Consider the following 55,340-nt stretch of genomic DNA (forward strand, 5'->3'; position numbering starts at 1 on the left):
TGGGGCTCCGGAAGCAGAACTCGCACTGGGCCTGCGTGCCTACGCCGACTCCGTGGGCGGGCGCGAACAGCTGGCCGTCGAGGCCTTCGCGGACGCGATCGACGTCGTCCCGCGCACGCTCGCCGAGAACGCCGGACTCGACCCGATCGACTCGCTGGTCGACCTGCGCAGCCAGCACGACGGTGGCCAGCAGGGCGTCGGACTGGACGCCTACACTGGCGACGTCGTCGACATGGAAGACGACGGTGTCGTCGAACCGCTGCGCGTCAAGACCCAGGCTGTCGAAAGTGCGACGGAGGCCGCCGTGATGATCCTCCGCATCGACGACGTCATCGCTGCCGGCGACCTCAAGGGCGGCGGCACTGACGACGACGAAGACGAAGGACCCGGTGCCGGCGGCCCTGGCGGTATGGGCGGCGGCATGGGCGGTATGGGCGGCATGGGCGGCATGGGCGGCGCGATGTAAGTTCGGTCGAAGACCGAACGTTATCGTCCGCCGAGCGTCCCACAGCACAGATACTGTGAGAGGGGCAACACCCTCGTCGAAGTGGCCCGCAGAGCCGATCTCTGGGGGAGCCTCGTTTCCAAGCGAACGGCGACGCCGTGAGTCGGCGAGGCCCACTCACACCCCATCCCGACCAGTCGTTGCGTCGAACACTGCGGTTGTCTGCGTTTTTCTCTTTGGTCACGGTGAAACGGCACGCGATCGAGTAGCGACTGTTGGGGACAAAATGACTGAGCACAGCCGGGTGCGTCCGCGCAAATCGGGGCTCGATCGAACGCAGCGGCGAGCGCGTTACACGCCGAAAGCGTTCCGGCGGTCGTCGCATCCGCGCCGACCACAGACCGGTGCCAGCTGGCAAACGAGAGGCCAACGTTCGTGACAGCGAGACCGTCGACACCGAGACACGTAGACGAGCCACGGCAACACGACGACGCCGAGGATGACCGTAGCGGTGTCGACGCAAATCAGGAGATGGCGAGGAGAGCTCACCCGACGTGTTTCAACTGGCGATACAACTGGGTCGCCGTCTCGAAGCGGGTGAGCTTCCGTGGTGCCATCGCTTTTGCAACCACCTCGTCGATGGATTCGGGCACGTTCGGCCGGACGTCACTGGGGACCGGCGTCCCGTCCGCGAGAATCGATTCCCGGACGGTCGCGTACTCGCCATCGTAGGGCGGCTGGCCCGCGAACAGTCGGTAGATCACCGCTCCGAGGTGATAGACGTCTGTGGCGTGATCGATCTGGCCGAACCGATCGTCGAAATACTCGGGAGCGGCGTAGCGCGGATCGAGGTACTCGACGGGATCGAAGTAGTCCCGAATGACAGTCATCACCCCGAGATGGGAAAGACTCGGGGCCGGGTCGGATTCGAACCCGGCTGCCGGATACACCACGTCGTGGGGGTCGATCCCGCCGTGGACGAGGCCGCGTTCGGTCACGGCGGCGAGGCCAGCGGCGAGTTCACGAGCGTCCCGCAACGCCACGCCCAGTTCCGGGGGATCGCGGTCGGCGAGGGTCGATTCGGTTCGCGGGGTGGCCACCCACGGCCGGGGATGGTCGCCGTAGTCCGCAACAGCGGCAATGCCAGTCGTCTCGTCGGCTGCCTGCCACTGTCCGAGGCGTTCGTGGACAGCCGATCCATAGGCCGTGGCGTCGTCACCCGGCTTATCGAAAAAGAGGAGATCGATCCCGTATTCGGCCTGTTCCATCCGTGCTTTCGACGGCAAGACGTGGCCGTACCGGCCCCGACGGGGTGGTTCGATTACACTCACCTCGTCGAAGGCACTGACCAACTGGACGGCAGCGAACGATTGTGAGTTCTCGGCGGCCTGGATCCGTCGGCGCCGCTCGGCCACCGGATCGATCGTGTCCTCGTCGCCCGTGGCTGCGTCCGGAATCGAGGCGTCCGCGTGTTCGACGGCCGCCTCGTCCGGCTCGGAATCGTCGGGCGCGGTAGGCGGTGTGGGCTCGTCGGGAATCGATCGTTGGTGGACAGTGACGCCATCGTTAGGGGCATCGACGACTTGCTTTGGTTCGGCGGCGACCGCGCCCCCACCGTCGGCCCGGAGCTCCGCATCGAAGTCCCAGCTCGTGGTTTTCCGGACCGCCCGGACGACCTTCCCGTCGAAGCGACGAAGCGCGTCGCCGACCCGCTCGGGATGGCGCTCGTGTAACGACGAGAGCGTCCGGACCAGTGGCTCGGTCGGCGTCCGATCGGCCGCTTTGACGAGGCGGTCGGCGAGTTCCGCACCCAGGGTCGGACGCTCGTCTGCCAGCCGGCAGGCCGTCCAGGCGGCGCTGACGCGGGTTCGCCGGGCCTCCGCACCCAAGCCGTCGAGGACCGACGGGAGAACCAACGAGAGCACCTCCTGGGCGTCGGGCTCGCTGGCCCGGTTGGTACCCGAGTCTCCGTCGTGGGGATCGGCGCCCATCGTGTGACGGATTCGTCCCCGGAACCAAGAACCTCAGTCAGACGACTGTCACACGGTAGCGGCCCGACGCCGGATCGGCCGGTAGCCTCCCTGTGCCGACCGCGACGCTTTAGGGCCGGAGCGTCGAAGCCACTCCCATGCGAACGCTCACGCTGGGGCCAGCAGGCACCTACTCCCACCGAGCTGCCTCGGCAGTCTCGGAGTCAGTCGAGTTCACCGAATCGGTCGCGACAATCGTCGAGACCGTTTCGAGCGGGGAGTACGACCGTGGCGTCATTCCCATCGAGAACAGCATCGAGGGCAGCGTCACCGAATCGCTCGACAGCCTGACCGACTCGGAGGTGGCAGTCGTCGGCGAGGTCATCACGCCGATCCGCCACGCACTACTCGCCCAGGACGAGGCCTTCGAGACGGTCGCCAGCCACGCCCAGGCGCTGGCCCAATGTCGTGGCTATCTGGCCGATACCTACCCGGGAGCCGAGTTAGAAGCGGTCGCCAGCACCGCCCGCGGCGTCGCACACGCCCGGGAAGACCCGACGATCGCGGCCATCGGCCACCCCGACAACGCCGAGGAAGACCTGTCGGTCCTGGCCGAAGACATCCAGGATCGATCCTCGAATGCGACCCGGTTTTTCGTCATCGCCGGCCCCAAGGAGCGCTCGACCGAGGGCGGCAAGACCTCCCTGATCGTCTACCCCAACGTCGACTATCCCGGTCTCCTGTTGGAACTGCTGGAGCCCTTTGCCGAGCGGGACGTCAACCTCTCGCGGTTGGAATCCCGGCCCAGCGGCGAGCGACTGGGCGACTATCTGTTCCACATCGACGTCGAAGCCGGGCTGTACGAACACCGGCTACAGGACGCACTGGAGGACATCGAGGAACTGGCCAGCGAGGGGTGGGTGCGACGACTCGGCTCGTACGATACCCAGCACGTCGTGGAGTGATCTGGCCTCGCCGGACGGACATATGCTCCCGCCACCGACCGCCACCGTCTTTTAGGAGGGCCGTCTGCGCCGAGACATGGACGAACTCTGGTTCGTCGCGGGCGGCGCAGGCCTCGTCCTCGCGATCGTGGTGATCCTGTGGGTTGGACGGTCCTCCGAGCAGGCAGCGTCACAGCAGGCACATGAGGCCGCCCAGGGCCGGGAGCCACCGGTCGAGGTCGGCGACGTCTACGAGTTCGGCGTCGTCGAGTTCACCGAGCACCACTCGGGTGCGCGGATCGCCGTCGGAAAGGTCGAGGGGTTCGTGCTGTTTACCGAGGACGTCCCAAGCGACGTCAGCGAAGGCGACGTCATCAACGGGAAGGTACTCTCGTTCAACGAGGGGCGGACCTCGGCGGATGCGACGTTCGTCGGCAGACCCTGAGGGCCGACGACAGCATCGCTGACGGACAGACGATTGCCGCCCGAGAGAACAATTCCAGAGCGCGGGCCGAACACTTCGCCCAGCGCAGAGAGGGACCGCAAACGACAGTGTGCCCTCCGGCAACCAGAGAATCGACAGCGGCCGTACACTCCCATGACAGCCAAGACGACAGTTAAGACCCTGGCCGACCGACATCGATGCGGAGAACCCATGCCATCCAAACCCAACCCATTCGACGAGATCGAACGGCTGTTCGAACAGATGGGCCGCCAGTTCGAGTCCTTCGACCCGATGGACGTCGGGGGCTCGCTCGGGGGTATCCCGGTCAACGTCCGCGACGAGGACGAGCAGTTGGTCGTCACGGCGGACCTGCCGGGCTACGTGACCGACGACATCGACGTAACGCTGCCCGACGCGACGACCCTTCGGATCAGCGCGGAGACCGACACGGACGTCACGGACGCAGACGGTGAGTTCGTCCGCCGGGAGCGTCGCCAGCAGTCGGTCAGCCGGTCGGTGTCGCTACCGGAGCGGATCGCCGAAGACGAAACCGACGCCAGCTATCAACACGGTGTCCTGACGGTGACCCTGCCCAAGGAACAACCCGACGACGGCGGTGGACGAACCATCCCCGTCAACTGATCGCGACCGCCGGGTCGGGAAAGGCGAGTCACGAGGGACCGCCGGCCGAGAGACGACAGGGAAGTTCTTGAGTGGCCCGCTCGAAAGTTGACCAATGACAGCGGCTCCGGCCTATTGTCCCCACTGCGGGACGATGCTCGAAAAGCGACAGCGAGAAGGGCGATTGCGGCGCTTCTGTCCAGACTGTGAGTGGGTGGTCTACCGGAACCCCGACCCCGCGGCTGGCGTCCTCGTCGTCCGCGAGGACCCACCCTCGGTCCTGTTGGTCAAACGTAGCAGCGCCCCGGCAGCAGGCCGGTGGAGCCTTCCCGCAGGCTACCTGGAATGGGACGAACCGGCTCGAAAAGCGGCCGTCCGGGAATTGCGGGAAGAAACCACACTCTCAGTCGCCCCCGAGGACGCCTCGCTGGTTTCGACGCGACTCCGCCCGGGTGCCCACGGCGGCTACACGCTGGTCGTGATTTACATGACCCCGGCCACCGCCGTCGACGGGACGCCAACGGCAGGGTCAGATGCCGCTGCAGTCCGGTATTTCGAGCGCGAGGAGCTGGATCCGGCTGCCTTGGAGCCAGATTATCGGGCTGTTTTCGAGGACGCGATCGACGCCGTCGTGGACGATCAAGGGGCGGGCGGATCGCCGTCGTAGGCCTCGACGTCGGCATAGAAGTTCAGCAATCCGAACTTGAGCTTGCCGGGGTCGACGTCGATCATCTCGCTCCGTTCGGCCGGTGGAAACGTGCCACGGACGGCGTACTCGGGCATCTGGATCTCCGCGTCTTCGGTGTATCGCCGGTCGATCAGTACCCGCGCCCCGAAGTCCTCGGGCGAGCGGATCACCCGCCCCATCGCCTGACGCGTCTTGCGAACGGTGGGAATCTCGACGGCGTAGCGCCACCCGGCATCCTCGCCGTCGAAGGCCGTCTCGTAGGCCGCCTGGACGGCCTCCATGCGCTCGTCGAGATAGGGATAAGGCACGCCGACGACCAGGACCGTCCGGGCGTCGTCGCCGTCGAAACTGACGCCCTCAGCCAGCGTCCCCCACAGCGAGGTGAACAGCACACCGTCGTCGTCAGCGGTGAACGTCTCCCGTAACTCCTGGGCGCGGGTGCCGGGTTCGTCGAGGTAGCGGGCCCCCTCGATATTCACACGGTCGTGATACCGCTCGGCCTCGGCGTAACTCGGGAAAAAAGCGAGGGTGTTGCCCGGTGTCATCCGGGCGGCGTCCTCGATGACACCCGCGACAGTATCCTGGAGTTCGGGTTCGTCACGCCGGCTGGCAAACAGCGCGGGGACGTCGACCGCGTAGGTGCGTCGGCGCTCCGCAGGGAACTGTGGGCCGTAGGCCATCGTCACCGGGTCCTCGAGCCCCAACACGTCCTCGGTCACGTCGAACGGACGGAGGGTTGCACTCATCAACACGGTCGCGTAGAGATCCTCGAACAGCCCGCTGGTGACGCGCTGAGGGATGGCCGTGTACAGTTCCGCCCGGCCGTACAGATCGCCGTTATCGTCGTCTCGGCGGACGCTCACCACCGGATAGAGCCCCGACTCGTCGCTCTCGGCCAGCCAGGCCTCGAAGAACGTCGCCGCCTGGAGGGTCGGACACTCCTTGCGGACGCTCGTCTCGCCGTCCTTGAAGGCGTCTTCGTACTGCTGGTCGAGGGCCTGCCCGAGTTTGAGTGCACTCGCTAAGTCGTCGCTGACCCCCTGGCCCGTGTAGTGCTGGAGGAGCGACAGGGTGAGATCGTCCCGGCGGTCGTCGTTGTCGATCGCGAGGTCCTCCCAGTCGTCCTCGATCGTCTCCCGTTGGCCGAATGCCAGGGCGTCTTCGTAGGTTTCCTGGAGGGCCGTGTGGATCGTCGTCAGGACGTTCCGCGCGGCATCGGCCCGTGGATCGTCACTTCCGTCGAGTTCGTCGAGAGCGCGTTCGAGCGTGGGTTCGGCCAGCGTCCGGCGGGCGTGATCGCGGGCGGCGTCAGCGACGTTGTGAGCCTCGTCGAAGACTGCGATCACGTCACTCGGGTCCCGGCCCAGCCAGCGGAAGAACTGCTCGCGAACGAACGGGTCCAGCAGGTGGTGGTAGTTGCAGATGACCAGATCGACGCCCTCGATGCCGTCTTTCAGGAGTTCGTATCCGCAAAAGCCCTGCCGCTCGGCGTACTCGTAAACCTCGTCCGGCGTCCGAACGTCGTCGTACAGCCACGCGTAGAAGTCGTCAGTATCGCTCGTGAGATTGTGGTAGTAGTGCTCACAGGTCGATTGCTCTTCGCGCAGGGTTTGGAGTTCTTCGCCGACGCTCTCGAGTTCGTCCATGATTGCCGAGCGAGCCTCGGCCGCGTCGCCGTCGCCTGCCTGGCTCTCTTCTAAGAGGTCGCGCTGACGGCGTTCGAGGTCGGCCCGTTCGCTCTCGGCGTCGACGAGATCGTGAGTCGTATCCCGCAACGCCTGACACTCCTCGTAGCCCACGTCGATGTGACACATCGAAGCCTTCCCGCGGAAGACGATCGCCCGGATGGACTCCTGGTGGTTGATCGCCCGGGCCTCCGCGGTGAACTGGCGCATCTGCTGGTGGACGTTGGTCGTGATGACGACCGTCTTGTCGGTTCGGCGAGCGTGTTCCAGTGCGGGCGTCAGCGCCGCCAGCGTCTTGCCCGTCCCCGTGGCCCCTTCGAGCAGTACGTCCGATGCATCTTCGAGTGCTTCGGCGATTCCCTCGATGGCCTCGCGCTGGTGGTCGTATGGCTCGTCGTAGGGGAAAAACCGCTCGTATGGGGAGTCTGGATCGTCGTCCGGGATCACCACGTCTCGCCGTTCGATTCTATCGGATAAAAGTGCTCGCCATCCCTAGATATATAACGTAGCTGTATATTTGTATTTACATGCGTCGGGCCGGTATATTTGTCCTTTTGATCGTCTGTATCGCACTCGCCGGTTGCTCCGGAATCCAGACGACGACAACGGCCACAGAAACGACACCCACCGAGACGGGAACGCAATCCGCCGTAACACCGCAAGAGAGTGCCGAGAACAGTCGATTCGAGATCGGTGAGCGGGTCTCCCCAGCGCGGTTGCGAGAGGGCCATACCGAAGCGATGGCGGATATACGCTACACGATTGAACACGTCAGAAACACTCGAATCAGAGTTCCGGGTGACAGCAGTGGCCTCCCGATCGAAGAGATCGACGTCAGTCGGACACACGTCGTGACTGCGGACAGAGAGTATGGGTATCAGGAACAAGCCGCTGTAGTCCGACGAACGGTCAGACCGAGAACGAAAAATACGCCAACAGGCGCATCTGTACTGGAACACGTCGGTCTGGCACTCACAGTAACCGAGGTGATCGAACGGGACGGTCACACGCGGTACGTACTGAAGACAGACGTGAACTCCTCGACGGAGACCGATAGCCAGCCCTATGTGCGAATCGTCACGGACGATCGAGGTCTCATGTATACCGCTTTCGTAGGGACGGTACACGACGGAGAAATAGAGATACAGTCCGGGTTTTCACTCGATGCGGCCGGGCAGTCTGTCAGGCCGCCTGCCTGGACAGCAGACTTACAGGGCCAACATGTCAGTGAGAGAGATGACATCGGCACGGTCGTCGTCAACCACACGGGTCTCGATACCCGGTTGACCGTGACAACAACGGTCGACAGCTTGGATGGCATCACCCTCGAACGAAACGAAGAACCGTTCCTCCACAACGAAGACGTCCCGGACTGGAGGGTGACGCCGATCGTCGATCCGAACGTCGACGGCCCCATTGAGAACGCGACGGTCACGATGCAATACAACGAATCCGAACTCCCGAACGGAGCCGACGAAGGGAATCTCTCATTGTTCGTCTTCAACTGGACGCTGCAAACATATCTTCCGTTGAATACCACCGTTGACGAACAGAACAACACGGTCACTGCGACGGAGGGTCCCCCGGTGACCTTCACGGAAGGAGGCGGCCCGGAACAGACGCTACAACCGCAGATAGCTGCTCCCGGCGTCAAAACACCGATCACCACGTTGCACGTGCCGACGTACCTAGAACTGTTCCGAAGAAACTAGGATCGCTTGAAAGAGAGACCTCCTCACTCGGAACGAGTCTCGGGTTCGACGTAGACCTTCTTGACCGACTCGTCGGCGGCGACAAGTGCGTCCTCGATGGCGGTGATCCGGTCGTCCATCTCGTCGGTGTCGAAGGCGGGATCGAACGCCACGTCCGCCGCGACGAGCACCCGATCGGTCCCGAACAGCACCGTCCGGAAGTCGATGATTTCGCTGACACCCTCGCCGTCGGCGACGATCTCGCGAAGCTCGCGTTCGTCTTCTTTCGGGAGACTCTCCCCGAGCAACAGGCGTTTGTTCTCCCAGGCCAGCGCGACGGCAAAGCCCATCAGCATGAGGCCGATCAGCAGTGCGGCGGCCGCGTCGAAGGCCGCGATCCCGGTCTGTCGTGACAGGAAGATGCCGAGCAGCGCGATCCCGGCCCCACTCAGGGCGATGGTGTCCTCGGTCAGGGCCGTCAGCGTCGTCACGTCACTGGTCTTCCGGAAGGCCTCACGAAAGCCCGACCAGCCGTGTTCGTCGATCTGGTCGCGCATGACCCGGTAGGCTTTGACGAACGCGTAGGTCTCGAAAGCGATCGCACCCAGCAGGACCGCGTAATTGACGTAGACTGGCTCGATGACGTAGCCGAACAGTTCCGGGGCTTGGGCCTCGACTGCGTGGCCCCCCTCGGTCAGTTTCGCGTAGCCGTGTTTGACGCTCTCCCAGCCGGCAATGCCAAACAGGAACACCGACACCAGAAACGAGTAGAAGAACTGGGCCTTCCCGTAGCCGAACGGATGGCGACGGTCGGCCTCGCGAGCACCATAGCGAATGCCGATCAACAGGAAGACCTGGTTGCCGGTGTCTGAGATCGAGTGATACGTCTCTGAGAGCATCGCAGCGCTGCCGGTCAACAGAAACGCTCCGAACTTCAGGATCGCGATCGCGCCGTTTGCGATCAATGCGGCGATGACGACCGAGCGACTACCAGCCATGCCCAACGCTGGGCCGGGCAGTCACAAGTAGGTCGGGGTCGGGGCGGTTTTGAGGACTGCACCCGATCACCCGCTATGATCGCCGTCTTCGCGGACACCCACGAGACCGACAGTCCCCAGCTGTCCGAATCGGCGGACCAAACACTCGAAGACGCCGAGTACGTCGTCCACGCGGGCGATTTCACGACGCCGGCAGTCCACGATGCCTTCGACCGACGGGCCGAGGAGCTGCTGGCCGTCCAGGGAAACAGCGACACGCCGGCACTGTGTGATCGGTTGCCGAGGGTGAGGACCGTCGACTGGGAGGGCTGGACGCTGCTGGTTACCCACGGCCACGAGCACGACTCGACGACGCTACCGCTTCTCGGGCGAGAGCGAGAGGCCGACCTCGCGATCGTCGGCCACACCCACCGGCCAGGAATCGAGGAGATCGGGGGCCTGCCGGTGGTCAATCCGGGGAGCCACGCCGATCCACGCGGTGGTCCCCCGACGTACGCGCAGTTGCAGGGCAGAGACGGGAGGATAGCGGTCGACGTTCGAAACGTGGAGGGCGAGTCAGTCTCCCGCCGCTGTGTCGATATGGAATGAGGGGAACGTGGTCGGGAGGGCCGAAGCAAGTCAGCGCATCGAAGAAAAGAGACCAGCGACAAAAGACCCTCCGGACGTTCAAACAATCGTTTGAGCCACCGTAAACGGGAACGACGCCCAGACCTGCCTCGCGGGAGCCGTCACCGCCAGAGATACCAGAGGGCAGTGACGATCACGAGCGCCGCCAGTCCGCCGGCAAAAAAGAGCACCCCCGGCGGGAGTCCGCCACCGGGGTCGGCGACAGTCGTCACCGTCTCGGTTATCGTCTCGGTCGGCGTCGCCGTCTCGGCAGGCGTAGGCGAGTCGGTAGCTGTCTGGGTCGCTGTCTCGATTGCGGTCTCGGAGGGAGTCGTCGTCTCCATGGCTTGTTCGGTCGGCATCGGAGACGCCGCCTCCGACTGGGCGATCGGGGTCGTCTCTACCGTGTGACCGCCATCGGCGTATGCAGTCGCGGTCGCCGTCCCATTCACGCCGCCGTCGCCAACGGGGTGGGAGCCACCGGATCTGGGCACCCGGTCACCGAGCAGCGACTGGACGACGAGACTGGCAAGTCCCAACGCACCGACGCCGCCGAGCAATCGGGAGAGCACCTGTCTGAGCGAGGGGGTTCTCGATTCCTCGCCGGCGAAGATGACCAGCGGCCGATCGGCCGGCGCGTAGACGTCCATCTCGCGCCCCTTCTCGGAGTAGACTGTATCGATCACCTCGACGGCACCGGCGTCGGCGAGGTTCTCGAGGTGATACTGGACGTTCTGGAGTGACGTCTCGACTTCCTCGGCCAGTTTCGAGGGCGGGGCGGGGTCGTCGTGGAGGGCAGCGAGGATCGCACGCGCCGTCTCCGAGGAGAGTGCCGCGATGAGATCGTCGGCGGCGTCGCTGTCGACCCCGATGACGCGCGGATCGGACTCCTCGGTTGGGGACGTGTCCGGCTCCGAGGGCAGCAGAGACATACGCGTTCGTGTTCTGAGAGGGGCCAGGAAAAGGTTCCGGGGACGGCGCCGAGCAGTCACATCCAACCACCACGCCGACGAAACACCTATCATCGCCCCCGTGTAACCCGCGCCCATGGTCGATCCGGTGCTGGTGGGCATGGTCGTGGTCATGCTGGGGTTCGTCCTCTTCGTCTACCTGTTTCTCCGGCGAATCGCGACCGGGTTCAAGGAAGGCGTCCGCGACGGGAAAGGCGGCGGCTGACGCCCGCGACGGACAGAGACCCACGTCGGGACGAAACTGGTTTGCCCGACGGTCGAGAAGACAGTGGCGTCATGGATCCGCGCATCCGCGAACAGGCACAAGTTATCTGTAACCACTCGATTGATCTCCAAGCCGGCGACAACGTGGTCATCGACGCCCACCCGGTCGCCGAGGATCTGGTGACCGCGCTCCACGAGGAAATCGCTGCCGTCGGTGCCCATCCGCTGGTGGTTTCGGAACGAACTGGCTCCCGGTTCCGGCGGGCCTTCCTCCGGAATCACGACGGCGACTTCGAGACGCCAAGTCACGTCATGGCGCTGTACGAGGAGATGGACGCCTACATCGCCATTCGGGCCAGCGACAACGTGACCCAAGAGAGCGACGTCGACCCGTCCGTCCGCAGCGAATACGACAAGGCCCAGCGGCCGCTGCTGAACGAACGCCTCGGCAAGCGCTGGTGTCTCACCCAGTATCCCGCGCCGGCAAACGCCCAACTCGCCGAGATGAGCACCGAAGGCTACGAGAACTTCGTCTGGGACGCCATCCTCAAAGACTGGGACGACGTCCGTGACCACCAGTCCCAGTTGACCGAAATCCTCGATCCCGCCGAAAAAGTCCGGATCGTCTCCGGCGATCGGACCGATCTCACAATGTCCATCGCGGGCAATGGGACGCTCAACGACTACGGCGAGAAGAACCTGCCCGGTGGCGAAGTCTTCACCGCGCCCGTCCCCGATAGCCTCGACGGCGAGGTGTTCTTCGATAAGCCACTCTACCACCAGGGGCGGGAAGTCACGGGCGTCCACCTCGTCTTCGAGGGCGGCGAAGTCGTCGAGCACAGCGCCGAGAAGAACGAAGAGATCCTGACGGAAGTCTTAGAGACCGACGACGGCGCCCGCCGCGTGGGCGAACTCGGTATCGGCATGAACCGCGACATCGACGAGTTCAGCTACAACATGCTGTTCGACGAGAAGATGGGCGATACCGTCCACCTGGCGGTCGGACGAGCCTACGACGAGTGTGTCGGCGAGGGCAACGAACACAACGATTCGGCGGTCCACGTCGACATGATCGTCGATATGAGCGAGGATTCGTTCATCGAAGTCGACGGCGAGATTATCCAGCGAGACGGGACCTTCCGGTTCGAAGACGGGTTCGAAGAATAAGTCGTCCACCGGCCACTGGATAGTCTGTTTCTCACTGTCTGGTGAAGGCGTCCGGCGAGCGACGCGAGCCGGTTCACCGAGCGGGAGCGAAGCGACCGCTCGGGTCGTTTTTCGCCACCGGGAGAGCAAGCTCTCCCGAGCCCACACTCACTTCGTTCGTGTGGACCACGTTTTTACGAACAACGGTGAGATCGCAAAGCGAACGCACCCGACGATCTAAAAAGGTGGACGGGCACGGTGGGACTGAGCGGCGAATCGTCGCCCCGAAGGTTGAGAGACGCAGAGCGTCTCTCTGGACTGAGCGAACGCACAGCGTTCGGGAAGGTCACTGTGCGAGCGAGCGGGCACGGTGGGATTCTCACCCGATGTCAGACTTCACTCCGTTCGGTCTGCCGTGGTTCGAATCTCCTGCGTGCTTGTTCAGCACGCCTTGTGTTCACTCGGCGGCTTCACGGGCACGGTGGGATTCGAACCCACGACCGTCGGATTAGAAGTCCGACGCTCTATCCGGACTGAGCTACGTGCCCCCGTCAGTGCTGTGGCGAGCAGAAACAAAAAGCGCCCGGGTTCGGGTCAGGCACTCGGTCGCCCCTCGGCCTCGCCGAGACGAGATTCGGCGACGGCAAAGGCAAGCGTGCTAAAGAGTCCCAGCAGCGTCCCGGCGGTCAGCATCATCGCCAGATACGATAGCGTCACCTCGCCGAGGACGTAGAAACTGACGGCGTTACCGATCCCGGCGATCGCGAGGATGTAGAAGGGGGCGTTCAGGTACCGCCAACGGAACGCACCGGCGAGGTATTCGTCGGTAACCTGGCCGAGACTGGAGGTAATCCCCGCGGCAGCCAGCCAGTGGATCGAGCCGGCGACGACGGCCGCGATCGTCTCGCCGACGCCGAGCACGGTGGATTGCTGGCGGACCGAATCCAGCATCTCCAGGCCGCTGGCGCCGCCGATACCCAACAGCGCCAGTGCGACAACGTAGGTCACCAGCGTCACGCGACCGGCATAGAGACTCGATCGAGCGCGCTCGACGGCACCGTCGATCGCCTCGCCTAACCCCAGGCCACGCGAGAGGAGATACAGGCCGAGCAAGCCGGAGCCGACGCCGAAGGCGTCGCCCGGCATCCCCAGCGTATTCGCCAGCGCTGCCAGCGGATAGATCAACAGGAGGATGCCGAGTGGAACGAGGATCGTGCCCCGCGTCTCGGGATCGTTGAGCACCTGCTTGATCGTGTAGTACATCGATTCTAAGTCCTCGGCCTGGCGGACGACCACGCGACGAACCCCGTCGATGTCCATCCGTGATCGAATCGCGGGCAGAACACTCTCGTCTTGGGCACCGTCCGTGACGACGATCGCGCGAACGTCTTCGCCGGTGGTGAGTCGCGCGAGGACAGTATCGATCTCCGCGCCGATCGCCCGATTGGCCTCGACGTCGGCCCCCTCCCGGCCGGTCACCGCAGCGACCTCGACTGTCTCGCTGCCCTCGGCAGTCAGTTCGTCGTAGAGGTGGACGCCCTCGAAGAGGACGTTCGAGTCGCTGTCCTCGGGGTCGACCGTCGCCAACGCGACCGCCGCGTCCTCGACGGCGTCTCGGCCAACGACGGGTGTTTCGACGGCCGTCTTGCGCCCGACGTCGTCGTCGAGGTCCACACAGAGGACCAGCAGCATCGATCGGCGGTACGCGACGGACGCATAACACTTTTCCGGGCGCGGGAGGGCCGTCCCGGTCACTCGCCAGCGGCGAGAATTGTCTCGATCGTCTCCAGTTCCCGATCGAGTCGCTTGTCACCGATGGCATCGATTTCGCTCCTGGCGTACTCGCGGAACCGTTCGAGCCGGGAGACGTACGGGTCCGAGACGGACAGTGGCTGGGATTGCTGTTCCCACTCGCCACGGGGCAGGTCCGCGGGCGGTGCCTCGACAGCACCGTCGGCCGTCACTTCGATCCGAGCGGGGTCGCGTTCGTGGATCAGCCAGTTTTTCAGGAGGTCGGCATACCGGGCCAGGAAGACAGCCTTCCGGATACCGGTGTTTCCGAAGGACTCCGGGGCCTCGTCGGGGAACTCGATTGCCGTCGTCGTGGCGTCGGTCGATCCCGAGCGATCCTCCCAGGAGGCCCGCAGCGTCAGGTCCGTACCGCGAGCCTCACCGGCGAGTTTGACGAGGACGACGCCGCCACGCGTGTTGCCGTCCTCGGTCGGCGACGGGAACAGCGTGGTGACTTCCAGAAGGTCCGCGGTCGCGTCCTCGGCCGCCGTCGAGCCATAGACAGTGTCGATCACGGCACCGGGAACGTCCAGTTCCACCGTGAGATCGTACACCAGTGGCGTCATCATGTACTCGAACTCCGCACCGAGATAAGTCTCGAAGGCGTCCGCGGAGTGAACCGCCCGGTAGTTCGCGCCGCGGACGGCCGTAATCTGATCGACGAGTGCGGGATTGAAGTCGACCCCGACGCCGACGAAACTCGTGTGGATGCAATCGTCGGCGTAGCCGGCGAGACGGTCCTGTAGGGCCTGGTCGCCGGTCTGGCCGCGGTTGGGCATCGCGTCGGTGACGACGATCTGTCTGGTTTCGACTTCGGTCGGGTCGGCGTCGCTGTACTCGCCGAGCATGGCCGCAGCCTCGCCCATCCCGTCGGCGATGTTCGTCCCGCCGCCGGCCCGGATGTCCTCGCGGATGTGCCCCCGGATCGCGTCCATGGCGGTCGACTCGACGTCCCGAAGCGGTTTGGCGACGCTGGCCTCGTTGTTGAACAAAACGATTCCCAGCCGATCGTCCGGCTCAAGATGCTCGGTCAGCGCGAGGAGGGCGTCTTTGGCGACGGCTAGCTTCGAGCGGGTGTCCCTATCCTCGACGGTGTGTTTGTTACCAAAGCGGTCGTAGTAGTACTGGTCGAATTCGGCCTCCATCGATCCCGAGATGTCCAGGACGATGACGACGTTGAGCTGTTTGCGCTCGAAGGAATCCGTGTCCAGCGTCGACTGCAACCCGACCGTGAAATACTGGTCCGTGGTCCCGGCGATCGGGTCCTCGGTGATGGCGGTTGCGTAGGACGGACAGAACAGCGACGAGCACTCGCCTGACTCGCCGGTATCGAAGTAGTAGTTGTAAAACAGGCCCTCGTAGGGGAGACTCTCGGGAATGGGAAGATAGCCTGCCTCGATGTTTCGCCGGAAGTCAGCGACGTTTTTCGCGCCACCAGCCGCGAAGCCGAGATCGGCACTCTCGGCGGCATTCGTCTGGAAACTGCTCCCGCTCGCACCGCCCTCCGTCAACGGTTGTGGGTCGTACTGCCAGTCGTCGATCGGCGCGTCGGTCTCCTCGTCCCCGTTGAGGTGACCGCCACAGCCTGCAAGCGCCACGCCAGCACCGATCGCGCTCAGTCGAAGAAATCGTCGTCGCTCCTGATCCATGGACGTCGATACGACAGCCAAGTTGATAATGCAACTGAAAGGTCAAGTGCGCATTTGAGTGACGGCCCGTTCCCCGTGTGACCAGGCCGCAACCGGTCGATCTTGTGGAAGTCGCACGCCTTATACCCGCTGCGGGCGTTCTATCGGTACGCGAATGATTTCGGAAGGCTGCGAACAGTGTGCCAAGGGCGGCAAAATGGTCATCTTCGTCTATGGCTACTGTGACCAGCGGGATTGTTTCTACTGTCCGCTCGGCGAGAACCGCAAGAACGTCACCGACGTCTACGCAAACGAGCGGAAAGTCGAGAAAGACCAAGACCTCATTGAGGAAGCAAAGCGCATGGATGCGCTGGGTTCGTCGCTGACTGGCGGCGAACCCCAAGAGGTCATGGACCGTACCTGCCGGTACATCTCCCTGCTGAAGGAGGAGTTCGGCGAGGACCACCACATCCACCTCTATACGGGGATCACTGGCGGTCGAGAGAACATGCGCCGGCTCGCCGAGGCGGGACTCGACGAGATCCGGTTCCATCCCCCACTGGACATGTGGGGCGACCTCCACGGCACCGAGTGGGAGGACATCCTCTATATCGCCCGTGAGGAAGGACTCACCCCGGCCTTCGAGATTCCGGGCATCCGGCCGGAAGACGAGTTCGTCACGTTCGTCGAGGAAGGGGCCGCCGAGTTCGTCAACGTCAACGAGTTCGAGATGAGCCAGGGCAACTTCCGGCGGATGCAAGAGAAAGGGTACGACCTCAAAGAGGACCACATGAGCGCGGTCGAGGGCAGCCACGACGTCCTTGACTCGATGGCGAAACACCCGAAAGTCTACTTCTGTACGTCGGTGTTCAAAGACGCCGCCCAGCACCGCAATCGCCTGAAACGGATGGCCAAAAACGTCCGGCGGCCCTTCGATGAGATCACCGACGACGGGACGCTCGTCTACGGGAAGACGTGGGCCGATCCGTCCCGCTTCGAGGAACTGGGCGTCCCCGAAGACTACTACGTCGTCAAATCCGAGCACGTCGAGGTCGCCTGGTGGCTCTTAGAGGAGATGATCGACGAAGGCGACATCGAAGAGGGTGAGGTCGTCGAGCAGTACCCGACCGTGGACGGACGGGTCGTCGAGCGGACGCCGATATCCGAGATGGCAGCCGAGAGCGATGTCGTCAGCTCGGGGCGAGCGTAGCGAGGGCGCGTAGCGACCTCGGGATTGCGAGCGGGGAACACAGTGATCCGCGACCAGCAGCGAGGCCCAAGCGATCAGCGAGAGCGAGGCCTCGGACTAGGCGAGCGGTGGAAGCGTGAGTAGCGAGGTTCGAACGAAGTGACGAACCCCGGGGTTGTGAACGGGATAGCTTCTTAACAGTTCGAGACGCAGTGGAACGTGGATAGAGCCGAATGTACGAATCGATAGCCCAGGCGGTCCTGCCGATCGACATTCAGGTGTGGTACGTCCTCGTGTTCGGTCTCGCGGCCGTCGCCTGTCTGGTGAGTCTGCTCCGGGTTCGCAAAATCGAGCACACCGGAACACGACAGGGATTGTCGGCGCTCCTGGCGATGAGTGCCGTCTGGGCGCTGTCACACGTCGGCTATCTGTCGACGACGGACTACTGGACGGCCGTGGCGTTTCACGAAGTCGGCCTGTTGATGGGTATCGCAACGGTCGGGGCCTGGTTGTACTTCTGTTCGGCCTACACTGGGCGGTCGTTACACCACAATCCGCGGATCCGCCAGGTGGCGATCGCGATTTTCCTGACGATCGCCGCGATCAAACTCACGAATCACTGGCACGGGTTGTACTTCACCGCAACGGCGACCACAGCGCCGTTTCCACACATCGCAATTTCGAACGGGATCCTCCACTGGACGGTCATGGGCGGGGCCTACGCGCTGGCGTCGGTCGGGTACTTCATGCTGTTCGAGCGCTTCCGACAGGTCAGCCACAACGCAGCGCCACTGGCCATCCTGGTCGCGCTGACGGGACTGCCGATCGGACTGGATATTCTCGGCTTGATTTCGCCGGCGTTGCTCGATATCACCTACGAACCGCTCGGCGTCGCTATCTTCGCGGTCGGGCTCATGTTCGTCTACGTCGCCCGGTTCGAGACGATTCGACTGGCCGGCGAAGGTGACGACCCGGTTGTGGTCCTCGACGAGCGCGATCGCGTCCAAGACTTCAATCGCGCGGCAGCACGGCTCTTGCCGGCGTTGACTGAAACAGAAGCCAGTGGCGGCGAGGTGCCGTTCGAGGAGATCGTTCCCGGGATCGCTGATCTACTGGCTGTCGAATCACCGATCATCGAACTGCAAAACGACAGTGAGACGCGGTACTACCGTGTCACCGAGCATCCGTTCTCGGCCGGTCGAACGACGCTTGGGCGAGGAATCGTGTTCAGCGACGTGACCCAGCGAGAGCGCTATCGCAAAGAGCTCGAACGTCAAAACGATCGTCTCGAAGAGTTCGCCAGCATGCTCTCACACGACCTGCGCAATCCGCTCAACGTCGCCCAGGGCCGGCTCGAACTCGCCCGGGAAGACCGCGACGACGACCACCTCGAATCAGTCGCCGAGGCCCTCGATCGGATGGAAACACTCATCGAAGACGTGTTGGCGATCGCCAGGCAGGGTCAACCGGTCGATGAGAGAGAACCCGTCGATGTAGGACGGATCGCCCGCCAGGCCTGGGAGATGGTCGACACCCGGCAAGCCGACCTCCACGTGAGCGAGGGCACCACTGTCGAGGCTGATCCCGACCGCCTACAGCAGCTGCTAGAGAACCTCGTCCGCAATGCAGTCGAACACGGCGGAGAGGACGTGACAGTCACCGTCGGCCCACTCGAAGCGTCGGACGGGTTCTTCCTCGCCGACGACGGGAGCGGCATTGCACCCGAAGATCACGACGCGATCTTCGAATCGGGCTACACGACCGCCGAGGACGGGACGGGCTTCGGGCTAGCGATCGTCGAGCAGATCGTCGATGCCCACGGCTGGACGGTCGCGCTAGCGGACAGCCAGACGGGAACGCGCTTCGAGATCCAGACCTGAAAACGGGGCCGTCAGACGAGTAGCTGACGAACCTATTAGTCGGTGCCGTCCCCCGGTTGACGGTAATGGAAGACATCTTCGCGGACATGGCGGAAGTGACCGTCGAGTTCGACGAGGAGACGATCGAGGCTATCGAAGAGAAGGCATTCCAGGACCATCGAGACAACCGCGAAGCTGCGATCCGGGAGTGTCTCGACCAGTGGCTCAAACAGCGCGAGGAGTGAGCGAGAACGCATCCGTCGTCCGTTTCGATCACGCCTCGCTAAGAACCACCGAGTCCAGCGACAGCCCGTTGGCGGCTAGTCGTCACAGTCTTATCGACCCCGCGGTAAAGCCCCATAATGAGCGACCTCCTCGTCACGGGCGGGCAGATACTCCGCCCGGACATGACGATCGAACGCGCTGATGTGCTCCTCGATCAAGCGACCGGTCGGATCGACGCGATCGGTGACGTCGGGCCCGCCGACGACGAACTCGACGCCGCGGGCGGGCTAGTTATCCCCGGGCTCGTCAACGCCCACACCCACGTCGCGATGACGTTGCTCCGAGGGTTGGCCGACGACAAGCCCTTAGACGCCTGGCTGCGAGAAGACATCTGGCCGGTCGAGGCCGAACTGACCGAAGCAGACGTTCGCGTCGGCGCGGAACTCGGACTGATCGAGATGATCAAATCCGGGACCACGGCGCTGTCGGACATGTACTTCGACATCGAAGAGATCGCCGCGGCCGTCGAGCAGGCCGGCGTCCGTGCGCGACTCGGCTACACGGCCGTCACTGTCGGCAAGGACGACGAGGCAGCCCGAGCCGACGTCGAGCGGAGTCTCGAAGTCGCCCAGGAGTTCGACGGCGCGGCCGAAGGGCGGATTCGGACGACCTTCCAGCCCCACTCGCTGACGACCGTCGACGAAGCCTCTCTCCGGGAGTTCGTCCCGGCTGTCAACGAGGCGGGCCTGGCGACGCATCTCCACGCCAACGAGACGCCCGACGAAGTTGAGCCGATCGTCGAGGAGCACGGAGTGCGGCCGCTGGCCTACGCCCAAGACATCGGGTTGCTCGCGGGTGACACCTACGTGGCCCACGGCGTCCACGTCGACGACAGCGAGATCGATCTACTGGTCGAGACAGATACCGGCGTGGCCCACTGTCCGGCCTCGAACATGAAACTCGCCAGCGGCATGGCCCCCGTCCAGGACATGCTCGATGCTGGCGTCACCGTCGGCCTCGGCACCGACGGCGCGGCCTCGAACAACGACTTGGACATGTTCGACGAGATGCGCGATGCGGCCATGCTCGGGAAACTAGCCGCCGATGACGCCAGTGCCGTCGATGCCGCGAGCGTCGTCGAGATGGCGACCGCAAACGGGGCCGAGTTGCTCGGATTCGACTCGGGCCGCCTCGAAGCCGGCGCGAACGCCGATCTCGCCGTCATCGACCTCGACGCACCCCACCTGACGCCCGCCCACGACCTCCTCAGCCACCTCGCCTACGCCGTGCGGGGCAGCGACGTTCGTCACACCGTTGCCGACGGCCAGGTCCTCATGCGCGACCGCGAGGTCACGGTCTTCGACGAGGAGGCAGTACGCCGAGAAGCCACAGACCGGGCCGAGAAGTTGGTCGAGCGGGCCACGTGAGGCCGGACGGCCATATTTGTATCTACGACAAGATAAAGAAATAATCCTGTAAAAACTATACTAAACGCTTTTGGACGTTCTCAGCTGGTTTGAATTCTTCTGTACACAGGTCGAACGATCTGAACGGCATTCGGGGTATATGGCCCCGGAGCGGCCAGTTCAATCTGTAATGCGAACTCAGACCTTTGCCATCACCGCGGCTGTGTTAGTCGTGCTCTCGATGGCTGGCCCTGCATTGGCTGCCACCGAGGACGGCCTCGCAGTCGACGTGACACAGACGGATCGGACAGTGACAATCGACGTGACCGACAACGGCACGGCAGTCGCGAACGCGACTGTCGACGTGACGGTGCGCGACGTGATCGAGGACAGGGCGGAGACTGACGGGAACGAAACCACAAACGAGACCGCCACGGGTGACAACGAGACCGTCGACGAGACGAACGAAACTGAGCCCGTTGACACCGAGACGAACGTGAGTATCGGCGGCACGTACGAAACGGACGCAAACGGGACCGTTTCCCTGGGCACGCCCTCGGGTGACGTCCGCGTCAGCGTGACCGCGACCGTCGACAACCGAACGGTGTCGACGACGAGCACGCTCTATGCGGCCGGCGACGATGAGGCCGACGCGTTCGGGCAACGCGTCCAGGCGTTCGTCCACGGACTGCTAGCAGACGGCGAGAACGGCCCCGGTGTGGGCCAGGCAGTGGCTGAATTTGTCACCGAGAACAATCCCGGCGCGGACAACCGACCCGACCACGCTGGCCCGCCAGCCCACGCCGGCCCCGACGGTGAGAGCAGCGACGATAGGGCTGGCGATGACGGAGACGAACGAGAGGGAGAAGAAGCAAAAGCAGACGAGAACGAAGCAGAAGCAGACGAAGCTGTAGCGGACGAACGGGAGGCTGCCGAACCAGAGAACGATGACGACGAGGACGAAGACGATGAGAGCGACCAGCGTGGCCCGCCCGAACACGCCGGCCCCCCGAACTGACGCACACTACTTGCGGCCACTCTCCGCGACCGCTTCGGTAGCGTTTTCCCAGTTTGGATCGATAACTCGAACATGAGTCAACCGATCAGCGAGCGAGTCGACGACCCAAATGCCAAGCGCGAAGCTGGCCGCCGGAAAATCGAGTGGGCACGCGAGCACATGCCGATCTGTGCGACCCTCCGCGAGGAATTCGAGGCCGAACAGCCCCTTGCCGGCGAGACGGTCGGGATGGCGATGCACGTCGAAGCGACCACCGCAGTCCTGGCCGAGACGATCGCCGCCGGTGGGGCCGAGGTCGCCATCACGGGCTGTAATCCGCTCTCGACCCACGACGACGTCAGCGTCGCCCTCGACGCCCAGGAATCGATTACCTCTTATGCCGAGCGTGGCGTCGAGGACGAAGCCTACTACGGCGCGATCGACGCCGTCCTCGAACACGAACCGACGATCACGGTCGACGACGGCGCGGACCTTGTGTTCCGCGTTCACGAGGAGTACCCGGAGCTCATCGACTCGATCGTCGGCGGGTGTGAGGAGACGACCACGGGCGTCCACCGCTTGCGGTCGATGGACGACGACGGGGCCTTGGAATACCCGATGTTCGCCGTCAACGACACGCCGATGAAGCGGCTGTTCGACAACGTCCACGGGACCGGCGAGTCGAGCCTCGTCTCGATCGAACTGACGACGAACCTCTCGATCGCCGGCAAGACGGTCGTCGTCGGCGGATACGGTCAGTGTGGGAAAGGCGTCGCCACGAAGGCCCGCGGGATGAACGCCGACGTGATCGTCACCGAGATCGAGCCCCGGCAGGCCCTGAAAGCACACATGGAGGGCTTTCGCGTCATGCCGATGGCCGAGGCCGCAAAAGAAGGCGATATCTTCGTGACGACGACGGGCAACCGGGACGTGATCACCCGCGAAGACTTCGAGCAGATGGACGACGGCGTCATTCTGTCCAACGCCGGCCACTTCGACGTCGAGATCAACCTCGAAGACCTGAAAGACATGGCCGAGGAGGTCGTCGACGCACGGGACGGCGTTCGTGGGTACGTCCTGCCCGACGGCCGGCAGTTGAACGTCCTCGCCGAGGGACGCCTCGTCAATCTCGCCTCACCAGTCGCCGAGGGCCACCCCGTCGAAGTCATGGACCAGAGCTTCGCGATCCAAGCCGTCAGCGCCCGTGAGATGGTACAAAACGGCGACGAATACGGGGCCGGCGTCCACAACGTCCCCGATCGCCTCGACCGGGAAGTCGCGGAGGTCAAACTCGACGCCGAAGGTGTCCGCTTCGACGAGTTGACCGACGCACAGCGTGAGTACATGGAGTCCTGGCAGCACGGCACCTGATCGGCGAGAGTCCGTCTTTCGGACGTGGAAGCATCGACACCAGAACGAAAGAAACCACAGTACGTCTCTCTCCGAAAGAGCCCACAGAGTCGGTACAACAGCGGCTGAGTGCTGGGCGTCAGGCGTCTCGCCAGGTGGCGAACGCGTCGAGCGCCCGACCACGATGGGACAGTTCGTTCTTCTCGGCGGGTGTCCGTTCGGCGAAGGTTCGCCCGTCGACCTCGAAGATCGGATCGTAGCCAAAGCCACCCCCACCCCGCGGCGGGACGATCCGTCCCTCGATACGGCCCGCAAAGAGTGCAACCGGGAGATCACCCTCGCGGACGGTGGGGGCCTCTAAATCGGAGCCGTCGCAGTAAGCGACCACTGATCGGAACGCAGCACGGTGGTCGTCTTCCGGTTCGACCAGATCCCAGACGCGCTCGATACCGAGGGTGTCCTCGACGTACGCCGAGTACGGCCCCGGGAACCCATCGAACACGTCGACGAACAGGCCGGCGTCCTCGACAACGACCGGCGCGTCGACCTCGCGATAGGCGGCACGAGCGCCGTGGGCCGCGATCGCACCGAGATCGGCACTCTGGATTTCAGTGTAGTCGTAGGCGAACTGTTTGACCTCCTCGTCGAGATAGTCCCGGGCCTCCCGGACTTTCCCCTCGTTACCCGTGACGAACCGAAGCATGGCTGGGCGATTGGGCCCACCCACAAAAGGTGCGTCGGTCCCTACTCGACCATCACTTCGACGGGTTCGTCGGCGTCGTGTGCGTCCTCGTCGGTCGATTCCGCGTCGTCCTCGCCGGACTGCTGGTAGAACAACAGGCCGGCGAGGCCAACGACGAGCCACGAACGCCAGTTCGCCAGGTTGAGCGTGTAGCCGATACCGAAGGGTTTCTCGACGAGCATCCCCTCGCCGGGTTGCCAGTAGGCGGACAGCAACCGCTTCATGCTCGGTCGCTCGAAGTTGTACGGAATGCCGAACAGTTCCCCGGACTGCGGTCTATCTGCCATAGGCGTCGCTACGATTGGCGTCGTTAAGTCGTTTGTCCCCTCTGGGCGTCGCTCAAGGGCGGTGGCGGAACGTGACGACAGTCCGGACCTCCTCGCCACCCTCGATGGATTCGGTCGTCACGTCGACACCCATGACGGCGTCCTCGCCGGCCACGTCGGCCGGGATCGATCGGAGTTCGGTCGCCGCCGCGTCGGCCTCACGGAGGGCGACGCGGACCTGCTGTCGGTTCGTACTCACGTCTTCGACCGTGTAGTCCTGCTCCTCGAAAGCCGCCTTGAGTGTTGCCAATAACTCGTCCATAGTGACTGTCCGTCCGGACGGAGTAAAAACATCGGGGACCGTACGCCGTCGCCACGGGGGAGACGCTGCCGTCGTCAGTGCAACACCGCGAGGGGACTCACTGATACCGGCCGCGGCCTTCGATCTCTCGGAGACGATCGATGACAGTCTGTGCTCGCTCGCCGGTCTCACGATACGCGTCTTCGGCGGCGACTCGCAACTGCTCGGCGTCGTCGACCGTCCCCGACAGTGACTGAGAGAAGACGTGGAGGTCCATCGCGTAATCTTCCGCGTGATCGGTGTAGTATCCCAGCCCGAAGTCGATCAGGTAGGTCCGTTCGTCCTGCTCGTGGCGCCGGTTGTCACCGCTCGCCCATCCGGCGGCACTCTGTTCGCTCGCGCTGCCCGCGACCCTGACGTTGCGCGTCGTCGGGTCGCCGTGGACGAACCCCGCATCGTGGATCGTCGCCAGATGGCGGCCAACGTCACGCACGCGCTTGGCAGTCAGTTCCGCACGCAGGTCCCGCTCCCCGACGTACTCGAGCACCAGCGTTCCCGCCTGCGGATCGACGTCGTAGACGACCGGCGTCGGCACGCCCACACGCCGGGCCTCGCTGGTCAGTCGCGCCTCCTCGCGAGTCCGCTGGGTACGCAACCGGCCATCGAGCGTCGAGTGGCGGTAGCTCCGGGGGTGGCGCTGCTTGTGCACGCGCCCGTCCTCGACGGTGACGGTCGCTTCGGCACCCTGGACCGTTTGGCTAGCTATCGCTCCACCCCAGGAGCCAACAGTCTCGCCGGACCGCCAACTGACAGAGTCGTCATCCGGGCGAAAGTCCGGCCGGACCGTCGAGGACTCGATCGACAACGTGTCGCCCGCGGCGTACATCTTCGCACCGAGGACGGCGATCATACCCGCGTTGTCCCGGAGAAATCGGGGCTCGGGCGCATAAAAGTCCGCGCCGCGTTGCTCACACATTGCGCCGAGCATCTCCCGGAGGCGATCGTTCTGGCCGACGCCACCGCCGAGTACGAGTTCGTCGGCGTCTGTCAACGAGAGAGCGCGCTCGCTGACTTCCGTCAACATCGCGAAGATATTCTCCTGCAGGGAATAGCAGACGTCTTCGACCGCCGCGCCACCATCGACGGCTTGTTTGGCGGCACTCATGATCCCCGAAAACGAGAAGTCCATTCCCTTGACGACGTAGGGGAGATCGACGTACGACCCCGACTTGGCGTGGGCCTCGACTTTCGGGCCACCAGGGTGTGACCAGCCCAGGTGCCGGGTGAACTTGTCGATGGCGTTGCCGACGCCGGTGTCCATCGTCTCACCCAGCACGCGATACCGGCCGTTTCGATACCCCAGGACGTGGGCGTTGGCCCCCGAGGCGTTCAGACAGACCGGCGACTCGAAGCCAGACTGGTGGCGACCGATTTCGAGATGGGCAACCATGTGATTGACCCCGACCAATGGCACGTCCAGACGCTGGGCCACCGCCCGGGCGGCCGTCGCGACGATCCGCAGACACGGGCCGAGCCCTGGCCCACGGGAAAACGCAACGGCGTCGATAGGGGCCTCGGGATCGTTGTCCGCGGCCACGGCCTGCTTGCGGGCGTGCTCGAGTGCCTGCTCGACGACCTGCGGGATTGCCGACTGCATATGCTCGGCGGCCTCTCGGGGGTGAATACCGCCGCTATCCGGCTCGTAGGCATCAGTCTGGATAGTGACGTCGTTACTGGTGACGTCGTAGACGGCCGCGCTCGCGGCCCAGGCCGTTCCCTCGATGCCGAGTATCCGCGTCGGGGCGTCTTCGCCGTCGGTCGAGACCATTCGATCTGTCGAGGCTCCGTGACCGACGGAAAAGACGACTTCGATCCGTCTCGACGCACTCGATCAGCGCTACCGGGGCTACGGGAAGTGAAAAACAGCGAATCCGGGCGACTAACGGCTCGTTAGTGCCACTCGGTGTAGCCACAGCGGCCACAGTGTGTGCGGTCGCTGTGCTCGGCGAGGAACGCGTCGCCACACCGCGGACAGGTCTCTTGATCGGTCGTGCCGTCTTCGTTGTAGAAGTCGTATCGCGCCATCTCAGGCCTCCTCCGCCTCGGTGTCGCCGTCTTCGAGGAGGATCTTGTTCCGTTCGAGCATGTGCTCTTGTTCGACCTCACGGGCGAACTCCGGGTCGTCGTAGACTTTCGCGTACCCGACGGTCTTGCGCATGCCGTACTTCGTGTTCAGCTCGTGGACGACGACTTCTTCGGCGTCTTTGTTCAACATCGCCGCCAGGGAGTCCCGCACGGAGAGCCGCGACGGCGTCGCCTCCTCGTGAACGACTTCGAAACGGACGTCGGTCCGATGCAGCATCGGATTGTCCTCTTCTTCGATGATCTCGATGTCCATGGTTCGTTACTCATTATTCCCCCACAAGCGTGTATAAGGATTTCGAAGCGTCCGGTTTCCGCCCGGCGAATGGCCACCACACTACCGGCCCCCGTGCAGTCACCCGATCGGAGCGGCGAGGTCGGCGATCAGTCCGCTCACGCTGTCGTCGCGAACTCGGCCAGCAATCGCGATAAGTGGATCCGATCGTCGGTACCCGTCCCAAGAGCCAGGTCGACGTCGCCGGCGAGTGTGTGCAGCCTGGCGAGTCGCTGGCCAGTGTATCGCGACCGCCCGACCCGGAGGATCGCCGCCAGGACCTCGACGCCGCTGTGGCCCTCGTCGATCAGTAGCTCGTCGAGTTCTGAGCGGGCGTCACGGAACTGTCCCTCCTCGGCAGCAGTCAACATGCGTTCGACGCGATCGTCGGTCTGGACATCGCCGAGGGCCTCGTAGGCGGCCGCCATCGTGATTTCACCCTCGTTTTCGTAGGTCGTCTGTGCACCCAGGATCGCCTGCCGGAGGTCGCCGTCGGCGTACCCCGCGACGTATTCGAGCCCTTCGTCGTCGTATGTCGCCCCTTCACGCTCAGCGATCCGCCCGAGGACGGTCTCGATTTCGTCGTGGGTCGGTTCCCGGACCGTGACGGGAAAACATCGCGAGCGGATCGGCGGGATCAGCGTCGAAGACTGGCGGGTCGCGATGACGAACTGCGTCGCCTCGTAGTACTGCTCCATGACCCGCCGGAGGGCCTGCTGGAAGTCCGCACGCATCCGCTCGGCGTTATCGAGCAAGATCGTCTTGTAGGACCCCGAAACCGGCGCGTAACTCGCCGATTCCTTGAGGACGTGATTGATCAGGTCGGCCTTCGAGGACTCCCGCCTGCGTTTTGGCGTGATGAATCGTTCGAACCGAGGGTCGTCGGACAGTTCACTCTTGGTCAGATCGAAGAAGTCGGCGACGTTGATCTCGATGAGGTCGGCGTCGTGATCTTCGTGGGCCTCCCTGGCAAAGGCCCGGACAGCCGCGGTTTTGCCCGCACCAGCCGGGCCGTGGACCAGCAGGTTCATCGGCTCGTCGAGTGCCCCGCGCAACTGTTCGCGCACCGCCGGCTGGGGCAACTCCGCGATCGTCGGCGCGTGTCGCTCGGTCCACAGCGGCCCGTCCATCGGCTCTCAGTAGGTGCCCCCCCGACAAGTATTCCGCGATCGACCCAGGAGAGTACGGGCCGTCACTCGTATCGTAGTGCTTCGATCGGATCGACACGCGCCGCCCGCCAGGCAGGGTACAGGCCGGCAACGATCCCGATCGAGATACCCATGACGATAGCGATTGTAACCCAGTCGAGAGGGATCGTGAATCCGACCGCTGCGTAGGTGGCCCCCACGTATCCAACACCGAGTCCGAGCGGAATCCCGATCGCGGCCCCGGCCGATCCGAGCAGCACGGATTCGGCCAGGAACAGTCCGATGATCTCCCGGTTGGTCGCCCCCATCGACTTCATAATCCCGATCTCGTTGGTCCGTTCGGTGACGCTAACGAGCATGATGTTGGCGATCCCGAACGCGCCGACGACCAGCGCCAGTACCCCGATGCCCGTGATCAACCGGGTGATATCCTGCAGTACCGCCTCGATCCCACCGACGACGTCCTCCGTCGACTGGACGGTCACTTCGCCGTCGGTGCCGAGAAGCTGGATCGCGTCTGACGCTGTTTGCATGTAGGTCTCGATGACGTCCCGGACCGCAGAGACACGACCCGCGTCGACCACGATCGTCACCTGCGAGTACGCCCGCTGATCGATGCCAAGCGTCGGAGACTCCTGGACGGTTCGGTAGTGGGGATCGACTGGGACGTAAAATTCCGGCCCTGGCGGCCCGAAGGCGGTCAAACCACCGCGTGCCCCAGTGGTGATCCCGACGACGGTGAACGACGTCGGTTCCTCGCCGACGCGCTCGATCGTGCTGCCGACAGTCACGTTGGGCTCGAATTGCTCGGCTGCGATCTCGTTGAGGACGATCTCGTTGTCACCCGATTCGAACGCCCGGCCCTCGACGATCGACTCCGCGAAGGCGTTGGCAGTCGTCGCCGTCAGACCGTCGATCGACACTGTGTCGTTTGCGTACCTGAGCGCAGACACACTGACAGAGCCACGGGGGATCACAGCTCTGGTGCCGTCGATGGCCTCGATCTGTTCGAGGTCGTGTGTCGTGACAACTGGGCGTGTAAACCCAGTCCCTGCCCCAGGTGGGCCAGAGCCAGAGAGGAACCCGCCCCCGGAGGCGATGTAGACTTCGCTGGCCGACGTTGACTGAAACTCCCCGACGACATCGGTCTGGACACTGGCCCCGAAGCTCGCGAACGCGACGACCGTCGCGATACCGATGACGATCCCGACGACGGTGAGTGCCGATCTGAGTCGATGCCCGGTGATCGCCCGGACGGCCATCCGAATGCCCTCCCGCCAGTCCATCAGTCCGCACCTCCGAGGGACTCGGTTCGCTCACGGACGCCGTCCCGGACGTGGACGATCCGGTCGGCATGTTCGGCGATCCGGCGTTCGTGGGTCACCAGCAGAATCGTGTTGCCCGAGGCGTGGGCGTCTGCGAACAGCGACATGATCTCCTCACCGGTCTCGGTGTCGACGTTCCCGGTCGGTTCGTCGGCTAAGACGAGGGCTGGCTCGGCCGCAAGCGCCCTCGCGATGGCGACACGCTGGCGTTGTCCCCCACTGAGTTCCTGTGGCATGTGATCGAGTCGATCGCCGAGGCCGACCTGTTTGAGTAGCGTCTCGGCACGCTCGGTGCGCTCGGATCGCGCCCACTCGGCGAACACGAGTGGGAGTGCCACGTTCTCCGTGGCTGTCAGTCGGGGCATGAGGTTGAACGTCTGGAAGATGAAGCCGATCTCGGTACCACGAAGCTGTGCTCGCCCACGTTCCGACAGCTCCGCGACGTCCACCCCGTCGACGCGAACGGTCCCAGCCGTGGGCGTATCGAGAGCGCCAACGAGATTCAACAACGTGCTCTTCCCGGAGCCGCTTGGCCCCATAACTGCCGTATACGAGCCGGGCGCCAGCGTCAGGTCGAGGCCGTCTAAGGCCGTCACCGTCCCACCGAGTTCGTACTCCTTGCGAACCCCGGTAAGGGAGACGACCGACTCGGGGTCCGTGGTAGCGTCCATACAGCCGATAGGTGAGGGAAGCGTATGTATCTTTGATCGAAGCCGCGTAGTGCCGCCGTACCACCGCTTAAGTGTCTCAAGCCCGTGATTTGGGTAATGGCCATTCGATCCAGAGGGGGAATCCGCCTCGTTGCCTTCAGCGCACTCGTGGTCGGAATCCTCGGTATGGCGGCCGTCGCCGGGTTCGCCATCGCCGACGACACGCCGACCGGCGAGGCTGTCCTCTCGAACGCCGAGGAACAGTACCAGTCGGCGGAGTCGATCCTCGTCGAAGCGACCGTGACTGTCGAACACAACGACACAGTCGAAGACGTGTCTATCACCTCGATCGCGACAGCGGACGGCCTGGTCCGTGCGAACGTCTCAGACGGACCACGATACGTCCGCACCGGCTACGACGGCACGACGGCGTGGCTAGAGAGTTCCCGGATGGATGCCCCGATCGTGCTGTCAGGTGATCTCTCGGCGGGCACTGTCTCGGGGATCGGCACGGACGCCACGCTCCCGATACTCGAGACGGTCGCTCTTGGAGACGGCACCGAATCGAGCACCTGGAGTGACGGTATCGAGACCGCCTCCGGAGAGTCGGTGCAGACCGCCGTCAACTGGAGTGCCTTACACGAGAACGGGGCCCGGAGCGTGATCCCAGCCGAATGGAACGACAGTGCGCTCGGGGACCGGAACTGGAGCCACGGTCCGAAAGACGGCAACTGGAGTGAGACGGCACGGCGACTTGCCGAGTCGAAGCGCTCTATTTCGACGCTCTTGGCCGAGACGAATCTGACTGCCAAACGGGTCGAAACGACGACTGTAGACGGCCACGACGTCCACGTCGTCACGATCACAGCCCCAGAACACGACGGGAAACTCACGGTATGGGTCCAGACTGACGACGCGACAGTCGTGAAACAAGAAGTGACGACGCCACACGTGACGGTGACGGTCGATATGGAAACGACGTTCGACATCTCACCGGCCACCAGTACGTTCCAACCGCCAACTGCGGGGGCCAGCGAGAGAGCTGTGGACTCGGTCGCAGATCTACGAGCGATAGCTGACGTGCCGGTCGCTGTCCCTGGCGACCGATGGAACCTGGCCGAAGGGGCCGCCCTCCAGAGTCCAGTGTCCGTGGTCGCCGGCCAGTACACGGCCGACGGTGACTCGATCACGATTCTCCAATCCGAATCAGCGCTCCCCGCCACGAACACGACAGAGAGCCGAACGCTCGAAGTCGACGAGCGGACAGTGACCGTCACCACAGTCCCGGACGAGCAAGCAGAAGAGACGTGGCTCGAACTGGACGGAGGCACGGTCGCACAGTGGACGAGCGACGGCCAGACGGTCGTCGTGGCCGGCGACCTCACGCAGGAAGCACTCCTCGATGTCGTCGGAGGAGTCGAGGTCGACGCGGCCCGATAGCGCCGACCGAACAGAGTCAGCCCCGGCGTCACTGCCCGTCGGTCGTCCTCCGCTTTTATAAGGATGGAGTATATATAAATCGACATGGAGCAAGGGTTATTCGTCGTCATCGAGAGAAGCGATGCGGAACAGGAATTGTTAGCAGAGGCCGCCGCCTTCAGCGAGTGTGAAGACTCACCACTCGTCGTACTGCGACTGTTGACCTCTGAAGACGTCGAAGCGGTCGAGTCGACGGAGCTGACGAGTGACATCGACCGGGCCCAATTCGAGGATCCGGTCGACCACCAGTTCGAGGAGGAGACAACGGCCTTCGTGGAGGACTCACTCGACGGGGCCGAGCCGACCCACGAGGTCGATATCCGGATCGGATCCGAAGGCGATCGGGCGAGGGCCATCCTCGATGCGGCGGCGGATCACGACTGCGACCACGTGTTCCTCGTAGGCAAACGGCGCTCGCCGACCGGAAAAGCGCTCTTTGGCGACCTGACCCAGGAAATCATCCTGGATTTCGATGGCTCGATCACGCTCTCGATGGAGTGAATGCAGATTGCCGGCTGAATCGAGCAAGCTAGTGTGATCGAGCCGCCAGTTCGGAAGCTTGCCCTGACGGTTTTTATGCGATCGGAGCCCACAAGCGTGTATGCAGCGGGTCGTCTCGCTGGCCCCGAGTGCCACGGCAATCGTCCGGGCGCTGGGTCGCGACGAGCAACTGGTCGGCGTCACAGCCCATTGCGGGCTCGAAGAGGTAGCCCAGATCGGCGGGTGGCTGAACCCGGACGTTGGAGCCATCGCCGAGCTGGATCCAGACCTGCTCCTCACGAACGACTCATTACAGGCAGAGTTGCGAGACGAGCTGCGCGACCGCGGGTTCGATGTCGCTCACGAGGAGCCGACCACTCTCGATGACGTCTTGACCTCGTTTCGGACGATTGGTGACGCGATCGGCCGGCCGGACCGCGGGGCACGTCTCGAACAGCGCGCCAGGGAGTACGTCGCGGCAGTCGACGCGGCGACGCCCGACGGCGAGGATCGGCCGGTCGTCTACTGTGAAGAATGGGGAGAGCCACCGATGGCCGCCGGCAACTGGGTGCCAGAGGCCGTCCGCGTCGCCGGCGGTCGCTATCCGTTCGTCGAGTCGGGCGAGCGCTCCCGGGAGATCACCGGGACGACAGTCGAAGACGTCGATCCCGATCACGCGATCGTCCACCACTGTGGAGCCGCCGAACCGACGGTCGCTCCGCTGGAAGCGCGCGACTGGGAGATCGACGCGACGCTGCAGGCGATCGACGACTCACTGCTGAATCAGCCCAGCCCGACCCTGCTTGCGGGAATCGAGCGATTGGCGAGGGTGATTGGCGGGGTGGCTCCCGGCGAGTTGCCCCGCAAGCCCCGCACAGTCGACGGCTGAGCTTCGTCCTCGCTTCTGTCGCCGGTGAGCGCTTCCTGGGGTGTGTTGCTCCCAGACAGGCCCAACAGGAGCCAGGCGATCGAGAACACGGCGCCGAAGACACAACCCCCATCGCAAGCGTTGTCCCGGTCAGTGCAATCACGACACGGTGATCCTGCGCCCACAGGTGCTGGCGGTACAATGAGCTGGCTGAGAGTGAGCGAAACGTCCAGATTCGAGATCGACGGGCGACGTCCCACCAAACCCGCGAGGCGAGACTCTGGAGCGTCATACTTGGTACATCGAACGACGACAACAGGGCAGAAGAAGATGCGCCGGCCGGGAGTGAGCAAACGCTGTGCGTTTGCGAGCTACGGGCGGCGCACGACCGCAGGGAGTGCGCTGGCCGGGAATTGAACCGGAGGGAGACATTCCTGCTCGGGCCGTCGGCCCTGCGCGGGCTGTGACTCCCAGGGCGCAATTCCCTTTTGCGATTTCACTGCTCACTGTCGTTCGCAGATGAAATGCGCTGGCCGGGAATTGAACCCGGGCTATGAGCTTGGGAAGCTCATGTCCTACCACTAGACCACCAGCGCTCGTTCACTGCGTTCACTCGCGCCGAGCATCGACGGACTGCGTCCGTCTCAACACCAGCGCTCGTTCGCACCTGAAGACTGCGACGTGCTCGCACTTGAACGTAGCGCTTCAGCGGCGACTAAGCGACGCAACCACCCAATAGATTATTCGGTGACGGTCTCACTGGCTCGACGCGCGTCCAGCAATATCGCGTCGAAGGGTGCCTATTTGTCTGTTGAACTCCAATCTGCCGCTACATGACAGAAAGCGATTCGATAGCACAGGGGGATTCGCCGCTGGACCTGCGACTGTCCGACGACGAACTGGTCGCACAGCGCGAGCATGTCACCGATTTCATCGCCGAGCAAATCGACGAGGCTGGTGTCGACGGGGCGGTCTTGGGGTTGTCGGGCGGCGTCGACAGTGCCGCCGTCGCGTACCTCGCCGTCGAAGCGTTGGGCGCCGAGAACCTACACGGGCTGGTCATGCCAAGCGAAGTCAACGACCCGGAGACGATGAGCGACGCAGAGCGCGTCGCCGAGGACCTCGGGATCGAATACGACGTCATCGAGATCGAGCCGATCGTCGAGACGTTCCTCGAAGCGTATCCAGAGGCCGAGGCCGATCGAATGGCAGTCGGTAACGTTCGCGTCCGGGCGCGAGCCGTGCTGAACTATCTGGTCGCAAACACCGAGGACGGGCTCGTCTTGGGGACGGGCAACCGGACCGAATCACTGACGGGTTATTTCACGAAGTACGGCGACGGGGCCGTCGATTGCCACCCGATCGCGAACCTCTACAAACAGCAGGTCCGCCAGTTGGCCCGGCACCTCGGCGTGCCTGCAGACATCGCCTCCCGGACCCCCACCGCCGGAATGTGGGTCGATCAGACTGACGAAGGAGAATTGGGCGTCGAGTACGACACCATCGATTCGATTCTGGCGCTTCAGGTCGAAGGCGGAGTCAGCACGAGCGCGACCGCAGAGATCGTCGGCGTCGAGCAGTCGGTAGTCGAACACGTCCAAGAACTGTACGAACAGAGTGCCCACAAACGGGCCATGCCGCCAACGCCAACACCCCTGTAACGCGGTTCTTACGGCGATATTGTCCGCAAATCGGGAGACTGACTGGCGGATCGGAGGGGGCCTTTCCAAAGGTCTTTGACTTTCCCACTGCTATGTTTGGGTAATGCAGGAAGCCGCGGTGGTTCGTCGGGCCGCCACGGACGCTATCGAAGATGTCGGGCCCGAACAATTGCACGATCGGATTGTCTCCCGCCTCGAAGGCAGTGCCATGACCGCAGGAGCGCTGACGGTCCACTGTGCTCGGGCTGTCCTCGAACGGCGAGCTGCCGGAACGGCCCAGACTGTCATCGATCACCCCGACGATCCACTGACCGACGCCGTTGCCAAGCGAGCGGTCGGCGTGCAACTGATCTACGAAGGACTCGGCCTGACGCGAACGCTCGCCCAAGACCCACCGTGGCTCGCCGACGAAAAAGCCGAGGGGGATCTGGACGTTCTCATCGCCGATATCCTCGTGGCCCGTGGGTTCTATCTGCTGTCTCATACCGAAGCCTCCGACGAAGCAGTCGCGACAGTCAGAGCGTTCGGTCGCGACCAGACGGTCCGACGCGAGACTGACGATCCATCACTCGATCGGAATCTCGAAGCGGACGTCTTCGAGTTGGCCACCGTCGCCGGGACGACCGCAGTCGGTGGCCAACCGTCGCCAGGGCTTCGAGAGTACGCGAATTCCCTAGCCGACGGGGCACTCGCCAATGGCGGTCGGCCCGAGTTCTCGGCCGATCGGCTGTCCGGACTCGTCTCGATCGATTCGACCGGCGGCGACGGCGTCCGGACCTCGGCCGATCATTGAAAATCGAAACGCCTAAAGACAACTCGCGGTAACTTGCGTATGCGTGCCTGGGTAGCTTAGCGGTAAAGCGCGTCCTTGGTAAGGACGAGACCCCGGATTCAAATTCCGGCCTAGGCTTTTTCCGAGTGACTGACCCCGGAGCGCCAGCGATGGGGTCCTAAGCGAGTGAAAAGCCTAAGCGGGATTTGAATCCCTGGAAGACGCAGCGGCCGACCATCGGGAGGCTGACCGTCTTCCTCTGGTTCAAATTCCGGCCTAGGCTTTTTCCGAGCACACTTCTGGGAGGCGGTAGGTCGCTGAGCGGCTGCTGTGGTCGGTGAAACTGGATACGGAATTTAGGTCCCTGGAAGACACAGCGGCCGACCACGGGAGGTCGGCCGTCTTCTGGTTCATATTCCGGCCAAAGCCCCTTCCGAGGCGTTTGCTCGCGAGTTGTGTGTCCTCTCCGTCCGGGAGACCCTGCGTCGACGACCTACTGTAGCCGGTCTGACCGACAGCACTGTCTCTCCGGGACGGCCAACAGCGACAGAGAGATATCGACGTGGATCGGAGATGGTCGTGCCTAGTATTGTGCATATCGCAAAATATAATTGCGTAGTAGCCACTACCACGTAGTACCGATGGCAATACTCGACGAAGACGACAAATCCGACGTCAAAGAAGTTCTCGAAGACTTGGCCGATCCGATTGACGTCCACGTGTTCACCGACGACGACTGCCAGTATTGTGACGAAACTGTATCACTAATCGAAGACGTAGAATCGCTGGCCGAGGAAATCGATCTGGCCGTCCACGAGATGGACGACCCACTGGCTGGCGAACTCGGTGCCGATCAGTACGATGGCGGACCGGTAACGGTCATTACCCGTGAGGATATCTCCGGGGTCCGCTACTTCGGGATCCCGTCGGGCCAGGAGTTCAGTTCGTTCCTCCAGGATCTCGTTGCCGTGTCGACCGGTGAGACAGGACTCGACGAGAGCGTCCGAGAGGAACTCACAGCGATCGACGAACCCGTCGAAATCACGGTGTTCGTGACGCCGACTTGTCCGCACTGTCCACGCGCAGTCCAGACAGCCCACAGCCTGGCCATCGAGAACGAACACGTCGAGGCCAACTCCGTCGAATCACAGGAGTTCATGGAACTCTCCCAGGAGTTCGGCGTTCGTGGCGTCCCGCAGATCAACGTCAACGGGACGGACGGGGAATTCACGGGTGCCCTGCCCCCACAGCAGTTCCTCCAGCAGGTCAAACAGGCCCTCTAAGGAGGCCCTACGGCGTCCGCCCGTCCGATCGAATCCCTTAATCCGCCACGCCGAGTAGCTGCGACCGGCAGCGGGAGGCCGGTCCCCGTGCCCGAGACGCCCGGTCCGATCGTGACCGAATGCGGCCAACGGGCATGAGGAAAGTCCCCCCACCGTCCGGGCAGGCGACCGGGTGCAAACCCGGGGCGGGAGACCGTCGGCACTGGAACAGCAACGAGACCCCTCGTCCCGACCGATGAGGTGTGCGAACCCCGAGCGAGAAAGGTCGTCGGATCGACCGCCGTAAGGCGGCCGCTCCGCGGGCGACAAAGCGACGGGGAGTGAACCCACCGAGGGTACTCGTGTCGGCACCGCCGACACGCTGACGGACGAGAACGGATGGAACGGCGAATCCTCGCCGGTGCAAGTCCGTGCGACTGGTAGTCCGGACACGGCACGGACGCACAGCCGAATGCCGGCTCGAACAGAAGGGGGCTCACTCCCCGCAGCCATTCACACTTCGAGAGTCACAACGCTCACACCCAGAGTCTGGCATCGGTCTCGACCGTTCGGGCTGCATTTGTGAGGAATTAATTCACGAAAGCCAAACGTAATGTGGTAGCCGTGTGGAGCCGACAACGTATGGACGTACTCATCATCGGCGGCACGGGCGTCATCTCGACTGGAATTACGCGACAGCTCGTTGAGTCGGGCCACGAGGTGACGCTGTACAACCGTGGGGAAACCGACGTCGAGATTCCCGAAAGCGTCGAGCAGATCCACGGCGATCGCTTCGATTACGATGCTTTCGAAGACGCAGTTGGGGACGTCGACGTGGATGTCGTCATCGACATGCTGTGTTTCTCGCCCGCGGATGTCGAAAGTGACATTCGGGCCTTCGGGAACGAGATCGAGCAATTGATCTTCACGAGTACGATCGATGTCTATGCCCGGCCGCCCGAGCGCAATCCAATCACCGAAGACGCCGCCCGCGAACCGGCTGTCAGCGAGTACGGGGCCGAAAAAGCCGCCGCCGAGGATCGTTTTCGCGCGGCCGAACGCGAAGGGGCTTTCGACGTGACGATCATCCGTCCGTGGAGTACCTACGGTGAGGGCGGCCCAGTCTTGCACACCTTCGGCATCGATACCTACTACATCGAGCGGCTCCGCCAGGGAAAACCGATCGTCGTCCACGGCGATGGGACCGCGCTGTGGGGCCCCTGCCACCGCGACGACGTCGCCCGGGCCTTCGTCAACGCCGTCGGCAACGCCAAGGCCTACGGCGAAACCTATCACGTCACCAGCGAGGAGGTCATCTCCTGGAACCAGTACCACCAGCGGGTCGCCTCGGCCCTGGATGCGCCCGAACCCGAGCTGGTACACATTCCGACTGACGTCTTGGGAGACGTCGCCCCAGAGCGGACGGAGATGCTCCGAGACCACTTCCAGTTTAGCACGATTTTCGACAACAGCAAAGCCAAGCGTGACCTGGACTTCGAGTACACGATCGACTTCGAGGCTGGCGTCAAGCGGACGGTGGCGTGGCTCGAGGCCCACAACCAGATCGAGAGCGGCGAAGGTGACGCCTTCGAAGACACGTTGATCGACGCTTGGCGGGAGTCGAGCGCCGACCTCCGTGAGCAGTTCGCGTGAAACGGGCAACCAAGCGGACAGGGGAAATAAGTGAATCGGGCCGGTAGCAACAGTAATTACATGGCCGACCATGAGGTTGACCTCTCAGCACCAGACAGGGATGCGCTGAAAGTCCTGGTCAACGAGTATGCGGAATCGGACGGACCCGTCAAGAGTAGTCAACTCGCCGACGTCCTCGATCGGTCCGAGGGGTCGATCAAAAACCAGATGCGAGGGCTGGCCTCGTTGGGCCTCGTCGAAAGCATCACGGGGCCGAAAGGCGGGTACGAACCGACCGACCTGGCGTTTCACATTCTCGGCCGCGATCCCGAAAAGGAGACCGAGGAGGTCATCCTCGCGGGCAACTACGATCGGGTCGACGTCACGATCGAGTCGATTACGCTCTCGAACGTCCATCACCCGACCGAGTGTCGGGCGCGCGTGCAGTTACAGCAACTGCTCGATGACGTCGGCGTCGGAGATCCAATCGTTCTCGGCCCGACCCCCGAGTTCGATCTCGTGATCCTGGGCGAAGTGACTGACGTGCTCGGCAGCGGTGAAGCGTTACTGATAGATGTCGTTCGGATGGAAGCACCCTTCGAAGGCTCCAGTCGATAATTCCAGCGGACGGCAACTAGCGCCACATCCGGCGACAGGGCCACGTCCGGCGCTAACCCGGTGAAACGTACGTTGTCGCAACCGTCAGGAACACGGAGTGCTCCCCGACAGCGACCACTCGTGGAGTCCTCGGGAAACGGACTTGCGGGTGAGACGGTAGGGGTACAAAACCGAGGCCTTGGGAGGCAGCGTCAAGCAGAAGCAACTACGGCAGCACCCAGAGCCGTCTCGATATCGTCACCGATTTCCTCGATCAGCGTCGGCACGGCCTCGCTGACGGCATCGGTCATCCCCTCGCCGTACTCGAAGGGGTTCTCGACCTCGATGGCGAAGATCGTGATCGACGGCATGGATTGGCCCATCGCCTCGCCGAGTGTCTGTAGGGTCCCCAGGCCGACGTTGTGAGTCGCCAAGCCACCCGACTCGTCGCCGGGTTCGACCTCGCTGGGGGAGAACTCGTAGTAGTCGCCGGGTGTCCCATCGTCGGTCTTGATCGCGTCGACGAGGAAGACGTGATCGTAGCCGCTGAGCTCCTGGATGAGCATCAGACGCCCGGACGTGTAGGTTTCGACGTCGAGATCGTCACCGAAGCACTCTGCAAGCGCCTCGGTCACTTCCAGACCGACCACGTCGTCGCGCTTGATGTCGTTGCCGAGGCCGAGTAGCAGTGCGTTCATGATGAATGGTTGGCTGGCTTCGCCGTGTTCACCGGCTCGTCTCGGCGACCGTCTCGCCGTCCTGTTCGAGTTCCAGTTCTAGGGGCATCTCGCCGATCGAGTGGGTCGAACACGAGAGACACGGATCGTAACACCGGATGACACTCTCCATCTTGTTGAGGATGCCTTCCGGGATCTCCGGGCCGTCGATGAACGTCTCGGCGGCCGAGGTGACGCCTTGATTCATCGCGCCGTTGTTGTGCGTCGTGGCGACGATGAAGTTGGCATCCTCGACGATCCCGCCGTCGTCGATCGTGAACTCGTGGATGAGGGTCCCACGGGGCGCCTCGATGACGCCGACGCCCGTCCCGGCTGTGGGCGTCGTCTGAACGTTCGTCATGCCCTCGTAGACGTCGTCGTCCTCGAGCAGTTCCTGGATGCGCTCGACACAATGCAACATCTCGATGAGACGCGCCCAGTGGTAGTAGGTGGATCGCTCGTGGACCGCGCCGTCGGCGGCGTCCATGAACTCGACCCACTCCTCGCGGGCTTGCGGGGTCGAGATATCGTCGACGGCGTTCAGGCGGGCCAGCGGGCCGACGCGGTACTGGCCGTCCTCGAAGCCCTGCTCTTTGTAGTAGGGGAATTTGAGATAGCTCCACTCTTTGGAACGCTCGGCGATGATGTCCCGATAGTCGCCGTCGTCGATCTCTTCGAGGCCGTCGCCGTCCTCGTCGACGAGTCGAATATCCCCGTCGTAGTGTTCGAGGCCACCTTCGTCAGTCACCAGCCCCATGTACCCGGTCGGATAGGTGGCATAATCCAGGGTATCCGGGTCCATGTCCGCGAAGATATCCTTCAAGAGATCGATCGTCTCCCGGAGATAGGTCGGCAGGGGCTCGCTCTCTTCGAGGAGTTGTTGGCCGTCCTCGCGATCGAGCGTGTTCGAGACACCGCCCGCGACCGCGAAGTCCGGGTGGACCTTCTTCTCGCCTAAGGCAGCGATGACGTTCTGGCCGAAACTGCGCAGGTCGATCCCGCGTTCGGCCAACTGCGGGTTCTCCTCTAAGACACCCTCGATGTTCCGATCGGCGGGGTCGGCATCGTAGCCCAACACCAGATCGGGACTCGAGAGGTAGAAGAAACTCAGGGCGTGACTCTGGAGCACCTGCCCCATGTGGAGTAACTCCCGGAGCTTGTGGGCACTTTCGGGAACGTCGGCGTCCATGACGTCGTCGGCAGCTTTGGCCGCCGCCAGCTGGTGGCTGACCGGACAGATGCCACAGATGCGGGCGGTGATCTCGGGCATCTCCCAGATCGGACGGCCCTCAACGAACTCCTCGAAGCCACGGAACTCCGTGACGTGGAACTGTGCATCGTCGACACTCCCCTCGTCGTCTAAGTGGATGGTGATCTTGCCGTGCCCCTCGACGCGCGTGACCGGATCGATGACTTCCTTCTTGCTCATTGTGATCCTCCTTAGTCGTACTGCAGTTTGTCGCCTTCGATCTCGGGGGTCTCCCCACGAGCCAGCGCTTCGAGGCTCTCTTTCATGACCTCGGCGTCGGGCGGACACCCAGGTACGTAGACGTCGACGTCGATGTACTCGTCCAGCGGCCGGGCGTCTTCGAGCAATTGCGGGACGCCCTCGTCGTCACCGAAGGGCACCTCGCTCTCGTCGTCGGCCTCCTCCTCGAAGGTCGCTTCTAGCATTTCATCGCGATCCTGGTAGTTGCGCAGGCTCATAATCCCGCGCAACGCGGCACAGTCGCCCCAGGCCACGACAGTATCGCAGTTCTCCCGGAGTTCCTCGGCGACTTCGACGTTCTCCTCGTTGGTGACGACGCCCTCGGCGATACCGACGTCGGCTTCGGGGACGCCCTTCTCGTCGACGATCATGTGGCTGGCAACGATATCGACCTCTTCGACGAGGTCGATCAGGCCGTGATCGACGTTCAGGAATTCCATGTGACAGCCCGAACAGCCGCCCAGACACACCGTCGCGACGGTGGTCCGGTCGTCCTGCGTGTCGGGTTCAGCTTGGGCGCTCATGCGGCCACCTCCTGTAGGTCCGCGAGCAACTCACGGTCCGAATCGATCTCTCCACGGGGGTCGAGGACGCGTTCGATCGCGCGGTCCTCGCCGTCGACGTCGACGATTGTCCCGTCGCGCTCGAACCAGTCCAGGGCCGGAATCACGATGTCGGCGAGCTCCGTCAGGGCCGACGCGCGAGTCGCCTGGGCGATCACGGTGTCGGCCTCACGGGCGAGTTTGATCGCCCGATCGAGGTCATCGCCGCGGTCGTCAGCCGAACACAGGTACGCCACGTCGGCGCGCTCGTCGAGATCGTCGGTCTCGACGTCCGCAACCGCGCTGTTGGCTCCCGCCCCGAGGCTGAGAACTTTGTTGTCGCTGGTCGCCGCGAGACCGAAGATATCGACCATCGTCTCGGTGTCCTCGACCGCGGGACCGAGGACGAACGTCGCGTCCCCGGACAACTGCAGCGAGACATCGACGGCATCCTCGACGGTCGCATCGGCGAGTGCCTCGGTCCCCTCCTCGAAGACGTCGGAGACTTGCTCGGTGACCGTCGCAGCCGGGGCCGTAAGTTCGATCGAGTGATCGGCAAACCGTTCGAGACGATCCTCGCCGTCGTCGATCGTGACCACCGTCGTCCCGTCGTTTGCCGCCCGGCGGACGTAAGAGGCAGCAACCGGATGACTGTCGACGATGCCCGTATCGTAGACGACCAACGTGTCACTGTCCTCGATGCCGTGCAGCGACTCGACGAATAGATCGTCCGTCTCGATGTCGAGTTCCGCTTCGAGGGCTTCGAGGACGTCGGCTTCACGCTTGGCACGGTCGGCTCCGGGCACTTCCAGATTGGCATCGTAGGCCGAAAGTGCCTCCGAGAGGGCAGCAAGCGTCTCGGATGGCAGGCGGTCGGAGGCAAAGGCGTTGACCGCGTTTGCCTCGGCTAAGGTCTCGCTGACGCGATCGATCGCCTCTTCGAGGGCGACCGTCTCGCCGTCGATCTGTGGCTCTGCGAGCCGCTCGCGGCCGTCGGCGAGCAGTTCGAATCGGCCCATCTCACATAGCTGGCCGCCGGCGGGGCCGTCCTCGTTGCCTTCGATCTTGACGATCCGCCCGGAGTTGGTGTAGACTTCGAGCTCACAGCCGAGCGAACACTCACTACAGGTGGTCGTCTCGACCTCGCAGTTGCGCTCACGACCCTTATAAGCCGACAGCGGACTGTACAGCGCACCGGTCGGACACGCTTGCACACAGGACCCACAGGAGACACAGGACGACTCCCCGAGGGAAACGTCGTCGTCGGCGACGATCGTCGTCTCTCGACCGCGGTTCCCGAAGTTCAGCGTCCCGTTGCCGACGATCTCGTCGCACGTCCGGACGCAGCGACCGCAGCTGATACAGCGGTCGAGATCCATCGTAATGTAGTCGTTCGAAGCGTCCGGCTCGATATCGGCGTACTCCAGCGGAACGCGACTGCTATCGAGACCGGCCCGGTTGAACATGTCCTCGAGTTCGCAGTCGCCCTCCATCTCGCAGTACATGCAGTAGTGGTTCTGGTCGGCGAACATCATCTCGAGCATCGTCCGCCGATGATCCCAGAGTTCGTCAGTCTCGACGGAGATCTCCATGCCGTCCTGGGCAGCCGTCGTGCAGGCGGTCTCGGTGCGCTCGCCGTCGACCTCGACGAGACACATCCGACACGCCCCGACGTTCGAAAGGTTCGCGTGTTCACACAGCGTGGGGATGTCGATGCCGGCTTCCCTGGCTGCATCCAGAATCGTCTGTCCGTCGCGTGCCTGTACCTCCTGGCCGTCGATTTCGAGGGTGACGCCGGATTCGGCCTCCCCCTGAGTTGCCTTGCTCATGCTATCACGTCCTCATGTCGATGGCGTCGGTCGGACACGCCTCGACGCACTGTCCACAGCCGATACAGGTCTCGGGGTCGATCGTGTGTGCCTCGCCGGTTTCTCCGGAGATGGCGTCGACCGGACAGACGTCGACACACTGTCCACAGCCGACACAATCCTGGGCAGCGATCTTGTACGTGCCCGCGTGATCACCACCGCCGATCTCACACTCCCCAGCGGGACACTCGTCGTCGTAGATGTGGGCCTCGTACTCATCGCGGAAGTGTTCGAGCGTACTCAACACCGGGTTGGGTGCCGTCTGTCCCAGCCCACAGAGAGACCCCTCGGCGATCGTCTCGCCGAGTTCCTCGAGGCGCTCGATGTCGCCAGGTTCACCTTCGCCGTTGGTGATGCGCTCGAGGATACGCAACATCTTGTGGGTCCCGATCCGACAGGGCGGACACTTCCCACAGGACTCGTCCTGGGTGAAATCGAGGAAGAACCGTGCGACGTCGACCATACAGGTCTCGTCGTCCATGACGACCAGCCCACCCGAGCCAAGCATCGCGCCTTCCTCCTGAAGGGAGTCGAAGGTGACCGGCATGTCGAGGTGTTTCTCGGCGAGACATCCCCCAGAGGGACCGCCGATCTGGACCGCCTTGAACTCCTTGTCGCCCTCGATACCGCCGGCGACGTCGATGATCTCCTGGAGGGTCAGCCCCATCGGAATCTCCATCAGGCCCGTCGCCGAACAGTCCCCGGAGACCGCGAAGGTCTTGGTTCCGGGACTGTCCTCACTACCGTACTGTTTGAACCACTCGGCCCCGTTGTTGATGATCAGCGGGACGTTCGCCAGCGTCTCGACGTTGTTGATCGTCGTCGGCTTGTCCTCGAGACCGGACTGGGCCGGATAGGGCGGACGCGGGGACGGCCGGCCGGCCCCACCCTCGATGGAGGCCATCAGGGCCGTCTCCTCACCACAGACGAACGCGCCGGCCCCCTTCTCGACCTCGAAGTCGAAGTCGAAGCCGGTCCCCATGATATTCTTGCCGAGGTACCCCGCCTCGTAGGCGTCCTCGATAGCCTGTTGGATCCGGTTGACAGCGAGCGGGTACTCCGCACGGAGATAGATGATCCCCTCGTTGGCACCCGTGGCGTACCCGGCGATGACCATGCCCTCGATGACGCGGTGGGGGTCGCCCTCGACCAGACAGCGGTCCATGAACGCCCCAGGGTCGCCCTCGTCACAGTTGGCGATGACGTACTTCTCACTCGCGTCCTCCTGATGGGCGAACATCCACTTGTTGCCGGCCGGGAATCCGCCACCACCACGGCCTCTGAGACCCGCATCCTGGACCTCCCCGTAGACGTCTTCGGGATCCAACTCGGAGAGGACAGTCTGCATGGCCTCGTAGCCACCAGTTTCCTCGTACTCTTGGACGCTCTCGGGATCGATGCGGCCACAGTTACCCAGCGCGAGACGGCGCTGTTCGGCGTAGAAGGGGATGTCGTCAGTCCGGGACTGCCGCTGGCCGGTCTCGTCCTCGAAACAGAGGTCCTCGATGACCTCGCCGTCCTGGATCGTCTTCTCGACGATATCCTCGACGTCGTCGGTATCGACCTGCGTGTAGAGGACGTTCATCGGGTCGATCCGGACGAGTGGGCCGAGTTCACAGAAGCCGTGACACCCACTCTTTTTCGGCTCGACACCGAGTTCGTCGTGGTCGATGTCGCCCTCGCTCCAGGAGAGGGCGACGTTCTCGGCCCCTTCGAGAGCACTGATCTGCTCACGGAGCGCCTCGTACACTTCGTCGGAGCCCGAGGACATACACCCAGTCCCCTGGCAGACGACGACGCGGATCTGTCCGTCGACGGTATCGATGTCGGTCGGTCGCTGAAGGACTTCAGCCATGCTTAGTCACCTCCCTCCTCGTATTCATCGATGATCGTCTCGGCATCCTCGGGTTCGATCGGCCCGTGAACGTCGTCGTCGACGGTGACGACCGGCGCGAGCCCACACGCACCGACACACCGGACGTGCTCGATCGTGAACTTCCCGTCGTCGGTAACCTCGTCCAGACCCACGTCGAGTTCGTCCTGCAGTTCCTCCGATACCTCGTCGGCCCCTGCCACGTGACAGGCCGTACCAGTACACACTCTGACGCTGTAGTCGCCCCGTGGCTCGAGGTGGAACTGCGAGTAAAAGGAGGCCGTGCTGTAAATGTCGGCGAGGGACTTCTCGCAGTGATGAGCGATCAGTTCGAACGCGAACTTCGGTAAGTAGCCGTACTCGTCTTGGACGCCCTGGAGTGCCGGAATGACACCGCGTTTCTCCGGGCGGACGTCAGTGAGAATCTCCTCGACCGTCTCGATTTCCTCGTCACAGACGTCTTCGACCCCGGCGTCGGCCGGAATGATGTCCGAATCGGTCCCGGCTTCGGACTCCTCCGACCGTAACGATTGCTTGACGCGTTCTAGCGTTGCCATATAGGAGAGAATTACCGGTACGTCCTGTAAAGGAATGTACCGTATTCTCACTCCATGAAAACATATATATTAGAATGTGATGGACTGGTCGTGATTCGAGATCCATCGAGTGCGAAACACAATGTTGGCTGTCAAAACCTCAATTTCGAAGGTGTTCGAAAATCAAAACCAAGTATCGAAGACTTTTTTTGAACGATTTGCGACTCCAAAGCGGGCGTCGAGACGGAAAAAGCATTAAACGGGTTCCGCGAGAAGGGAGGCCATGTCGCCGTCTCGCCGCGTTCTCGCGCTGACTGGGTTGTTCCTCGCGTTGGGTTCGCTCGCGATGATCACGTTGTGGAGTGTCTTCGGGACAGTCTTTTTCGCTATTACGGTCGCGTACGTTCTGTACCCGGTCCGTCGCCGACTCGCCGCCAGAGGTCTCCGGCCACGCGTCGCTGCAGGACTCAGCACGGTGGTGGCCTTCGTCGTGGCATTGGGCGTGCTCACGCCCCTGGGATATGCCGTATACGTCCGCAGATCTACGTTTTTCGGGCTCGTCGGGGACCTCCCACAGGAGGTTTCGATCACCGTCCTGGAGATGACCCATACGTTCACGCTGACGTCGATCATCGACGCCGTACAGGAGACGGCGACGACGATGGCACTCGATGCGGCGAGTGCCACGCCCGTACTCGCGTTGAAGTTCTTCCTGTTCGTCCTGCTGGTGTACGCGTTACTACTGAAGCCGACACTGCCGGCCAAGGCCGTCTACCAGACGGTCCCGCCAGCCTATCACGGTATCTTCGAAGCGCTACACGAGCGGCTACGAGATACCCTCTACGGGCTGTACATCCTCCAGGGGGCAACAGGGGTCGGGACCTTTCTCATTGCCCTCCCCGTGTTCTTCTTGCTCGGCTACGACGCGACTCTCACGCTGGCTGTCCTGAGCGGTGTCTTGCAATTCGTCCCGATCATCGGGCCAAGCGTCCTGATCGGTGTGCTCGTCGTCGTCGAAGTCCTCGCCGAGAACATCGCACAGGGACTGCTGGTCGGCGCGGTCGGCATGGTGTTCATTGCGGGCCTGCCGGACCTCATCGTTCGCCCACGCCTCTCGGCAATCGCTGCTGATCTCCCTGGGAGCCTCTATTTCATCGGGTTTACGGGTGGTATTCTCACGATGGGGGCGATCGGAATTATCGCCGGACCGGTCGTGATCGCGCTGTTCGCCGAATCGGTCGAACTACTGGCTAGTGAACAACGCGCCGAAGACGGGGCCTAAGCACGGCTGCCGAGGCTGAAAGGATCGGTTTAGTCGACGGTCTCGATCGGTTCACCCGCGGCTTCCCACTCGGTGAGGCTCCCCTCGTAGAACGCGAGATTCCGATAGCCAAGGTGGCGGAGAACGACGTAGGTGTGGCTGATCCGGCGGGCGGTGTTACAGTAGAGGACGACCCGCGTGTCGGGGGAGATGCCGTTGGCTGCGAGAAGCGACTCGATGACCTCGCGTGACTTGATGCCCCGGGTATCGTCGTCGACGAAATCACGCCAGTCGAGTTGGACGGCCCCCGGGATGTGGCCGTCCTCGTACTCCTGGCGTTCCCGCGTGTCGACGATAGCTGCCTCGGTGTCGATCGCCGCCGCGACGGCCTCTCGATCGACCAGCGGTGTCTCGGAGGGCCGGTCGATCGTGTAGTCGGTCGCCGGGACATCTGGCACATCGTCGGTCGTCGGTCGTGCCCGCTGCCAGGCGCTGAAGTCCCCGTCGAGGAGGTGGAGGTGGGCCGGATCGTGGCCGTACAGTTCCGCAGTCACGAGAAATCGCGCCGCGAAGACGCCATGGGTGTCGTCGTAGGCAATGATGTCGTCGCCAGGCGCGATGCCTGCATTCGAGAGCAGGTCAGCAAAGACGTCCTCGCCGGGCAGCATACCCTCGTCGCCGTCTGTCGCGCGGAACGTCTCGAAGGGGATCGAGACGGCTCCCGGGAGGTGTCCGATACCCTCGTACTCCCAGGCGTCCCGGACGTCGACGATCGTGACGGCATCCCGTCGGTCGGCCAGCCAGGACGCAGAGACGATATCTGTCATCGGCAAGACTTGGCCATCCCGAGGTTTGAACGTGTGGGCGTCACCGCTGGCTGCCAGATCTCCGAGATAGCGACAGTACTTGCAGGTTCGGGCGTGGCGGACACCCAGTCAGACCGACAGGGCTGAGTCGGCAGGCGGTCGTGGTCGCCGCCCCCCTGACTGGCGGCCGCCAGACGGCAAGACCTGCCCCTAGGGGCAACGAGTGGCCGTACCTGCCGATACGTCAGCGGCTTTATGAGTGGGGGTGTTACGGATGTGTGTACAATGACTGAGTACGCAAACGACGTCCTGGTCTCGGCCGAGTGGGTCGAGAACAACCTGGACGCATTCGAGAGCGACGATCCCGAGCATCGACTCGTGGAAGTAGACGTCGACACCGAGGCCTACGAGGAGGCCCACGCTCCCGGCGCGATCGGGTTCAACTGGGAGACCCAACTGCAGGATCAGACCACCCGCGACATCCTCACGAAAGCGGACTTCGAAGACCTGCTGGGCAGTCACGGCATCAGCGAGGACTCGACGGTCGTCCTCTATGGGGACAACTCCAACTGGTTTGCCGCCTACACCTACTGGCAGTTCAAATACTACGGCCACGACGACGTGAAGCTACTCGACGGCGGCCGCGAGTACTGGGTCGAGAACGACTATCCGACCACGAGTGAGGCCCCCGACTTCTCGGCTGTCGAGTACGAGGCCAGTGGCCCGCGGGAATCCATCCGTGCCTACCGCGAAGACGTCGAGAATGCGATCGAGCGCGGCGTTCCGCTCGTCGACGTGCGCAGCCCCGAAGAGTTCACCGGCGATATTCTCGCGCCGCCAGGCCTCCAGGAGACTGCCCAGCGCGGCGGTCACATCCCGGGCGCCCAGAACATCTCCTGGGCCGCGGTAACGAACGACGACGGGACGTTCAAGGACTTCGACGAACTGCAGGAGCTGTACGGCGAGTACGGTATCGACGGCGACTCCACGACCGTCGCCTACTGCCGAATCGGCGAGCGCTCCTCGGTCGCCTGGTTCGCCCTGCACGAGCTGCTGGGCTATGAGGACGCCATCAACTACGACGGGTCCTGGACCGAATGGGGTAATTTGGTTGGTGCCCCGATAGAGAAAGGCGAAGCGGACGACTAAGCGAAGCGCAGGAGTCCGCTTCGATGTGGAACGGCGACCGATAGGGAGCCGTGAAACAAGGCGAGGCCGAGTGACGCGAGGCCGAACGAAGTGAGGCCTCGGTATGCACGAGCGGTGACTGAAAGGAACCGCGAAGCAGGGCGAGGCGGAGTGAACTGAGTGAACCCCGCCTCGTGGTGAGGCGGGGAACGCAGTGACCCGCCGAACGAAGTGAGGCCTCGGTATGCACGAGCGGTGACTGAAAGGAACCGCGAAGCAGGGCGAGGCGGAGTGAACTGAGTGAACCCCGCCTCGTGGTGAGGCGGGGAACGCAGTGACCCGCCGAACGAAGTGAGGCCTCGGTATGCACGAGCGGTGACTGAAAGGAACCGCGAAGCAGGGCGAGGCGGAGTGAACTGAGTGAACCCCGCCTCGTGGTGAGGCGGGGAACGCAGTGACCCGCCGAACGAAGTGAGGCCTCGGTATGCACGAGCGGTGAGGGCGAGGGCGACCAAAGCGAGCCCTCGGTTGCTCGAACGGTGAGTGAAACGAGCCGTGAGAACGTAGTGATCCGCGAATAACTAAGAGGGAAATTTTTGCGGCCAGACACCGAGCGACAGTTCCAGCCGTCGCTCGCCGCAATTGCCGGGCCGCGTTAGATCCGCTTGGCCAGTCGCTCGTTGACGAACTCGGCGGCGGGGAGAACGGCACGGGCGTAGAGTTCGGTCCAAGCGAGTGCACCCTGCTGGCGGAGTGGTCCGGCGTGCCCCTCTTCGATCCAAGCGGAGATACTTTCGTACCACGACAGTGCCGGCCTGGCGATTCGCACCGCGAGTCCGTCGGCCTCGGCCGTTCGGATCGCGTCGATGGCATCGTTGGCTCGGCGGGCCGTCTGCTCGATGGACTCTCGCGTCACCTCGTCCTGGTAGCCGCCGTCCTGAATCCCCTCGATCGCCGTTCTGAGTGCCTCTACGGCGGCGAGAGTCTCGCCGGCCTCGATGACGGCGGTCGCATGAGAGCCTTCGTCGCGCCGTTCGTGGAACGCGTTCTCGGCGGCGCGGGCCTGGCTTGCGGCGGTGGTGAACAGTTCGTGTGCGGGCGTCAGGTCCAGGTTGTGATCGAACGCGTCGGGCCCGGCATCGAGGAATCTACGTACTGGCTCGATAGTTTCGCTGACGGCGAATCGAAGCCGGTCGGTCGCATCGATGAGCGCACTCCACTGTGTAGTGACAGCGGAGCGATCGGTCAGATATGTGTCTTTGAGTCGACGGGCATCGTTGAGCGTCGCGGCGGCGACCTCAACTTGCTTGATCGCATCACCGGCCCGGAACGGGTCGGCAAGCGGATCGTCAGGATAGCCGGGATCGGGGCCGGCTCGGCGACGAGTACGCGAGATCAGCCGTTCGAGCGGCGCATGGACGAGAACCGCCTCCCGGACCGTCTCGGCCCGATACTCGTGGTCGGATTCGAAAGATCCGAGCCGGTCCCGGACAGTTCGTCGTCGATCCGAAAGTGTCGCGCCATCGTTCTGGCCGGTTGCCGCCCGGTAGGCACCGGCGACGTCGGCTGCCGAACCGCGCCATCGCCGCCACCACGAGAGTCGGTCGAGAGCCACCGGTTCGTCCGCCACTCTGTCGAGTTGCGCTGCGACGCGTTCTCGACGGGACTGAATTTTCGTCGCGACGGCGTGATTCGGGACCGAAGGGTCGACCGGGACGCCATCGAGCAACGCGTTCGCACGCTCACGATGAGTGTCAGCAAGTGCGTCCGGGACGGCGACCGGGAACGGCGACGCCGGCCACTCGATCGGTGGGATCGCGTCAGTCGGAACATCGAAGTCGGGGCGATCCCGCTGGTTTTGGCCAAGGAACGGCAGTCCCGAACAGCCAGCCAGCCCAGCGATGCCGACCGTCCCCAGCCCGGCGAGGAATGTACGGCGCGATCTCACGCGTCGTCACCGCCGCTTGCAGGCGTCACGTTGCCCTCGAAGTACTCGCCAGACGGGTCGGGGGCCGAGCCACACTCGTAAGACATGCCGCTGCCACTGCCGGAGGAGTGGTCGGCCACAACGGGGAGCCGGATGACGAATCCACGTGTGTGCATCGTCTCCGTACTGCACTCGACGTCAGCCGGCCGGGTGGTCTGGCAGAACTGTGCGTGTGGATGAATATCGTCTGTACCCTCCCACTGGACGGTTACAGACCGCAAGCGAATCTCGTGGCAAGCGTCGACCGAGTGTGACAGCATGTACAGCGAGGACCGCTCGAAGTCGGTCTCCGTCGCGAACGTCCGGAGGCGATCGGCCTCGGGGGCGTCACCGAACGTGATCGCGTCGAGGCCCTCACTGGAGACGATAATCGAGTGATCGCGGCGGGCGTATCGGTTCGATCGATCGCTGTCCGTGGCTGTCGGTATCTGCCCTTCGGTAAACAACACGGCACCGTCGTCGTTTCTGGCAGCGACGACCTCGTAGTCGTCGATCGGCTCGCCACTTGAGCGATCGTCGATCGTCACGCGATCGTTTCCGGAACCGCTACAGCCGGCGATGGTGGCGGCTCCCGACGCGGCCGCGAGGAGGGCGCGGCGGCGGGTCAACTCGGGCATCGCTCGCTGTTCGACCACGACCATGAAACGTCTTGTGGACACCTCGATCGCCGTCGAGAGCGACTAGCCTGTGGTGGCTGATCGGTCGACACACAAAAGCCGCCGTGCCAGTACCCACTCAGTATACACTGAGTCCGTGTGCGTCCTGTGCGTGTTCGATGAGTGCCTCCGTCGACTCGAAGGACTCACCACAGCTGCAGGTGTGATACCCCGTCGTGGGTTGCTGGCTTGTCGCCATATCCCTCCCATCGGGCCATACCATAATAATTGTTTATTACTATTTGGTAACATACCACAGTTGTCGTGGTACCAGACCACAAACTGAGTGCGGAGTGCGCAAGTACGCAATTACCAAAATTATCGCGGACTGTTTTCCGTATTACTGGCCAATCGTCCGATTAGTATTCCAGCGACCGCGGAGCCGTCGAAACACGGCCGCCCGGAGAGAGGGCCGAAACGTCGTCGGATCGGGAGTCACAGTCCTTATACCCGGAGTCAGCCAAAGATTCGCCAATGACTGTTATCGGACTCGTGGGGTTGCCCGGCAGCGGCAAAAGCGAGGCCGCCGCGGTGGCCAGCGATCTAGACGTGCCGGTGGTCACGATGGGCGATGTGATCCGGCAGGCCTGTCGCGATCGCGGACTCGATCCGGCGACCGACCACGGCGAGGTAGCGAAAGCGCTTCGTGAGGAGAACGGCCCGGCCGCGATCGCCGAAGCCTCACTCCCGCACATCGAGGACGGACTCGAAGGAAGCGAGTCCGTCGTCGTCGACGGGATCCGCTCGGACGTCGAAGTCGAACGCTTTCGGGATGCTTTCGGGGAGGACTTCCTGCTGGTCAGCGTCGAAGCGCCCTTCGAGACACGCGCCGAGCGACTCGATCTCCGGGGGCGAGACGCCAGCGCCGACGACGGCGGCGAGCGCCTCGACGACCGCGACCAGCGCGAACTCGGCTTCGGCATGGGCAAAGCGATGGAGATTGCCGACCTGACCATCGAGAACGTCGACAGTCTCGGGGCCTTCCAGGAGCGCGTCGAAACGCTGTTGGTCGACGGCCCGACCGCACTCGACGGCGACGAACGCGTCGAGGGGGTGAACCGATGAGCGAAGCCTACCGCGTCGACGTCCAGATCACCGCCCCCGTCTACGACACCGAGGTGACCGACCGAGTTGCCGACGCGATCACGAACGTCTTCCCGTCGGCGACCGTCCAGCAGCGACCGGGCGAACTGCAAGCCGAGGCCCACGAGCTCGAACACTTCTCTGAGCTGCTGCACCGCCGAGAGATTCTCGATACCGCCAGGGGCGTGTTCTTCGACAACCGCCAGGGAGATCGCTTCAGTTTCACGCTGAAGAAACAGGCGGCCTTCGAAGGCGTCGTGACGTTCTCGGTGGGAGAACCGGACGAACTCGGGGAGATTCACGTCAGCGTCCGCGTCGAAGAACCCGACGTCGAATCGTTCATCGACCACATCGCGCCACGGACGCAGGACGGCCGACCGATCGACCCGGACACCTGAGCACACCGAACACGTACGATGACGACAGCGATCTACTTCGATCTCGACGGGACGTTGTTGACCTTCGAGCAAGGCTATGGCTCGCTGGTGGCAGACGTCTTGGCCGGCCACGTCGAGGACCCGGCGGCCGCCGCCGAGACGTTCTTGGACACTTTCGACACCCACTTCGAGGCACTCGAACCCCGGCCATACCGGCAGGGGATGGTCGCCGTCTGCGAGCGCGCTGCCGTCGACGCCGATCCCGACGAGTTGGTCGCGGCCCTCCGGGAGGCAGAGTGGACGCACTCGCGAGTGAGCGATGCGGCCCGTGAGAGTCTCGCGGCGCTGGGCGAGGACACCCCACTCGGCGTCCTGACGGATGGTGTCGGCGAGTTCCAGCGAGCGAAACTCGCCCACCACGACCTGGACCAGTACTTCGAGAGCGTGATCGTCTCCTACGAGGTCGGCGCACACAAACCCGACCAGGCGATCTTCGATCGAGCGCGCGATGCGATCGACGCCGACGAGTACGTCATGGTCGGAGACAGTGACGCCGACATCGAGGGGGCCAGAGCAGCCGGGTTCACGCCCGTCCGTGTCGAACACGGCGAAGACGTGCCGGATTTCTGGGCGACCGTCCGGGCGCTAGTGTGACCGTTCACACGACGACCTGCACGACGACGAACAGTACCACGACACCAAGCACGTCACAGACGTTGGTGACAACAGGAATCACGACGTCATCGGGATCCAATTCCAGTCGATAGGCGACGTACGTCGCGACGATCGTCACGACGACGGCGAGCACTGACAGAACCGCCCCGCTGGTCACCGCAACCGCGAGAACGGTTGCAATAGCGAGGTCGGGGCCGCCAGTGAGGACACCCAGTCCCCAGGCACCGACGCCGATCACGGGAAAGACCGTCAGCGCGAGTGCGACCGTCGCGAGTACGTTCCCGAGCAGGCGATCGTCCGTCGGGGAAAACGAGAGAGTCCCGAGATGAAACGCCGTCGAGAACCGGGCCGCGAGAATCGACCCGAGGTTCCCGGCCGTGCCGATCGTCACTGGCACGAGGATCAGCAACGAGGGATGGGTCAGCAGCTGTGACTCGAAACTTTCCAGGACGAGGCCGCTCCCGATCTCGATCGTGGTCAACACGAGCAAGACTGGCAACATCGCTCGCGTGATCGCCCGCATCGTCCAGTCGGTCCGGGCCATCATCCCACCCCCCAGATGACGAGTCTGGCAGCGAGCAACAGCGCGGCCATCCCGAAGACGTCGCCGGCAGTCGTGACCAGCGGCCCGACCAGCGTGTCCGGGTTGTAGCCGCGACGGAAGCCGGCGAAGACGACCAGCACGACCGTGGTGGCCAGGGCAATGCCCGAGAGAATGCCCGAGATGAACGCGACAGCGACTAGTACCGGGAGGCCGGCGCCCGGGCGGCCGAGCCAGACGAGTGCCGCCGTCGCCACGACCGCCGCGAAGACGCTGGCGAGCAGGCCGTTGGCGATCGCCGCGGCGACCGCTTTGAGCAGTCGGTCGTCGGCCTCACTCACACGAGGTTCGAGCAGACCCTGGTGGAGTGCAGTCGCAATCCGCGCCCCGAGCGAGCCATAGACGTTGCCTCGCGTGGCGAGCAACGCCGGCACGAGCACGAGCAAGCCATCGATCGCGGTGAGTTCGGCCCGCATCCCGCCGAGGACGACGCCGGCGAGCAGGCCACCGACGAGGCTGGCAGAGAGAGCCGGAAGCCCTTCCCTGTAGGCCCTAAGCGCCACCTCGCGGACGGTCATTACCGGACCGACGACCGGCCGACTCAAAAAACGCCCGCGTCCCCGACCGAATAGTGGTACACTGTAACGCGACACACAGCACCAGTACACATTATTCCCACTATCTTGGAAACATTGCGAAATACTATAAACGGCCGAGCCATAGATACGGGTGTGAGAGATCGATGACAGGCTACGCAGTTGTGCTCGCATCCGGCGAACTAGAGCGTGTACAGGCAGTCAGCATGATTAGCTCGATCGCGGCCTCCTCGGACACGCCCGTCGAAGTGTTCGTGACGATGAACGGCCTTTCGGCCTTCGAGAAAGACCGCATCGAGAGCGGCGACTTCCAGGTCGCCGGACCCGCGGGCGAGGCGATGTTGCAGTCCGGCGGCGACGAGGTGCCGCTGTTCTTCGAGCAACTGGAGCGGGCCAAAGGGATCGGCCCGCTTGAGGTCTACGCCTGCGAGATGGTCATGGACATCATGGACACGGATCTCGACGATTACGTCGACGTCTTCGACGACACGCTGGGTGTCGCCGGGTTCCTGAACCGTGCGTCGGACAAACAGGTACTCTTCGTCTGAAGTGATTCCAATGAGTGACACACCAACTCCCGACATCGAGATCGATTCGCGCGGTGCAACCTGTCCCGGCCCGCTGATGGACCTGATCGGCAAGGTCAAAGAGGTCGAGGCAGGGACGACGATCGAGCTGCTGACGAGCGACGAGGGCTCGAAAAACGACGTGCCCGAGTGGCTCGATGAGGCCGGCCACGAACTACTGA

The 55,340-nt window shown here is 63.5% G+C and carries 56 protein-coding genes, 3 tRNA genes and 1 other RNA gene (2 of these 60 cut by a window edge); 32 read left to right on the forward strand and 28 right to left on the reverse strand.

The annotated features are described in order from the left end of the window. Positions 1-466, forward strand: partial view of a thermosome subunit alpha gene (thsA, locus tag FR699_RS08810; RefSeq protein ID WP_158855183.1) — the end only. The gene continues 1,211 nt to the left of window position 1, outside the view; only the last 466 of its 1,677 coding nucleotides appear in the window; its start codon lies beyond the left edge, outside the window; the stop codon is at positions 464-466. A gap of 524 nt (positions 467-990) precedes the next feature. On the opposite strand, the gene FR699_RS08815 is transcribed toward thsA, so the two are convergent. Further along, positions 991-2,436, reverse strand: a complete 1,446-nt coding sequence (locus tag FR699_RS08815; RefSeq protein WP_158855184.1) for a serine/threonine protein kinase — start codon at positions 2,434-2,436, stop codon at positions 991-993. Between the two features lie 137 nt (positions 2,437-2,573). Between FR699_RS08815 and pheA the strand changes: the two genes are divergently transcribed. The 4 genes from pheA (at position 2,574) to FR699_RS08835 (ending at position 5,092) form a co-directional block, all read left to right on the forward strand. After that, on the forward strand, positions 2,574-3,380 hold the full coding sequence (gene pheA, locus FR699_RS08820) for a prephenate dehydratase (protein WP_154553139.1): 807 nt from the start codon (positions 2,574-2,576) through the stop codon (positions 3,378-3,380). A gap of 76 nt (positions 3,381-3,456) precedes the next feature. Beyond that, on the forward strand, positions 3,457-3,804 hold the full coding sequence (locus tag FR699_RS08825; protein WP_158855185.1) for a hypothetical protein: 348 nt from the start codon (positions 3,457-3,459) through the stop codon (positions 3,802-3,804). A 210-nt stretch (positions 3,805-4,014) separates the two neighbouring features. Beyond that, entirely contained in the window at positions 4,015-4,446 is a 432-nt protein-coding gene (locus tag FR699_RS08830) for an Hsp20/alpha crystallin family protein (protein ID WP_158855186.1), read from the forward strand. A 94-nt stretch (positions 4,447-4,540) separates the two neighbouring features. Next, positions 4,541-5,092 carry an NUDIX hydrolase gene (locus FR699_RS08835; RefSeq protein ID WP_158855727.1) on the forward strand — a complete coding sequence of 184 codons (552 nt, stop codon included), beginning with the start codon at positions 4,541-4,543 and terminating at the stop codon, positions 5,090-5,092. On the opposite strand, the gene FR699_RS08840 is transcribed toward FR699_RS08835, so the two are convergent. Continuing rightward, positions 5,065-7,248 carry an ATP-dependent DNA helicase gene (locus tag FR699_RS08840; protein WP_233263389.1) on the reverse strand — a complete coding sequence of 728 codons (2,184 nt, stop codon included), beginning with the start codon at positions 7,246-7,248 and terminating at the stop codon, positions 5,065-5,067. The two genes, FR699_RS08835 and FR699_RS08840, sit on opposite strands and share 28 nt — an antisense overlap. Positions 7,249-7,325: 77 nt before the next feature. Here FR699_RS08840 and FR699_RS08845 point away from each other — a divergent pair, with 77 nt between their 5' ends. Then, entirely contained in the window at positions 7,326-8,510 is a 1,185-nt protein-coding gene (locus FR699_RS08845; protein ID WP_158855187.1) for a hypothetical protein, read from the forward strand. A 23-nt stretch (positions 8,511-8,533) separates the two neighbouring features. On the opposite strand, the gene FR699_RS08850 is transcribed toward FR699_RS08845, so the two are convergent. Continuing rightward, positions 8,534-9,487, reverse strand: a complete 954-nt coding sequence (locus FR699_RS08850) for a cation diffusion facilitator family transporter (RefSeq protein ID WP_154553131.1) — start codon at positions 9,485-9,487, stop codon at positions 8,534-8,536. Between the two features lie 75 nt (positions 9,488-9,562). On the opposite strand from FR699_RS08850, the gene FR699_RS08855 reads away from it, so the two are divergent. Beyond that, positions 9,563-10,075, forward strand: coding sequence for a metallophosphoesterase (locus FR699_RS08855; RefSeq protein WP_154553130.1), 513 nt, complete (start codon positions 9,563-9,565; stop codon positions 10,073-10,075). Between the two features lie 140 nt (positions 10,076-10,215). Here FR699_RS08855 and FR699_RS08860 read toward each other — a convergent pair whose 3' ends face one another. Further along, on the reverse strand, positions 10,216-11,025 hold the full coding sequence (locus tag FR699_RS08860) for a helix-turn-helix domain-containing protein (protein ID WP_158855188.1): 810 nt from the start codon (positions 11,023-11,025) through the stop codon (positions 10,216-10,218). A gap of 115 nt (positions 11,026-11,140) precedes the next feature. Here FR699_RS08860 and FR699_RS13415 point away from each other — a divergent pair, with 115 nt between their 5' ends. Further along, on the forward strand, positions 11,141-11,269 hold the full coding sequence (locus FR699_RS13415) for a hypothetical protein (RefSeq protein WP_255470254.1): 129 nt from the start codon (positions 11,141-11,143) through the stop codon (positions 11,267-11,269). Between the two features lie 71 nt (positions 11,270-11,340). Further along, entirely contained in the window at positions 11,341-12,435 is a 1,095-nt protein-coding gene (locus FR699_RS08865; RefSeq protein ID WP_158855729.1) for an aminopeptidase, read from the forward strand. A gap of 452 nt (positions 12,436-12,887) precedes the next feature. On the opposite strand, the gene FR699_RS08870 is transcribed toward FR699_RS08865, so the two are convergent. From FR699_RS08870 to FR699_RS08880, 3 genes are all read right to left on the reverse strand, one after another. Then, positions 12,888-12,962 (reverse strand) — tRNA-Arg (locus FR699_RS08870). Between the two features lie 46 nt (positions 12,963-13,008). After that, complete coding sequence (locus FR699_RS08875) at positions 13,009-14,106, reverse strand: DUF373 family protein (protein WP_158855189.1); 1,098 nt, start codon at positions 14,104-14,106, stop codon at positions 13,009-13,011. A 59-nt stretch (positions 14,107-14,165) separates the two neighbouring features. Further along, a complete protein-coding gene (locus FR699_RS08880; RefSeq protein ID WP_158855190.1) occupies positions 14,166-15,854 on the reverse strand; it encodes a VWA domain-containing protein in 1,689 nt (562 codons plus the stop codon). A 154-nt stretch (positions 15,855-16,008) separates the two neighbouring features. Between FR699_RS08880 and FR699_RS08885 the strand changes: the two genes are divergently transcribed. The 6 genes from FR699_RS08885 to FR699_RS08910 all read left to right on the forward strand — a co-directional run bounded on the left by FR699_RS08885 (position 16,009) and on the right by FR699_RS08910 (position 22,880). Further along, positions 16,009-17,043 carry a radical SAM protein gene (locus FR699_RS08885; RefSeq protein ID WP_158855191.1) on the forward strand — a complete coding sequence of 345 codons (1,035 nt, stop codon included), beginning with the start codon at positions 16,009-16,011 and terminating at the stop codon, positions 17,041-17,043. Positions 17,044-17,255: 212 nt separating this feature from the next. Then, entirely contained in the window at positions 17,256-18,902 is a 1,647-nt protein-coding gene (locus FR699_RS08890) for an ATP-binding protein (RefSeq protein ID WP_158855192.1), read from the forward strand. Positions 18,903-18,967: 65 nt separating this feature from the next. Continuing rightward, on the forward strand, positions 18,968-19,126 hold the full coding sequence (locus FR699_RS08895; RefSeq protein WP_154553124.1) for a ribbon-helix-helix protein, CopG family: 159 nt from the start codon (positions 18,968-18,970) through the stop codon (positions 19,124-19,126). Positions 19,127-19,243: 117 nt separating this feature from the next. Then, positions 19,244-20,533, forward strand: a complete 1,290-nt coding sequence (locus FR699_RS08900; RefSeq protein WP_158855193.1) for an amidohydrolase — start codon at positions 19,244-19,246, stop codon at positions 20,531-20,533. A gap of 169 nt (positions 20,534-20,702) precedes the next feature. Next, the gene (locus FR699_RS08905) at positions 20,703-21,530 is read left to right on the forward strand and encodes a hypothetical protein (RefSeq protein WP_158855194.1); all 828 of its coding nucleotides are present in this window, start codon (positions 20,703-20,705) and stop codon (positions 21,528-21,530) included. A 72-nt stretch (positions 21,531-21,602) separates the two neighbouring features. After that, positions 21,603-22,880 carry an adenosylhomocysteinase gene (locus FR699_RS08910; protein WP_154553121.1) on the forward strand — a complete coding sequence of 426 codons (1,278 nt, stop codon included), beginning with the start codon at positions 21,603-21,605 and terminating at the stop codon, positions 22,878-22,880. A gap of 118 nt (positions 22,881-22,998) precedes the next feature. On the opposite strand, the gene rdgB is transcribed toward FR699_RS08910, so the two are convergent. From rdgB to FR699_RS08955, 9 genes are all read right to left on the reverse strand, one after another. Then, positions 22,999-23,562 carry an RdgB/HAM1 family non-canonical purine NTP pyrophosphatase gene (rdgB, locus tag FR699_RS08915; RefSeq protein ID WP_154553120.1) on the reverse strand — a complete coding sequence of 188 codons (564 nt, stop codon included), beginning with the start codon at positions 23,560-23,562 and terminating at the stop codon, positions 22,999-23,001. Between the two features lie 41 nt (positions 23,563-23,603). After that, entirely contained in the window at positions 23,604-23,888 is a 285-nt protein-coding gene (locus tag FR699_RS08920) for a DUF5808 domain-containing protein (protein ID WP_154553119.1), read from the reverse strand. Positions 23,889-23,940: 52 nt separating this feature from the next. Then, complete coding sequence (locus FR699_RS08925) at positions 23,941-24,189, reverse strand: hypothetical protein (protein ID WP_154553118.1); 249 nt, start codon at positions 24,187-24,189, stop codon at positions 23,941-23,943. A 97-nt stretch (positions 24,190-24,286) separates the two neighbouring features. Next, positions 24,287-25,996 (reverse strand): bifunctional N(6)-L-threonylcarbamoyladenine synthase/serine/threonine protein kinase, encoded by a 1,710-nt coding sequence (locus tag FR699_RS08930; protein ID WP_158855195.1) that lies wholly within the window; start codon positions 25,994-25,996, stop codon positions 24,287-24,289. Between the two features lie 122 nt (positions 25,997-26,118). Then, positions 26,119-26,253: a 30S ribosomal protein S27ae gene (locus FR699_RS08935; protein WP_154553116.1), complete on the reverse strand. Its 135-nt coding sequence runs from the start codon at positions 26,251-26,253 to the stop codon at positions 26,119-26,121. A gap of 1 nt (position 26,254) precedes the next feature. Further along, on the reverse strand, positions 26,255-26,566 hold the full coding sequence (locus FR699_RS08940) for a 30S ribosomal protein S24e (RefSeq protein WP_154553115.1): 312 nt from the start codon (positions 26,564-26,566) through the stop codon (positions 26,255-26,257). A 137-nt stretch (positions 26,567-26,703) separates the two neighbouring features. Next, positions 26,704-27,714, reverse strand: a complete 1,011-nt coding sequence (locus FR699_RS08945; RefSeq protein WP_154553114.1) for an AAA family ATPase — start codon at positions 27,712-27,714, stop codon at positions 26,704-26,706. A 62-nt stretch (positions 27,715-27,776) separates the two neighbouring features. Continuing rightward, complete coding sequence (locus FR699_RS08950) at positions 27,777-29,018, reverse strand: ABC transporter permease (RefSeq protein WP_158855196.1); 1,242 nt, start codon at positions 29,016-29,018, stop codon at positions 27,777-27,779. Continuing rightward, on the reverse strand, positions 29,018-29,728 hold the full coding sequence (locus FR699_RS08955; RefSeq protein ID WP_158855197.1) for an ABC transporter ATP-binding protein: 711 nt from the start codon (positions 29,726-29,728) through the stop codon (positions 29,018-29,020). The genes FR699_RS08950 and FR699_RS08955 overlap by 1 nt, the downstream gene beginning before the upstream one ends. A gap of 96 nt (positions 29,729-29,824) precedes the next feature. Here FR699_RS08955 and FR699_RS08960 point away from each other — a divergent pair, with 96 nt between their 5' ends. The 3 genes from FR699_RS08960 (at position 29,825) to FR699_RS08970 (ending at position 32,555) form a co-directional block, all read left to right on the forward strand. Continuing rightward, a complete protein-coding gene (locus FR699_RS08960; RefSeq protein ID WP_158855198.1) occupies positions 29,825-31,147 on the forward strand; it encodes a hypothetical protein in 1,323 nt (440 codons plus the stop codon). 84 nt (positions 31,148-31,231) lie between these two features. After that, positions 31,232-31,687: a universal stress protein gene (locus FR699_RS08965; RefSeq protein ID WP_154553110.1), complete on the forward strand. Its 456-nt coding sequence runs from the start codon at positions 31,232-31,234 to the stop codon at positions 31,685-31,687. A 100-nt stretch (positions 31,688-31,787) separates the two neighbouring features. Continuing rightward, positions 31,788-32,555 (forward strand): helical backbone metal receptor, encoded by a 768-nt coding sequence (locus FR699_RS08970; RefSeq protein ID WP_158855199.1) that lies wholly within the window; start codon positions 31,788-31,790, stop codon positions 32,553-32,555. Positions 32,556-33,059: 504 nt separating this feature from the next. Here the strand turns inward: FR699_RS08970 and FR699_RS08975 are convergent. Further along, positions 33,060-33,130, reverse strand: a tRNA-Gly gene (locus FR699_RS08975). A gap of 237 nt (positions 33,131-33,367) precedes the next feature. On the opposite strand from FR699_RS08975, the gene FR699_RS08980 reads away from it, so the two are divergent. The 7 genes from FR699_RS08980 to FR699_RS09010 all read left to right on the forward strand — a co-directional run bounded on the left by FR699_RS08980 (position 33,368) and on the right by FR699_RS09010 (position 38,479). Next, positions 33,368-34,195, forward strand: coding sequence for an NAD+ synthase (locus FR699_RS08980; RefSeq protein ID WP_158855200.1), 828 nt, complete (start codon positions 33,368-33,370; stop codon positions 34,193-34,195). A 103-nt stretch (positions 34,196-34,298) separates the two neighbouring features. Continuing rightward, complete coding sequence (locus tag FR699_RS08985; protein ID WP_154553107.1) at positions 34,299-34,988, forward strand: hypothetical protein; 690 nt, start codon at positions 34,299-34,301, stop codon at positions 34,986-34,988. Between the two features lie 45 nt (positions 34,989-35,033). Beyond that, positions 35,034-35,105: transfer RNA gene (locus FR699_RS08990), tRNA-Thr, on the forward strand. Between the two features lie 503 nt (positions 35,106-35,608). Continuing rightward, positions 35,609-36,250: a thioredoxin family protein gene (locus FR699_RS08995; protein WP_158855201.1), complete on the forward strand. Its 642-nt coding sequence runs from the start codon at positions 35,609-35,611 to the stop codon at positions 36,248-36,250. Between the two features lie 66 nt (positions 36,251-36,316). Beyond that, an RNA gene (rnpB, locus tag FR699_RS09000) (RNase P RNA component) lies at positions 36,317-36,740 on the forward strand. A 131-nt stretch (positions 36,741-36,871) separates the two neighbouring features. Continuing rightward, entirely contained in the window at positions 36,872-37,882 is a 1,011-nt protein-coding gene (locus FR699_RS09005; protein ID WP_154553103.1) for an NAD-dependent epimerase/dehydratase family protein, read from the forward strand. Positions 37,883-37,942: 60 nt separating this feature from the next. Then, a complete protein-coding gene (locus tag FR699_RS09010) occupies positions 37,943-38,479 on the forward strand; it encodes an Rrf2 family transcriptional regulator (protein ID WP_154553102.1) in 537 nt (178 codons plus the stop codon). A 191-nt stretch (positions 38,480-38,670) separates the two neighbouring features. Here the strand turns inward: FR699_RS09010 and FR699_RS09015 are convergent, their stop codons facing one another. The 6 genes from FR699_RS09015 to FR699_RS09040 are packed head-to-tail and all read right to left on the reverse strand — an operon-like array spanning position 38,671 to position 45,503. Beyond that, positions 38,671-39,156: a hydrogenase maturation protease gene (locus FR699_RS09015; protein ID WP_158855202.1), complete on the reverse strand. Its 486-nt coding sequence runs from the start codon at positions 39,154-39,156 to the stop codon at positions 38,671-38,673. A 28-nt stretch (positions 39,157-39,184) separates the two neighbouring features. After that, the gene (locus FR699_RS09020) at positions 39,185-40,603 is read right to left on the reverse strand and encodes a Ni/Fe hydrogenase subunit alpha (RefSeq protein WP_154553100.1); all 1,419 of its coding nucleotides are present in this window, start codon (positions 40,601-40,603) and stop codon (positions 39,185-39,187) included. 11 nt (positions 40,604-40,614) lie between these two features. After that, complete coding sequence (locus FR699_RS09025; protein WP_154553099.1) at positions 40,615-41,187, reverse strand: NADH:ubiquinone oxidoreductase; 573 nt, start codon at positions 41,185-41,187, stop codon at positions 40,615-40,617. Continuing rightward, positions 41,184-43,034 carry a 2Fe-2S iron-sulfur cluster-binding protein gene (locus FR699_RS09030; RefSeq protein WP_158855203.1) on the reverse strand — a complete coding sequence of 617 codons (1,851 nt, stop codon included), beginning with the start codon at positions 43,032-43,034 and terminating at the stop codon, positions 41,184-41,186. The genes FR699_RS09025 and FR699_RS09030 overlap by 4 nt, the downstream gene beginning before the upstream one ends. Before the next feature lie 4 nt (positions 43,035-43,038). Continuing rightward, positions 43,039-44,928: an NADH-ubiquinone oxidoreductase-F iron-sulfur binding region domain-containing protein gene (locus FR699_RS09035; protein ID WP_158855204.1), complete on the reverse strand. Its 1,890-nt coding sequence runs from the start codon at positions 44,926-44,928 to the stop codon at positions 43,039-43,041. A gap of 2 nt (positions 44,929-44,930) precedes the next feature. Continuing rightward, positions 44,931-45,503, reverse strand: coding sequence for an NAD(P)H-dependent oxidoreductase subunit E (locus FR699_RS09040; protein ID WP_158855205.1), 573 nt, complete (start codon positions 45,501-45,503; stop codon positions 44,931-44,933). Between the two features lie 262 nt (positions 45,504-45,765). On the opposite strand from FR699_RS09040, the gene FR699_RS09045 reads away from it, so the two are divergent. After that, positions 45,766-46,764: an AI-2E family transporter gene (locus FR699_RS09045; RefSeq protein ID WP_158855206.1), complete on the forward strand. Its 999-nt coding sequence runs from the start codon at positions 45,766-45,768 to the stop codon at positions 46,762-46,764. A gap of 29 nt (positions 46,765-46,793) precedes the next feature. On the opposite strand, the gene FR699_RS09050 is transcribed toward FR699_RS09045, so the two are convergent. Next, positions 46,794-47,570: a sulfurtransferase gene (locus FR699_RS09050; protein WP_154553094.1), complete on the reverse strand. Its 777-nt coding sequence runs from the start codon at positions 47,568-47,570 to the stop codon at positions 46,794-46,796. A gap of 264 nt (positions 47,571-47,834) precedes the next feature. On the opposite strand from FR699_RS09050, the gene FR699_RS09055 reads away from it, so the two are divergent. Then, the gene (locus FR699_RS09055) at positions 47,835-48,698 is read left to right on the forward strand and encodes a sulfurtransferase (RefSeq protein WP_154553093.1); all 864 of its coding nucleotides are present in this window, start codon (positions 47,835-47,837) and stop codon (positions 48,696-48,698) included. 634 nt (positions 48,699-49,332) lie between these two features. On the opposite strand, the gene FR699_RS09060 is transcribed toward FR699_RS09055, so the two are convergent. Further along, complete coding sequence (locus tag FR699_RS09060) at positions 49,333-50,625, reverse strand: hypothetical protein (RefSeq protein WP_158855207.1); 1,293 nt, start codon at positions 50,623-50,625, stop codon at positions 49,333-49,335. Continuing rightward, positions 50,622-51,281 carry a hypothetical protein gene (locus tag FR699_RS09065; RefSeq protein WP_158855208.1) on the reverse strand — a complete coding sequence of 220 codons (660 nt, stop codon included), beginning with the start codon at positions 51,279-51,281 and terminating at the stop codon, positions 50,622-50,624. Before FR699_RS09065 ends, FR699_RS09060 begins: the two co-directional genes overlap by 4 nt. A gap of 513 nt (positions 51,282-51,794) precedes the next feature. Between FR699_RS09065 and FR699_RS09070 the strand changes: the two genes are divergently transcribed. From FR699_RS09070 to FR699_RS09080, 3 genes are read left to right on the forward strand one after another with little or no spacing between them, the layout of a single operon-like run. Beyond that, a complete protein-coding gene (locus tag FR699_RS09070; protein WP_154553090.1) occupies positions 51,795-52,385 on the forward strand; it encodes an AAA family ATPase in 591 nt (196 codons plus the stop codon). Beyond that, complete coding sequence (locus tag FR699_RS09075; RefSeq protein WP_154553089.1) at positions 52,382-52,801, forward strand: RNA-binding domain-containing protein; 420 nt, start codon at positions 52,382-52,384, stop codon at positions 52,799-52,801. Before FR699_RS09070 ends, FR699_RS09075 begins: the two co-directional genes overlap by 4 nt. Before the next feature lie 18 nt (positions 52,802-52,819). Next, complete coding sequence (locus tag FR699_RS09080) at positions 52,820-53,434, forward strand: HAD family hydrolase (protein ID WP_158855209.1); 615 nt, start codon at positions 52,820-52,822, stop codon at positions 53,432-53,434. A gap of 4 nt (positions 53,435-53,438) precedes the next feature. On the opposite strand, the gene FR699_RS09085 is transcribed toward FR699_RS09080, so the two are convergent. Both FR699_RS09085 and FR699_RS09090 read right to left on the reverse strand, forming a co-directional pair. After that, complete coding sequence (locus tag FR699_RS09085) at positions 53,439-53,999, reverse strand: magnesium transporter (protein WP_154553087.1); 561 nt, start codon at positions 53,997-53,999, stop codon at positions 53,439-53,441. After that, positions 53,999-54,574, reverse strand: a complete 576-nt coding sequence (locus FR699_RS09090) for a magnesium transporter (RefSeq protein WP_158855210.1) — start codon at positions 54,572-54,574, stop codon at positions 53,999-54,001. The genes FR699_RS09085 and FR699_RS09090 overlap by 1 nt, the downstream gene beginning before the upstream one ends. 164 nt (positions 54,575-54,738) lie before the next feature. Here FR699_RS09090 and FR699_RS09095 point away from each other — a divergent pair, with 164 nt between their 5' ends. Together FR699_RS09095 and FR699_RS09100 are read left to right on the forward strand one after the other, a co-directional pair. Continuing rightward, positions 54,739-55,140 carry a hypothetical protein gene (locus FR699_RS09095; protein WP_158855211.1) on the forward strand — a complete coding sequence of 134 codons (402 nt, stop codon included), beginning with the start codon at positions 54,739-54,741 and terminating at the stop codon, positions 55,138-55,140. Between the two features lie 10 nt (positions 55,141-55,150). Beyond that, positions 55,151-55,340, forward strand: partial view of a sulfurtransferase TusA family protein gene (locus tag FR699_RS09100; protein WP_158855212.1) — the 5' portion only. It continues 50 nt past the right edge of the window; only the first 190 of its 240 coding nucleotides appear in the window; it begins with the start codon at positions 55,151-55,153; its stop codon lies off the right edge, out of view.

The organism is Halorhabdus sp. CUG00001, from assembly GCF_009797925.1.
Classification (GTDB): domain Archaea; phylum Halobacteriota; class Halobacteria; order Halobacteriales; family Haloarculaceae; genus Halorhabdus.

Coding starts and splice junctions, on each gene's coding strand:
- FR699_RS08815 (WP_158855184.1), bottom strand. CDS start 2,436: ATGGGCGCCGATCCCCACGACGGAGACTCGGGTACCAACCGGGCCAGC.
- pheA (WP_154553139.1), top strand. CDS start 2,574: ATGCGAACGCTCACGCTGGGGCCAGCAGGCACCTACTCCCACCGAGCT.
- FR699_RS08825 (WP_158855185.1), top strand. CDS start 3,457: ATGGACGAACTCTGGTTCGTCGCGGGCGGCGCAGGCCTCGTCCTCGCG.
- FR699_RS08830 (WP_158855186.1), top strand. CDS start 4,015: ATGCCATCCAAACCCAACCCATTCGACGAGATCGAACGGCTGTTCGAA.
- FR699_RS08835 (WP_158855727.1), top strand. CDS start 4,541: ATGACAGCGGCTCCGGCCTATTGTCCCCACTGCGGGACGATGCTCGAA.
- FR699_RS08845 (WP_158855187.1), top strand. CDS start 7,326: ATGCGTCGGGCCGGTATATTTGTCCTTTTGATCGTCTGTATCGCACTC.
- FR699_RS08850 (WP_154553131.1), bottom strand. CDS start 9,487: ATGGCTGGTAGTCGCTCGGTCGTCATCGCCGCATTGATCGCAAACGGC.
- FR699_RS08855 (WP_154553130.1), top strand. CDS start 9,563: ATGATCGCCGTCTTCGCGGACACCCACGAGACCGACAGTCCCCAGCTG.
- FR699_RS08860 (WP_158855188.1), bottom strand. CDS start 11,025: ATGTCTCTGCTGCCCTCGGAGCCGGACACGTCCCCAACCGAGGAGTCC.
- FR699_RS13415 (WP_255470254.1), top strand. CDS start 11,141: ATGGTCGATCCGGTGCTGGTGGGCATGGTCGTGGTCATGCTGGGGTTC.
- FR699_RS08865 (WP_158855729.1), top strand. CDS start 11,341: ATGGATCCGCGCATCCGCGAACAGGCACAAGTTATCTGTAACCACTCG.
- FR699_RS08875 (WP_158855189.1), bottom strand. CDS start 14,106: ATGCTGCTGGTCCTCTGTGTGGACCTCGACGACGACGTCGGGCGCAAG.
- FR699_RS08880 (WP_158855190.1), bottom strand. CDS start 15,854: ATGGATCAGGAGCGACGACGATTTCTTCGACTGAGCGCGATCGGTGCT.
- FR699_RS08885 (WP_158855191.1), top strand. CDS start 16,009: ATGATTTCGGAAGGCTGCGAACAGTGTGCCAAGGGCGGCAAAATGGTC.
- FR699_RS08890 (WP_158855192.1), top strand. CDS start 17,256: ATGTACGAATCGATAGCCCAGGCGGTCCTGCCGATCGACATTCAGGTG.
- FR699_RS08895 (WP_154553124.1), top strand. CDS start 18,968: ATGGAAGACATCTTCGCGGACATGGCGGAAGTGACCGTCGAGTTCGAC.
- FR699_RS08900 (WP_158855193.1), top strand. CDS start 19,244: ATGAGCGACCTCCTCGTCACGGGCGGGCAGATACTCCGCCCGGACATG.
- FR699_RS08905 (WP_158855194.1), top strand. CDS start 20,703: ATGCGAACTCAGACCTTTGCCATCACCGCGGCTGTGTTAGTCGTGCTC.
- FR699_RS08910 (WP_154553121.1), top strand. CDS start 21,603: ATGAGTCAACCGATCAGCGAGCGAGTCGACGACCCAAATGCCAAGCGC.
- rdgB (WP_154553120.1), bottom strand. CDS start 23,562: ATGCTTCGGTTCGTCACGGGTAACGAGGGGAAAGTCCGGGAGGCCCGG.
- FR699_RS08920 (WP_154553119.1), bottom strand. CDS start 23,888: ATGGCAGATAGACCGCAGTCCGGGGAACTGTTCGGCATTCCGTACAAC.
- FR699_RS08925 (WP_154553118.1), bottom strand. CDS start 24,189: ATGGACGAGTTATTGGCAACACTCAAGGCGGCTTTCGAGGAGCAGGAC.
- FR699_RS08930 (WP_158855195.1), bottom strand. CDS start 25,996: ATGGTCTCGACCGACGGCGAAGACGCCCCGACGCGGATACTCGGCATC.
- FR699_RS08935 (WP_154553116.1), bottom strand. CDS start 26,253: ATGGCGCGATACGACTTCTACAACGAAGACGGCACGACCGATCAAGAG.
- FR699_RS08940 (WP_154553115.1), bottom strand. CDS start 26,566: ATGGACATCGAGATCATCGAAGAAGAGGACAATCCGATGCTGCATCGG.
- FR699_RS08945 (WP_154553114.1), bottom strand. CDS start 27,714: ATGGACGGGCCGCTGTGGACCGAGCGACACGCGCCGACGATCGCGGAG.
- FR699_RS08950 (WP_158855196.1), bottom strand. CDS start 29,018: ATGGACTGGCGGGAGGGCATTCGGATGGCCGTCCGGGCGATCACCGGG.
- FR699_RS08955 (WP_158855197.1), bottom strand. CDS start 29,728: ATGGACGCTACCACGGACCCCGAGTCGGTCGTCTCCCTTACCGGGGTT.
- FR699_RS08960 (WP_158855198.1), top strand. CDS start 29,825: ATGGCCATTCGATCCAGAGGGGGAATCCGCCTCGTTGCCTTCAGCGCA.
- FR699_RS08965 (WP_154553110.1), top strand. CDS start 31,232: ATGGAGCAAGGGTTATTCGTCGTCATCGAGAGAAGCGATGCGGAACAG.
- FR699_RS08970 (WP_158855199.1), top strand. CDS start 31,788: ATGCAGCGGGTCGTCTCGCTGGCCCCGAGTGCCACGGCAATCGTCCGG.
- FR699_RS08980 (WP_158855200.1), top strand. CDS start 33,368: ATGACAGAAAGCGATTCGATAGCACAGGGGGATTCGCCGCTGGACCTG.
- FR699_RS08985 (WP_154553107.1), top strand. CDS start 34,299: ATGCAGGAAGCCGCGGTGGTTCGTCGGGCCGCCACGGACGCTATCGAA.
- FR699_RS08995 (WP_158855201.1), top strand. CDS start 35,609: ATGGCAATACTCGACGAAGACGACAAATCCGACGTCAAAGAAGTTCTC.
- FR699_RS09005 (WP_154553103.1), top strand. CDS start 36,872: ATGGACGTACTCATCATCGGCGGCACGGGCGTCATCTCGACTGGAATT.
- FR699_RS09010 (WP_154553102.1), top strand. CDS start 37,943: ATGGCCGACCATGAGGTTGACCTCTCAGCACCAGACAGGGATGCGCTG.
- FR699_RS09015 (WP_158855202.1), bottom strand. CDS start 39,156: ATGAACGCACTGCTACTCGGCCTCGGCAACGACATCAAGCGCGACGAC.
- FR699_RS09020 (WP_154553100.1), bottom strand. CDS start 40,603: ATGAGCAAGAAGGAAGTCATCGATCCGGTCACGCGCGTCGAGGGGCAC.
- FR699_RS09025 (WP_154553099.1), bottom strand. CDS start 41,187: ATGAGCGCCCAAGCTGAACCCGACACGCAGGACGACCGGACCACCGTC.
- FR699_RS09030 (WP_158855203.1), bottom strand. CDS start 43,034: ATGAGCAAGGCAACTCAGGGGGAGGCCGAATCCGGCGTCACCCTCGAA.
- FR699_RS09035 (WP_158855204.1), bottom strand. CDS start 44,928: ATGGCTGAAGTCCTTCAGCGACCGACCGACATCGATACCGTCGACGGA.
- FR699_RS09040 (WP_158855205.1), bottom strand. CDS start 45,503: ATGGCAACGCTAGAACGCGTCAAGCAATCGTTACGGTCGGAGGAGTCC.
- FR699_RS09045 (WP_158855206.1), top strand. CDS start 45,766: ATGTCGCCGTCTCGCCGCGTTCTCGCGCTGACTGGGTTGTTCCTCGCG.
- FR699_RS09050 (WP_154553094.1), bottom strand. CDS start 47,570: ATGACAGATATCGTCTCTGCGTCCTGGCTGGCCGACCGACGGGATGCC.
- FR699_RS09055 (WP_154553093.1), top strand. CDS start 47,835: ATGACTGAGTACGCAAACGACGTCCTGGTCTCGGCCGAGTGGGTCGAG.
- FR699_RS09065 (WP_158855208.1), bottom strand. CDS start 51,281: ATGCCCGAGTTGACCCGCCGCCGCGCCCTCCTCGCGGCCGCGTCGGGA.
- FR699_RS09070 (WP_154553090.1), top strand. CDS start 51,795: ATGACTGTTATCGGACTCGTGGGGTTGCCCGGCAGCGGCAAAAGCGAG.
- FR699_RS09075 (WP_154553089.1), top strand. CDS start 52,382: ATGAGCGAAGCCTACCGCGTCGACGTCCAGATCACCGCCCCCGTCTAC.
- FR699_RS09080 (WP_158855209.1), top strand. CDS start 52,820: ATGACGACAGCGATCTACTTCGATCTCGACGGGACGTTGTTGACCTTC.
- FR699_RS09085 (WP_154553087.1), bottom strand. CDS start 53,999: ATGGCCCGGACCGACTGGACGATGCGGGCGATCACGCGAGCGATGTTG.
- FR699_RS09090 (WP_158855210.1), bottom strand. CDS start 54,574: ATGACCGTCCGCGAGGTGGCGCTTAGGGCCTACAGGGAAGGGCTTCCG.
- FR699_RS09095 (WP_158855211.1), top strand. CDS start 54,739: ATGACAGGCTACGCAGTTGTGCTCGCATCCGGCGAACTAGAGCGTGTA.